At 69.9% G+C, this 57,671-nt stretch carries 46 protein-coding genes (1 of these 46 cut by a window edge); 28 read left to right on the forward strand and 18 right to left on the reverse strand.

Translation table 11 applies throughout. The annotated features are described in order from the left end of the window. The 3 genes from SSPS47_RS25315 to SSPS47_RS25325 all read left to right on the forward strand — a co-directional run. Nucleotides 1-369, forward strand: partial view of a PucR family transcriptional regulator gene (locus SSPS47_RS25315; RefSeq protein WP_164254980.1) — the end only. Its footprint begins 1,209 nt before the window's first position; only the last 369 of its 1,578 coding nucleotides appear in the window; its start codon lies off the left edge, out of view; it ends in the stop codon at nucleotides 367-369. Between the two features lie 351 nt (nucleotides 370-720). Then, nucleotides 721-2,166 (forward strand): aldehyde dehydrogenase family protein, encoded by a 1,446-nt coding sequence (locus tag SSPS47_RS25320; protein WP_164254982.1) that lies wholly within the window; start codon nucleotides 721-723, stop codon nucleotides 2,164-2,166. Nucleotides 2,167-2,410: 244 nt separating this feature from the next. After that, on the forward strand, nucleotides 2,411-4,372 hold the full coding sequence (locus SSPS47_RS25325; protein WP_164252993.1) for an acyl-CoA dehydrogenase family protein: 1,962 nt from the start codon (nucleotides 2,411-2,413) through the stop codon (nucleotides 4,370-4,372). Nucleotides 4,373-4,565: 193 nt separating this feature from the next. On the opposite strand, the gene SSPS47_RS25330 is transcribed toward SSPS47_RS25325, so the two are convergent. Then, nucleotides 4,566-5,720 (reverse strand): glycoside hydrolase family 64 protein, encoded by a 1,155-nt coding sequence (locus SSPS47_RS25330; RefSeq protein WP_239065335.1) that lies wholly within the window; start codon nucleotides 5,718-5,720, stop codon nucleotides 4,566-4,568. 444 nt (nucleotides 5,721-6,164) lie between these two features. On the opposite strand from SSPS47_RS25330, the gene SSPS47_RS25335 reads away from it, so the two are divergent. From SSPS47_RS25335 to SSPS47_RS25365, 7 genes are all read left to right on the forward strand, one after another. Further along, complete coding sequence (locus tag SSPS47_RS25335; protein WP_164252995.1) at nucleotides 6,165-6,992, forward strand: hypothetical protein; 828 nt, start codon at nucleotides 6,165-6,167, stop codon at nucleotides 6,990-6,992. A gap of 95 nt (nucleotides 6,993-7,087) precedes the next feature. Then, on the forward strand, nucleotides 7,088-8,350 hold the full coding sequence (dxr, locus tag SSPS47_RS25340) for a 1-deoxy-D-xylulose-5-phosphate reductoisomerase (protein ID WP_164252996.1): 1,263 nt from the start codon (nucleotides 7,088-7,090) through the stop codon (nucleotides 8,348-8,350). Continuing rightward, a complete protein-coding gene (locus SSPS47_RS25345) occupies nucleotides 8,347-9,648 on the forward strand; it encodes a site-2 protease family protein (protein ID WP_164252997.1) in 1,302 nt (433 codons plus the stop codon). Before dxr ends, SSPS47_RS25345 begins: the two co-directional genes overlap by 4 nt. 224 nt (nucleotides 9,649-9,872) lie before the next feature. After that, nucleotides 9,873-11,027 carry a flavodoxin-dependent (E)-4-hydroxy-3-methylbut-2-enyl-diphosphate synthase gene (gene ispG, locus SSPS47_RS25350; RefSeq protein ID WP_164254984.1) on the forward strand — a complete coding sequence of 385 codons (1,155 nt, stop codon included), beginning with the start codon at nucleotides 9,873-9,875 and terminating at the stop codon, nucleotides 11,025-11,027. Nucleotides 11,028-11,227: 200 nt separating this feature from the next. Continuing rightward, complete coding sequence (locus SSPS47_RS25355; protein ID WP_164254986.1) at nucleotides 11,228-12,070, forward strand: GNAT family N-acetyltransferase; 843 nt, start codon at nucleotides 11,228-11,230, stop codon at nucleotides 12,068-12,070. A 15-nt stretch (nucleotides 12,071-12,085) separates the two neighbouring features. Next, a complete protein-coding gene (locus tag SSPS47_RS25360; RefSeq protein ID WP_164252998.1) occupies nucleotides 12,086-12,661 on the forward strand; it encodes a GNAT family N-acetyltransferase in 576 nt (191 codons plus the stop codon). Nucleotides 12,662-12,756: 95 nt separating this feature from the next. Continuing rightward, nucleotides 12,757-14,454, forward strand: coding sequence for a proline--tRNA ligase (locus tag SSPS47_RS25365; protein WP_147878840.1), 1,698 nt, complete (start codon nucleotides 12,757-12,759; stop codon nucleotides 14,452-14,454). Between the two features lie 206 nt (nucleotides 14,455-14,660). On the opposite strand, the gene SSPS47_RS25370 is transcribed toward SSPS47_RS25365, so the two are convergent. Genes SSPS47_RS25370 through SSPS47_RS25380 form a run of 3 tightly spaced genes read right to left on the reverse strand, consistent with a single transcriptional unit; the run spans nucleotide 14,661 to nucleotide 16,616 of the window. Continuing rightward, nucleotides 14,661-15,557 (reverse strand): aminoglycoside phosphotransferase family protein, encoded by an 897-nt coding sequence (locus tag SSPS47_RS25370; protein WP_164252999.1) that lies wholly within the window; start codon nucleotides 15,555-15,557, stop codon nucleotides 14,661-14,663. 31 nt (nucleotides 15,558-15,588) lie between these two features. Further along, nucleotides 15,589-16,014: a ferritin-like domain-containing protein gene (locus SSPS47_RS25375; RefSeq protein ID WP_164253000.1), complete on the reverse strand. Its 426-nt coding sequence runs from the start codon at nucleotides 16,012-16,014 to the stop codon at nucleotides 15,589-15,591. Continuing rightward, nucleotides 16,011-16,616 carry a hypothetical protein gene (locus SSPS47_RS25380; RefSeq protein WP_164253001.1) on the reverse strand — a complete coding sequence of 202 codons (606 nt, stop codon included), beginning with the start codon at nucleotides 16,614-16,616 and terminating at the stop codon, nucleotides 16,011-16,013. The genes SSPS47_RS25375 and SSPS47_RS25380 overlap by 4 nt, the downstream gene beginning before the upstream one ends. Before the next feature lie 153 nt (nucleotides 16,617-16,769). On the opposite strand from SSPS47_RS25380, the gene rimP reads away from it, so the two are divergent. The 9 genes from rimP to SSPS47_RS25425 all read left to right on the forward strand — a co-directional run bounded on the left by rimP (nucleotide 16,770) and on the right by SSPS47_RS25425 (nucleotide 26,315). After that, on the forward strand, nucleotides 16,770-17,267 hold the full coding sequence (gene rimP / locus SSPS47_RS25385; RefSeq protein ID WP_164253002.1) for a ribosome maturation factor RimP: 498 nt from the start codon (nucleotides 16,770-16,772) through the stop codon (nucleotides 17,265-17,267). Nucleotides 17,268-17,269: 2 nt separating this feature from the next. After that, entirely contained in the window at nucleotides 17,270-18,310 is a 1,041-nt protein-coding gene (gene nusA / locus SSPS47_RS25390) for a transcription termination factor NusA (RefSeq protein WP_164253003.1), read from the forward strand. Nucleotides 18,311-18,735: 425 nt separating this feature from the next. Next, nucleotides 18,736-19,086, forward strand: coding sequence for a YlxR family protein (locus SSPS47_RS25395; RefSeq protein WP_147878834.1), 351 nt, complete (start codon nucleotides 18,736-18,738; stop codon nucleotides 19,084-19,086). Between the two features lie 77 nt (nucleotides 19,087-19,163). Next, complete coding sequence (gene infB / locus SSPS47_RS25400) at nucleotides 19,164-22,286, forward strand: translation initiation factor IF-2 (protein ID WP_164253004.1); 3,123 nt, start codon at nucleotides 19,164-19,166, stop codon at nucleotides 22,284-22,286. Between the two features lie 260 nt (nucleotides 22,287-22,546). Further along, nucleotides 22,547-22,840: a DUF503 domain-containing protein gene (locus SSPS47_RS25405; protein ID WP_164253005.1), complete on the forward strand. Its 294-nt coding sequence runs from the start codon at nucleotides 22,547-22,549 to the stop codon at nucleotides 22,838-22,840. A 106-nt stretch (nucleotides 22,841-22,946) separates the two neighbouring features. Continuing rightward, the gene (gene rbfA, locus SSPS47_RS25410) at nucleotides 22,947-23,522 is read left to right on the forward strand and encodes a 30S ribosome-binding factor RbfA (RefSeq protein ID WP_239065044.1); all 576 of its coding nucleotides are present in this window, start codon (nucleotides 22,947-22,949) and stop codon (nucleotides 23,520-23,522) included. Then, nucleotides 23,519-24,433: a tRNA pseudouridine(55) synthase TruB gene (gene truB / locus SSPS47_RS25415; protein ID WP_164253006.1), complete on the forward strand. Its 915-nt coding sequence runs from the start codon at nucleotides 23,519-23,521 to the stop codon at nucleotides 24,431-24,433. The genes rbfA and truB overlap by 4 nt, the downstream gene beginning before the upstream one ends. Before the next feature lie 208 nt (nucleotides 24,434-24,641). Then, nucleotides 24,642-24,782 carry a hypothetical protein gene (locus SSPS47_RS25420; protein ID WP_203557923.1) on the forward strand — a complete coding sequence of 47 codons (141 nt, stop codon included), beginning with the start codon at nucleotides 24,642-24,644 and terminating at the stop codon, nucleotides 24,780-24,782. Nucleotides 24,783-25,361: 579 nt separating this feature from the next. Beyond that, nucleotides 25,362-26,315 carry a bifunctional riboflavin kinase/FAD synthetase gene (locus tag SSPS47_RS25425; RefSeq protein WP_203557924.1) on the forward strand — a complete coding sequence of 318 codons (954 nt, stop codon included), beginning with the start codon at nucleotides 25,362-25,364 and terminating at the stop codon, nucleotides 26,313-26,315. 63 nt (nucleotides 26,316-26,378) lie between these two features. Here SSPS47_RS25425 and SSPS47_RS25430 read toward each other — a convergent pair whose 3' ends face one another. The 9 genes from SSPS47_RS25430 to eccE all read right to left on the reverse strand — a co-directional run bounded on the left by SSPS47_RS25430 (nucleotide 26,379) and on the right by eccE (nucleotide 39,607). Beyond that, nucleotides 26,379-27,392 carry an ABC transporter ATP-binding protein gene (locus SSPS47_RS25430; RefSeq protein ID WP_147878829.1) on the reverse strand — a complete coding sequence of 338 codons (1,014 nt, stop codon included), beginning with the start codon at nucleotides 27,390-27,392 and terminating at the stop codon, nucleotides 26,379-26,381. Nucleotides 27,393-27,588: 196 nt separating this feature from the next. Beyond that, a complete protein-coding gene (locus SSPS47_RS25435; protein ID WP_164254987.1) occupies nucleotides 27,589-28,587 on the reverse strand; it encodes an ABC transporter ATP-binding protein in 999 nt (332 codons plus the stop codon). An 80-nt stretch (nucleotides 28,588-28,667) separates the two neighbouring features. Next, on the reverse strand, nucleotides 28,668-29,678 hold the full coding sequence (locus SSPS47_RS25440; RefSeq protein WP_164253009.1) for an ABC transporter permease: 1,011 nt from the start codon (nucleotides 29,676-29,678) through the stop codon (nucleotides 28,668-28,670). After that, nucleotides 29,675-30,751: an ABC transporter permease gene (locus SSPS47_RS25445; RefSeq protein ID WP_147878827.1), complete on the reverse strand. Its 1,077-nt coding sequence runs from the start codon at nucleotides 30,749-30,751 to the stop codon at nucleotides 29,675-29,677. The genes SSPS47_RS25440 and SSPS47_RS25445 overlap by 4 nt, the downstream gene beginning before the upstream one ends. A gap of 159 nt (nucleotides 30,752-30,910) precedes the next feature. After that, nucleotides 30,911-32,815: an ABC transporter substrate-binding protein gene (locus SSPS47_RS25450; RefSeq protein WP_164253010.1), complete on the reverse strand. Its 1,905-nt coding sequence runs from the start codon at nucleotides 32,813-32,815 to the stop codon at nucleotides 30,911-30,913. 372 nt (nucleotides 32,816-33,187) lie between these two features. Continuing rightward, the gene (locus SSPS47_RS25455) at nucleotides 33,188-36,589 is read right to left on the reverse strand and encodes an SCO5717 family growth-regulating ATPase (RefSeq protein ID WP_164253011.1); all 3,402 of its coding nucleotides are present in this window, start codon (nucleotides 36,587-36,589) and stop codon (nucleotides 33,188-33,190) included. 498 nt (nucleotides 36,590-37,087) lie between these two features. Further along, entirely contained in the window at nucleotides 37,088-37,321 is a 234-nt protein-coding gene (locus SSPS47_RS25460) for a DUF397 domain-containing protein (RefSeq protein ID WP_147878824.1), read from the reverse strand. A 220-nt stretch (nucleotides 37,322-37,541) separates the two neighbouring features. Next, entirely contained in the window at nucleotides 37,542-38,240 is a 699-nt protein-coding gene (locus tag SSPS47_RS25465; RefSeq protein WP_078074777.1) for a hypothetical protein, read from the reverse strand. Next, complete coding sequence (eccE, locus tag SSPS47_RS25470; RefSeq protein ID WP_203558106.1) at nucleotides 38,237-39,607, reverse strand: type VII secretion protein EccE; 1,371 nt, start codon at nucleotides 39,605-39,607, stop codon at nucleotides 38,237-38,239. The genes SSPS47_RS25465 and eccE overlap by 4 nt, the downstream gene beginning before the upstream one ends. 180 nt (nucleotides 39,608-39,787) lie before the next feature. Between eccE and eccB the strand changes: the two genes are divergently transcribed. The 7 genes from eccB to SSPS47_RS25505 all read left to right on the forward strand — a co-directional run bounded on the left by eccB (nucleotide 39,788) and on the right by SSPS47_RS25505 (nucleotide 47,229). After that, nucleotides 39,788-41,323 carry a type VII secretion protein EccB gene (gene eccB, locus SSPS47_RS25475; RefSeq protein ID WP_164253012.1) on the forward strand — a complete coding sequence of 512 codons (1,536 nt, stop codon included), beginning with the start codon at nucleotides 39,788-39,790 and terminating at the stop codon, nucleotides 41,321-41,323. Nucleotides 41,324-41,435: 112 nt separating this feature from the next. Beyond that, nucleotides 41,436-42,671, forward strand: coding sequence for a type VII secretion-associated serine protease mycosin (gene mycP / locus SSPS47_RS25480; RefSeq protein WP_343234904.1), 1,236 nt, complete (start codon nucleotides 41,436-41,438; stop codon nucleotides 42,669-42,671). A gap of 230 nt (nucleotides 42,672-42,901) precedes the next feature. Next, complete coding sequence (locus SSPS47_RS25485) at nucleotides 42,902-43,342, forward strand: hypothetical protein (RefSeq protein ID WP_147878821.1); 441 nt, start codon at nucleotides 42,902-42,904, stop codon at nucleotides 43,340-43,342. A 6-nt stretch (nucleotides 43,343-43,348) separates the two neighbouring features. After that, nucleotides 43,349-45,109, forward strand: coding sequence for a hypothetical protein (locus tag SSPS47_RS25490; RefSeq protein ID WP_164253014.1), 1,761 nt, complete (start codon nucleotides 43,349-43,351; stop codon nucleotides 45,107-45,109). Nucleotides 45,110-45,135: 26 nt separating this feature from the next. Continuing rightward, a complete protein-coding gene (locus SSPS47_RS25495) occupies nucleotides 45,136-46,422 on the forward strand; it encodes a S8 family serine peptidase (protein ID WP_164253015.1) in 1,287 nt (428 codons plus the stop codon). A gap of 77 nt (nucleotides 46,423-46,499) precedes the next feature. Next, nucleotides 46,500-46,862, forward strand: coding sequence for a WXG100 family type VII secretion target (locus tag SSPS47_RS25500; RefSeq protein ID WP_147878818.1), 363 nt, complete (start codon nucleotides 46,500-46,502; stop codon nucleotides 46,860-46,862). Between the two features lie 91 nt (nucleotides 46,863-46,953). Continuing rightward, on the forward strand, nucleotides 46,954-47,229 hold the full coding sequence (locus tag SSPS47_RS25505; protein ID WP_147878842.1) for a WXG100 family type VII secretion target: 276 nt from the start codon (nucleotides 46,954-46,956) through the stop codon (nucleotides 47,227-47,229). Nucleotides 47,230-47,400: 171 nt separating this feature from the next. Here the strand turns inward: SSPS47_RS25505 and SSPS47_RS25510 are convergent, their stop codons facing one another. The 5 genes from SSPS47_RS25510 to eccCa all read right to left on the reverse strand — a co-directional run bounded on the left by SSPS47_RS25510 (nucleotide 47,401) and on the right by eccCa (nucleotide 55,282). Further along, nucleotides 47,401-48,015, reverse strand: a complete 615-nt coding sequence (locus tag SSPS47_RS25510) for a hypothetical protein (protein ID WP_164253016.1) — start codon at nucleotides 48,013-48,015, stop codon at nucleotides 47,401-47,403. Between the two features lie 13 nt (nucleotides 48,016-48,028). Next, nucleotides 48,029-50,317 (reverse strand): DUF6571 family protein, encoded by a 2,289-nt coding sequence (locus SSPS47_RS25515; RefSeq protein ID WP_164253017.1) that lies wholly within the window; start codon nucleotides 50,315-50,317, stop codon nucleotides 48,029-48,031. Between the two features lie 22 nt (nucleotides 50,318-50,339). Then, on the reverse strand, nucleotides 50,340-50,837 hold the full coding sequence (locus tag SSPS47_RS25520) for a hypothetical protein (protein WP_164253018.1): 498 nt from the start codon (nucleotides 50,835-50,837) through the stop codon (nucleotides 50,340-50,342). 160 nt (nucleotides 50,838-50,997) lie between these two features. Beyond that, a complete protein-coding gene (locus tag SSPS47_RS25525; protein ID WP_164253019.1) occupies nucleotides 50,998-51,228 on the reverse strand; it encodes a hypothetical protein in 231 nt (76 codons plus the stop codon). A 70-nt stretch (nucleotides 51,229-51,298) separates the two neighbouring features. Then, entirely contained in the window at nucleotides 51,299-55,282 is a 3,984-nt protein-coding gene (eccCa, locus tag SSPS47_RS25530; protein ID WP_164253020.1) for a type VII secretion protein EccCa, read from the reverse strand. Nucleotides 55,283-55,506: 224 nt separating this feature from the next. Here eccCa and eccD point away from each other — a divergent pair, with 224 nt between their 5' ends. Both eccD and rpsO read left to right on the forward strand, forming a co-directional pair. After that, nucleotides 55,507-57,006 (forward strand): type VII secretion integral membrane protein EccD, encoded by a 1,500-nt coding sequence (gene eccD / locus SSPS47_RS25535; protein WP_164253021.1) that lies wholly within the window; start codon nucleotides 55,507-55,509, stop codon nucleotides 57,004-57,006. 164 nt (nucleotides 57,007-57,170) lie between these two features. Further along, entirely contained in the window at nucleotides 57,171-57,461 is a 291-nt protein-coding gene (rpsO, locus tag SSPS47_RS25540) for a 30S ribosomal protein S15 (protein ID WP_023538273.1), read from the forward strand. Nucleotides 57,462-57,671: the final 210 nt, after the last annotated feature.

The raw sequence follows: 57,671 nt of genomic DNA on the forward strand, positions 1-57,671 counted from the left end.
CAGTCCCTGTCCGTCGCGCGCCGACGGGGCCGCGCCCTGGTGGAGCACGAGGAACTGGCCGCCGGTTCGCTCCTGCCCCTCCTCGCCGACGACGCCGTGCGCGCCTTCGCCGACGGCATGCTGCGCGCACTGTACGAACACGACGCCAAGGGGCGCGGCGACCTGGTGGAATCCCTCAGGGCCTGGCTCTCGCGCCACGGTCAGTGGGACGCGGCGGCGGCCGATCTGGGGGTGCACCGTCACACGCTGCGCTACCGCATGCGCCGCGTGGAGGAGATCCTCGGCCGCACGCTGGACGACCCGGACGTCCGGATGGAGCTCTGGCTGGCGCTGAAGGCCACCTCGGCGACACCACCCTCGGGGCCCTGAGGTTCAGCGGCCCCACCGGGCTGACCGCGGCCCTCCGGTGACGGAGCCCCGTGTGATCCGGCCGACGGTCATGGACACCGCGCTCGCCTGCCCCAACTGCGGCGACATGTCGGGCACTTGCCGCGCACGGCCTTCGGGGATCGACGGGTGGGCCGGCCGACCCCGGGGCAGTCGACGCCGTTCGGTGGGTCGGTGAAGAGGCGCCCCCGACCGCACGTACGACAAACCGTCGCAGCCGCCACCCACCACCACTCCACTCCGGACAAATCACGTCCACCGCCCGTGCCCCTACGGTGGGGCTAGAACTCCACCACTTCGGAAGGGCCGGGACTCGCAATGCCGAACGAAACTGTGGCAGCCACGCATGCCTTCTGGCTCGCCGGACGTCTGGCCACCGGAGAGGAGACCTTCGACGTCACGTCCCCCTGGGACGGTCGGCTGGTCGGCAAGGTCGCCGTCCCGACAGAGGCCCAGGTCGAGGAGGCCGTCGCTGCCGCCTACGCCGTGCGCGACGAGTTCGCCGCGACGCCGGCGCATGTCAGGGCAGCGGCCCTCGACCATGTCTCGCGGCGTCTGGTCGAGCGCACCGAGAAGATCGCCCGTCTGATCTCCGCGGAGAACGGCAAGCCCATGAAGTGGGCACGCGGAGAGGTGGGCCGCGCCGTCTCGGTCTTCCGGTTCGCGGCCGAGGAGTCCCGCCGGTTCAACGGCGGCGAGGCACAGCGACTCGACACCGACGCAGGCGGTACCGGCCGCCTCGCGCTGACCCGCCGCTTCCCGCGCGGCGTCGTCCTCGGTATCGCGCCGTTCAACTTCCCGCTCAATCTCTGCGCCCACAAGATCGCGCCGGCCATCGCCGTCGGAGCCCCGATCATCCTCAAGCCCGCCCCGGCGACGCCGCTCTCCGGCCTGCTCATCGGTGAACTGCTCGCCGAGACCGAGCTGCCGGCCGGCGCCTGGTCGGTGCTGCCCGTCGCCAACGACCGGATGCCCACCCTCGTACAGGACGAGCGGCTGCCGGTGATCTCCTTCACCGGCTCCGACAAGGTCGGCTTCGCCATCATGGACTCGGTGCCGCGCAAGCACTGCACCCTCGAACTCGGCGGCAACGGTGCGGCAGTTGTCCTCGCCGACTACGCGAGCGAGAAGGACCTCGACTGGGCGGCGACCCGGATCGGCGCCTTCTCCAACTACCAGGGCGGCCAGTCCTGCATCTCGGTACAGCGCGTCGTCGCGGACACCTCGCTGTACGAGCGCCTCGTACCGAAGATCATCGCCGCCGTCGAGGCACAGGTCACCGGAGACCCGTCCGACGACGCCACGGATGTGGGCCCCCTCGTCAGCGAGGACGCCGCCAAGCGCGTCGAGGCCTGGGTGGACGAGGCCGTACAGGCAGGAGCGCGTCTCCTGGCCGGCGGCAAGCGCGACGGTGCGTCGTACGCGCCCACCGTCCTCGCCGACGTCCCGGCGGACGTCACGATCTCCTGCGAGGAGGTCTTCGGCCCCGTCCTCGCCCTCACTCAGGTCGACGGGGAGGACGCGGCGTTCGAGACGGTGAACGACTCCAAGTACGGCCTTCAGGCGGGCGTGTTCACCCACGACGTGCAGGCCGCCTTCCGCGCCCACCGGGCGCTCGAGGTCGGCGGCGTGATCGTCGGTGACGTCCCGTCCTACCGCGCCGACCAGATGCCGTACGGCGGTGCCAAGCAGTCCGGTGTCGGCCGTGAGGGCGTCAGGTACGCGATGGACGACTACACCTACGAGCGCGTGATGGTGTTCACCGGCCTCGCCCTCTAGAAGAAAGCGGACGAAGTGCGAGGAAGGCCGGGACCGCCGCGCGGCGGTCCCGGCCTTCCTCGTGTACGCGTACGGGCACCCCTTCCGCGTCCCCGACGGTGCGCGCCAGGACTGGCTACGCCCTTCGTATTGGGGTAGATACGGACGAGTAGTACCGGCCGGTACCTTTCCCACCAGGGCCCCATGACAACGCCCTGGCCGGTCGGGCCCATCGACCCGACGTTCGCGGCGAGGTGAGTTCCCGATGTCCGCTCCATCCGATTCATTCGACACGGCCCAGGTCCCGGAGCCCAAGGTCTCCGAGCGGGAAGCGCGACGGGTGGCCGAGGCCGCCCGCGAGCAGGGCTGGCGCAAGCCGAGCTTCGCCAAGGAGCTGTTCCTCGGCCGTTTCAGGCTCGATCTCATCCACCCCCACCCCGCACCCCCGGCGGAGGACGTACGGCGCGGAGAAGCCTTCCTGGCCACGCTCCGTGACTTCTGCGAGACAAAGATCGACGGTGCGCGGATCGAGCGCGAGGCGCGGATCCCCGACGAGGTCGTCAACGGCCTCAAGGAACTCGGCGCCTTCGGCATGAAGATCGACAGGAAGTACGGCGGTCTCGGCCTCACCCAGGTGTACTACAACAAGGCGCTCGCCGTGGTCGGCATGGCGAACGCGTCGATCGGCGCGCTGCTCTCCGCGCATCAGTCGATCGGCGTACCGCAGCCGCTCAAGATGTTCGGCACCCAGGAGCAGAAGGACACGTTCCTGCCGCGCCTCGCCCGTACCGACATCTCCGCCTTCCTGCTGACCGAGCCCGACGTCGGCTCCGACCCCGCTCGGCTCGCCACCACGGCGGTGCGCGACGGCGACGACTACGTCCTGGACGGCGTCAAGCTGTGGACGACCAATGGCGTCGTCGCCGACCTCCTCGTCGTGATGGCCCGCGTCCCCAAGTCGGAGGGACACAAGGGCGGCATCACCGCGTTCGTCGTCGAGGCGGACTCACCGGGCATCACGGTGGAGAACCGCAACGCCTTCATGGGCCTGCGCGGCCTGGAGAACGGCGTCACCCGCTTCCACCAGGTACGGGTCCCGGCGGCGAACCGTATCGGCCCCGAAGGCGCCGGTCTCAAGATCGCCCTCACCACGCTCAACACCGGGCGTCTGTCGCTGCCCGCGATGTGCGTCGGCGCCGGCAAGTGGTGCCTCAAGATCGCCCGCGAGTGGACGGCGGCGCGCGAGCAGTGGGGCAAGCCGGTCGCCCAGCACGAGGCGGTGGGGGCGAAGATCTCGTTCATCGCGGCGACGACGTTCGCCCTGGAGGCCGTGGTCGACCTGTCGTCCCAGATGGCCGACGAGGACCGCAACGACATCCGTATCGAGGCGGCGTTGGCCAAGCTGTACGGCTCCGAGATGGGCTGGCTGATGGCGGACGAACTGGTCCAGATCCGCGGCGGACGGGGCTTCGAGACGGCGGACTCCCTGGCGGCCCGCGGGGAACGTGCCGTCCCCGCCGAGCAGGTTCTGCGCGACATGCGGATCAACCGGATCTTCGAGGGCTCCACGGAGATCATGCACCTGCTGATCGCCCGCGAGGCGGTCGACGCGCACCTGGCGGTGGCCGGCGACATCATCGACCCCGACAAGACGTTGTCCGACAAGGCGAGGGCCGGGGCACAGGCGGGCGCCTTCTACGCGCGCTGGCTGCCGAAGCTGGTCGCCGGGCCCGGCCAACTGCCCGGTTCCTACGCGGAGTTCCACCCCAAGGGGCATCTGGATCTCGCCGCGCACCTGCGCTACGTGGAGCGGACGTCGCGCAAGCTCGCGCGCTCGACCTTCTACGCCATGTCGCGGTGGCAGGGCGGGATGGAGACCAAGCAGGGCTTCCTCGGCCGCATCGTGGACATCGGCGCCGAACTGTTCGCGATGAGCGCGGCTTGCGTGCGGGCCGAGATGCTGCGCTCCGGCGGAGAGCACGGCCGCGAGGCGTACCAGCTCGCCGACGTCTTCTGCCGGCAGTCCCGGATCCGCGTCGAGGAGCTGTTCACACGGCTCTGGTCCAACACGGACGACATCGACCGCAAGGTCGTGAACGGCGTGCTGGCCGGAACGTACACCTGGCTGGAGGAAGGCATCATCGACCCGAGCGGTGACGGTCCCTGGATCGCCGATGCCACGCCGGGTCCCTCCCGACGGGACAACGTCCACCGCCCGATCCGCTGACCGACCGGGTCCCCACCGCGTCCATGACCGATACCGACCGCGAGCCGAGTGCGTCCGGCGGCCCCGACGGGGCGGGAACCACCGGCCCGCCCCGTAGCCACGAAGAACCACCGGGCCGCGTCCTCCTCACGGAGGACGCGGCCCGAGGCTCGACAGTCGGCGGGGGAGTGGCCTCAGCCGGCCGTGCGCCGACTCAGTTGAACGGGTCGAGCGTGAGGAACGCCTGGCGCGGGTCGCCGTCGTGCACCAGCGACTCGTGGGCCCCGACATCGTCGAAGGCGAAGGCGTACGCCTTGCCGTCGGCCATCTGCGCGTGGATCATCCGGGCGTAGTGGTTGGTCACGGCGTCCTTGTAGAAGTCCGCCGAGCCGGCGTCCGGCTGGTTGGGGTTGCTCAGGAGCGTCGAGCGGTTGAAACCCGCGCACAGGGTGCGCGAAATCGGGCCCCGTACTTGGTCGTTGGGGGCGTCGAGCAGCTTGTAGCAGCCGAAGATGCTGTCGGCATCGGGCTTCTGGAACGAAGTGACCACCGCACCCGAGGTGTTGGTGAAGTTCATGGTGTTCCCGGAGACCCTGCCGGTGTACTTGACGGCCGGCTGGTTCGCGAACGGGGTCACCGTGAGTGGGGAGTTGGCGTACTTCGCCCACACCCGGTCGATGTAGTCGTTCAGGACACCGGCCGGCAGCGCGCCCGACGCGATGCCGTGACCGGGCGCGAGAGCCCGCAGAACGGTGCCGTCCGACCGGGTCTGGATCAGCCCCGCCCAACCGCCCGTCTGCCCTCTGAGAGCGTTGAAGAAGCCGTTGTACCCGCCCGGCTTCAGATGCCCCGTGGTCTTGGTGGTGCCGTTGGGGATCTTGACGCCGACCGCGTACGGCGCCGAGAACATGTCGACCTGGGTGCTGTTGATCCACAGACCGGAGTCGTTGAGCGTGTACTCCGACCAGTTGAAGAGGATGTTCCTGTTCGGATCGTCCGGATTCTGCACGGCGGGCTGGACGAGGCCGCCGGTCGTCAACTTGAAGACCAGCTTCTGACCGTACGAGAAGTAGACCCGGCCGGAGAACTTCGGCAGCTGGATCGTCATGCTCTGGCCCGGGGCCGGTCCCGCGATCGAGGCGTCCGGCGCCGGGGTCGGCGGGTTGCCGCCGCCGGGCCAGGCGTGGAACGTGCCGTTGGAGTCGGCCCAGCCCTGCCGGCCGGACGACAGCTCCGTACCGAGGTTGTAGATGTAGACCGGCTCGCCCCGGCCGGAGTTGTTGGTGATGGTGAACGGAATGGTGTTGGGGACCGCGGCCTCGGCCGGGGCCACGGTGCCGAAGGCCGTGAATCCGGTGGCGAAGACCACTGCGGCGGCCAGGGAAGCCAGCAACTTGCGTATCGCGGGCACTCGCTCTTCCTCCTCGTCAGGTAGTTCCCAGTGGGGACGGTGGGGGGCGGAATCTGACGTACGGACGCCGCCGGTGAGGCGGGTGTGCCTGAAGGGCCGACAGCCGGAACCGGGAGCGGGGACGGGGAAACCGGAAGGGAGTGGGCCTTCAGGTACAGACCTTTCTGAGAGCGCTCTCAGAATTGCGCCGCTCGTGAGGCGTGTCAATGCGGATGCCGCAACTCGCCGAAGATGTCTTGACTCCGCCGGACAGCGACCGCAGCGACCGCACCGTCCCCCGCTCGACGCGCGTGTGACCCCGGCCGCCCGCATGCAGCACAATCGGGCCTCGACGTGACCGCACGGGGCGCGAGCCGCGCGACGGACCGGCGAAGACGCGATCAACCGACGATTGGGGCAGGCATGTTCGGGGCGGGGAACGAGGGGCGGCCGGGCGGCCGAAGCACACGGCTGCGCCGCGCGGCGGTACTCGCGCTTGTCGGCGCCGTACTCGGCGGAGCGGCCGCCTGCGGTGGTGACGAGAAGGGCGACGGCGACAAGGGCGGCCAGGAGGCCGGGGCGGACGGCAAGGCGCCCGCCTCCAGCCCTGCCGCGGAGTCCGGCGACTCGGGTGACCCGGCCGGCTCCGGCGGCACCGGGGCGCTCGGCCAACGCGACCTCACGGCCCTCGCCTTCACCGACGGCGAGAAGATCGGCAAGTACACCGCCGGCGAGTTCACCCTCGGGGCGCCGCTCGGCGAGGACTACACGGCCGACCCCGCCACCTGCCAGCCCCTCGTCAGTCTCGCGAAGGGCGCCACCGCCTTCGATCCGGCGTCCGAGGTCCACCGCAACGTGGACGTCGCGGAGGAGATGCTGGGTACGACCGTCGCCGTACAGCTCCGCTCCTACAACGGTGACGGCGCGGCCGGCGTCATGAAGGCCCTCGCCACGGCCGGCAAGGAATGCGCCGGCGGCTTCGTCGAGAATCGCGCCGTCGCCAAGGGGCAGTACCTGAAGGTCGAGCCGGTCAAGGCGCCCGACCACGGTGACGAGGCGCAGGCGTACCGCTTCACGATCCTCGATGTGAAGGGCACGCTGAAGTTGTACGAATACCTCACCGTCGTACGCTCCGGTACCACCACCCTCTCCTTCCGGGCCGACATCACGGACACGAAGGACATCGGCAAGGTGCCGGACGAGGTCGTCACGGCGCAGTGGAAGAAGTTCGAAGCGGGCTCGAAGGGCTGAGGCGGCGGTTCGGCGACGGCCCGATGACGGGCCCCGTGGCCCTGTTTTCGTCACGCGCTGTCCGCGCCGCCCCCGGATGCGGCAAGAATGGGGCCATGAGCGACAGTCCAGCCCCTCTCGCCGACCCCCATATCGCCTTCGACGTGTCCGAAGGCCGCCGGGACGTCGTCGTCCTCGGCTCCACCGGGTCCATCGGCACGCAGGCGATCGACCTCGTCCTGCGCAACCCCGACCGCTTCCGTGTCACCGCGCTGTCCGCCGCCGGCGGGCGGGTCGGACTGCTCGCCGAACAGGCGCGACAGCTCCGGGTCCGTACCGTCGCGGTCGCCCGTGAGGACGCCGTGCCCGCGCTGCGCGAGGCTCTCGGTGCGGAGTACGGCTCCGAGCCGCTCCCCGAGATCCTCGCGGGGCCGGACGCCGCCACCGACGTCGCGACGTCCCAGTGCCACACGGTGCTCAACGGCATCACCGGATCCATCGGCCTCGCGCCGACCCTCGCCGCCCTCGAAGCCGGCCGTACGCTCGCCCTCGCCAACAAGGAGTCGCTGATCGTCGGCGGCCCGCTGGTCAAGGCGCTCGCCAAGCCGGGGCAGATCATCCCGGTCGACTCCGAGCACGCGGCGCTCTTCCAGGCCCTCGCGGCCGGTACCCGCGCCGATGTGCGCAAGCTGGTCGTCACGGCCTCCGGAGGCCCCTTCCGCGGCCGTACGAGGGCCGAGCTGGCCCACGTGACCCCGGACGACGCCCTCGCCCATCCCACCTGGGCCATGGGGCCCGTGATCACGATCAACTCCGCGACGCTCGTCAACAAGGGGCTGGAGGTCATCGAGGCGCATCTGCTGTACGACATCCCGTTCGAACGCATCGAGGTCGTCGTCCACCCTCAGTCGTACGTCCACTCCATGGTGGAGTTCACCGACGGCTCGACCCTGGCGCAGGCCACGCCGCCCGACATGAGCGGTCCGATCGCCGTCGGTATCGGCTGGCCGGTACGGGTGCCGGACGCCGCGCCCGCCTTCGACTGGTCCACGGCGTCGACCTGGGAGTTCTTCCCGCTCGACAACGAGGCCTTCCCGTCGGTGGGACTCGCCCGGCATGTCGGATCGCTGGGCGGCACGGCTCCGGCGGTGTTCAATGCCGCCAACGAAGAGTGTGTGGAGGCGTTTCTCGCGGGGCGGCTGCCGTTCAACGGCATCATGGATACCGTCACCGAAGTCGTCGCCGAGCACGGCCGGCCCGCCAAGGGAACCTCGCTCACCGTGGCCGACGTCCTCGAAGCGGAGACCTGGGCGCGCGCCCGGGCCCGCGAAATGGCAGAGAAATTCGGCGAAGAACAGCCTGCGGAGGCTCGCGCATGACGATCCTGTTGACGGTCCTCGGCATAGTGATCTTCGCCGTGGGACTGCTCTTCTCCATCGCGTGGCACGAATTGGGTCACCTGTCGACGGCCAAGTACTTCGGTATCCGCGTGCCGCAGTACATGGTCGGCTTCGGCCCCACCATCTGGTCGCGCAAGAAGGGCGAAACCGAGTACGGGATCAAGGCGATCCCGCTCGGTGGCTACATCCGCATGATCGGGATGTTCCCGCCCGGTGCCGACGGGCGTATCGAGGCACGGTCGACCTCACCCTGGCGCGGCATGATCGAGGACGCCCGGTCGGCGGCCTTCGAGGAGCTGAAGGAGGGCGACGAGACCCGGCTCTTCTACACGCGCAAGCCGTGGAAGCGCGTGATCGTGATGTTCGCGGGACCGTTCATGAATCTGGTTCTCGCCGTCGTGATCTTCATGGGTGTCGCGATGAGTTTCGGCTTCCAGACCCAGACCACCGAGGTGGCAGGCGTCCAGAAGTGCGTCATCTCTCAGAACGTCGCGCGGGAGAAGTGCGCGGCGGGCGATCCGGTGTCACCGGCCCGCGCCGCCGGTCTCCAGGAGGGCGACAAGATCGTCGCCTTCAACGGACAGCGGGTCGAGGACTGGTCCGTGCTGTCGAACCTCATCCGCGAGACGATCGGCCCCGCCAGCATCACGGTGGAGCGTGACGGCAAGGAGCAGGTCCTCCAGGCGACGCTCGCGAAGAACATGGTCGCGCAGAAGAACTCCGACGGTGAGGTCATCCCCGACAAGTTCGTGCCCGCCGGGTACCTGGGCTTCGCCGCGGCGACCGAGATCATCCCGCTCTCCTTCGGAGACTCCGTCGACCGCATGGGCGACATGATCGTGACCGGTGTCGAGTCGATCATCGCGCTGCCGTCCAAGATCCCCGATCTCTGGAACGCGGCCTTCTCCGACGGCGACCGCAAGGACGACTCCCCGGTGGGCGTCGTCGGCGCCGCGCGGATCGGCGGCGAGGTGATGACGCTGGACGTCCCGGCGCAGAACCAGATGGCGATGATGCTGTTCCTGCTGGCCGGATTCAATCTCTCGCTGTTCCTCTTCAACATGCTGCCGCTGCTGCCGCTCGACGGCGGGCACATGGCCGGGGCGCTGTGGGAGTCCGTACGGAGCAAACTCGCCCGCATCTTCAAGAGGCCGGACCCGGGGCCGTTCGACGTGGCGAAGCTCATGCCCGTCGCTTACGTCGTGGCCGGGATCTTCATCTGCTTCACGCTGTTGGTACTGATCGCCGACGTGGTGAATCCCGTCAAGATCATGTAGCTCGTCGGGGGCGTCACGACCTCACGCTTCGCGTGATGAGGGAACACTCCGTGCCGCCCGGGCGGACGCGGGTTTACGGCCGGGTGTCTCTTCGCACCCGGCCGTACGCCTTTGGGGGGTTTGCGGGTAGCGATGTGCTCGTACGGCGGGCCGGTGGCGTAATCTCGATGACCGGAGCCCGCCGAACTCGGGACCACGATCCACACCTTGGGGTTGCACAGCAGATGACTGCGATTTCTCTCGGAATGCCGGATGTTCCGGTGAAGCTCGCCGACCGGAGGGTCAGTCGGCAGATCCAGGTCGGTTCGGTGGCTGTCGGTGGGGATGCGCCGGTGTCGGTGCAGTCGATGACGACGACGCGGACCTCGGACATCGGGGCGACGTTGCAGCAGATCGCGGAGCTGACGGCGTCGGGGTGTCAGATTGTGCGGGTGGCGTGCCCGACGCAGGATGACGCGGACGCGTTGTCGACGATCGCGCGGAAGTCGCAGATCCCGGTGATCGCGGATATTCATTTCCAGCCCAAGTACGTGTTCGCGGCGATTGACGCGGGGTGTGCGGCGGTGCGGGTGAATCCGGGGAACATCAAGCAGTTCGACGACAAGGTGAAGGAGATCGCGGGGGCGGCGTCGGCGGCGGGGACGCCGATCCGTATCGGGGTGAACGCGGGTTCGCTGGACGCGCGGCTGCTGAGGAAGTACGGGAAGGCGACTCCGGAGGCGCTGGTGGAGTCGGCGTTGTGGGAGGCGTCGCTGTTCGAGGAGCACGGGTTCCGGGACATCAAGATCTCGGTGAAGCACAACGATCCGGTGGTGATGGTCAATGCGTACCGGCTGCTGGCGGCCCGGTGTGATTATCCGCTGCATCTGGGGGTGACGGAGGCGGGTCCGGCGTTCCAGGGGACGATCAAGTCGGCGGTGGCGTTCGGTGCTCTGCTGAGTGAGGGGATCGGGGACACGATCCGGGTGTCGCTGTCGGCGCCGCCGGCGGAGGAGGTGAAGGTCGGTCTGCAGATTCTGGAGTCGCTGAATCTGAAGCAGCGGCGTCTGGAGATCGTGTCGTGTCCGTCGTGCGGGCGGGCGCAGGTGGATGTGTACAAGCTGGCGGACGAGGTGACGGCGGGGCTGGACGGGATGGAGGTTCCGTTGCGGGTCGCGGTGATGGGCTGTGTGGTGAACGGTCCGGGTGAGGCGCGTGAGGCGGATCTGGGTGTGGCGTCGGGCAACGGCAAGGGGCAGATCTTCGTCAAGGGTGAGGTGATCAAGACGGTGCCCGAGTCCAAGATCGTCGAGACCCTCATCGAAGAGGCGCTGAAGATCGCCGCGGAGATGGAGGCCAACGGCGTTCCCTCCGGCGAGCCCGAGGTCTCCATCAGCTGAGGATCGGCGCCCGGGGCCCCGCTGAGCCGCTCACCGGCCGGTCGGCCGCCGTCCTGTCGCACGCTCCGTCTCCGTACGGGCCCCGCATCCCACGCCCCAGGGCGTCGGGGGAGCGGGGCCTTTCGGTGTACGCGGCACCGCGCGGAAGTGGCGGGTACAGTGCGGAGAATCAGCAGACGTATGGTGAGGCCCCTCTCGTGTTGACGCAGACCACCACCCGGGTCCTCGACCCCGGCGAACTCGGCGCCGCGCTCGCCATCCTTGAGAGTGAGCCCGTCGCCAACGCCTTCGTGGCTTCCCGTGTCCAGGCGGCGGGACTCGATCCCTGGCGCCTCGGTGGCGAGATGTGGGGCTGGTACGCGGACGGGCGGCTGCGCTCACTGTGCTACTCCGGCGCCAACCTGGTGCCGATCTGCGCCTCCCCCGAGGCCGTACGGGCCTTCGCGGACCGCGCCCGCCGTACGGGGCGCCGCTGCTCGTCCATCGTCGGACCCGCCGAGCCCACGGCCCAGCTCTGGCGGCTTCTGGAGCCCAACTGGGGCCCCGCCCGCGAGGTCCGCGCGAATCAGCCGCTCATGGTCACCGAGCGGGTGCCCGAGACGGTGCGGCCCGACCCTCTCGTACGCCGCATCTGTAAGGAGGAGCTGGAGACGATCATGCCCGCCTGCGTGGCGATGTTCACCGAGGAGGTCGGCATCTCACCGCTGGCCGGTGACGGCGGGCTGCTCTACCAGGCGCGCGTGGCCGAACTGGTCGGCGCCGGGCGGTCGTTCGCCCGCATCGACGACGGCAAGGTGATCTTCAAGGCGGAGATCGGCGCGGCCACGTCGCACGCCTGCCAGATCCAAGGCGTCTGGGTCGCGCCCGAATTCCGCGGCCAGGGCCTCTCCGAGAGCGGTATGGCGGCCGTCGTGCGGTACGCGCTCGCCGACGTCGCCCCCGTCGTCAGCCTGTACGTGAACGACTACAACACCCCCGCCAGGGCCTCCTACCGACGGGTCGGCTTCCGCGAGGTGGGCGCGTTCATGAGCGTCCTCTTCTGAAAGTAGGGTTCGGCCATGCCGAGCGTGCCGAGCTACCCCGGGAACGACCGCCACATTCCCGACGTGCGCGTAGAGCCGATCGACCTCGCGGCGCGCGTGGACGAGGCGCTGGCCGTACAGGCACTCGCCTTCGGGCTGAGCGAGGCCGAGATCGGCGTACGCCGCCAGATCGTGCTGCGGCATCTCCTCGCGCCCGGTGCCCGCGCGTACGGGGCGCTCACGGCGGAGGGCCGGCTCACCGGCTTCGTCTACGGCATGCCGAACGACCGCTCCCACTGGTGGTCCACGGTCGTTGAGCCGTACCTGCGCGCCGAAGGCCGAGACGGCTGGCTCGACGACTCCTTCGTCATCACCGAACTGCACGTCCACCCCGCGTTCCAGGGCCACGGCATCGGACGCACCCTCATCACCACCATCACCGACATCGCGCGGCAGCCCCGCTCGATACTGTCCGCGATCGACACCGAGAGCCCCGCCCGCGGCCTGTACCGCATCCTCGGCTACCAGGACCTGGCGCGCCAGGTCCTCTTCCCCAGCGCGGCCAAGCCGTACGCCGTGATGGGCGCCCGGCTCCCGCTGCGGCGGCGCTGAGGGCCGTACGGTGCGCGATTACTGATTTCCGCCTGCCGGTGTGCCCCGGATAACCTCCTGGCACCAGCCGAGTAGAAAACGCAGGAGTGCCCCCCATGTCCCAGGTCCAGCGCATGTCCCGTTTGATGGCCAAGACACTGCGCGACGACCCGGCGGACGCGGAGACCCTGAGCCACAAACTTCTCGTCCGCGCCGGGTACGTACGCCGCACCTCCGCAGGCCTCTGGAGCTGGCTGCCGCTCGGTAAGAAGGTCCTCGACAACATCGCGCGCGTCGTGCGCGAGGAGATGGACGCCATCGGGGCGCAGGAAGTACTGCTGCCGGCGCTGCTTCCCAAGGAGCCCTACGAGGCGAGTGGCCGCTGGGACGAGTACGGCGACCTGCTGTTCCGTCTCAAGGACCGCAAGGGCGGCGACTACCTCCTCGGTCCGACCCACGAGGAGATCTTCACCCTGGTCGTCAAGGACCAGTGCACGTCCTACAAGGACTTGCCGGTGATGCTCTACCAGATCCAGACGAAGTACCGGGACGAGGCGCGTCCCCGCTCCGGCGTGCTGCGTGGCCGTGAGTTCCAGATGAAGGACTCGTACTCCTTCGACACCACGGACGAGGGCCTCGCCGAGTCGTACGGGCTCCACCGCGCCGCGTACCAGAAGATCTTCGCGCGCCTCGGGCTCGACTACCGCATCGTCTCCGCAGTCTCCGGCGCCATGGGCGGCTCGGCCTCCGAGGAGTTCCTGGCACCGGCCGCCGCGGGTGAGGATACCTTCGTCGACTGTCCCAACGGCGACTACGCCGCCAACACCGAGGCCGTCACGTTCACCACGCCCCCCGTCGACGGGTCGGCACACGGGGCGATGGAGGAGCTGGACACCCCCGACACCCCGACCATCGAGACCCTGGCCAAGTTCCTGGGCGTGCCGGCCTCGGCGACGCTGAAGAACCTGCTGGTGAAGGTCGACGGCGAGATCACCGCCGTCGGTGTCCCCGGCGACCGCGAGGTGGACCTCGGCAAGCTCGGCGAGCACCTGGCACCCGCCGTCGTGGAGCTGGTCACGGCCGAGGACTTCGAGGGCCGGCCCGAGCTGGTACGCGGCTACGTCGGCCCCCAGGGGCTGAAGATCCGCTACATCGCCGACCCGCGCGTGGCGCCCGGCACCGCCTGGGTCACCGGCGCGAACAAGGCCGACACCCACGCGCGCGACGTCGTCTGCGGACGGGACTTCGAGGTCGACGACTATCTCGACGTCGTGGTCGTCGAGGAGGGCGACCCCTGCCCCGTGTGCGGCACCGGGCTGAAGCTGGGACGCGCGATCGAGATCGGTCACATCTTTCAGCTCGGCCGCAAGTACGCCGACACCTTCCAGCTCGACGTGCTCGGGCAGCAGGGCAAGCCGGTGCGGGTGACGATGGGCTCGTACGGCATCGGAGTCTCCCGCGCCGTCGCCGCGCTCGCGGAGCAGACCGCGGACGAGCAGGGCCTGTGCTGGCCCCGTGAGATCGCCCCGGCGGACGTGCACGTCGTCGCCGCGGGCAAGGCCCTCCAGACGGAGCTCGCGGTCGACGTCGCCGAGCAACTGGCCGCGGCGGGGCTGCGCGTACTGGTCGACGAGCGCCCCGGTGTCTCGCCGGGTGTGAAGTTCACCGACGCGGAGCTGATCGGCGTTCCGAAGATCCTGGTCGCCGGGCGGCGCGCGGGCGACGGAGTGGTGGAGCTGAAGGACCGCCGCACCGGGGAGCGCGAGGAGCTGACGGTCGCCGAGGCGGTCGCGCGTCTGACGGCCGACGCCTGACGCCGACACGGGGCGCCGACGCCGCCCTACGGGGCAAGCACGGCGTTCTGAGGAGTACGACGGGATTACGGGGCGGGCGGGCCGGTCCGGGCGACCGGCCCGCCCGCCCCGTACGCCGTAACCGCTCGGGCCGCCCCGTAACGGGGCCTCCGGAAGAGGCGGCGCAGGTGCGTGCGTACGGTTGTGGGCGCCAACTCCCCGCCCCGTTACAGCCAGTCGGCGAACTCCAGCAGCAGTTCCGCGTCCTGGCGGCGTCCGGCGTGCAATGCGCGTACGCCCGATTCCACCGCGCGGAAGAGCGTCCAGCCACGTAGCCGCTCGCGGTCGATGTCCAGCGAGTCGGCCAGTTTGTTCACCCGGCGCCGCGTCGCGGCCGCGCCGGACGCCGCGGCGACGAGATCCTCCACCCGGTCGCGTACCAGCCGCGCCAGGTCGTACGCGCGCTCGCCCACCACCGGCACGGGGCCGATGGCGAGCCACGGCGCCCGGTCGCCCGACAGCACCTTGCCCTGACGGAACGCGCCGTGGAGCAGCATCAGCTCCGTCGGCCCGGCGGCGAGCAGTTCAGCGCGCGCGTCGAGCGCCGCCGCGACGAGCGGGGCGACCTGTGGGTCGGTCGCCGCCCGCATCGCGTCCGCCTGCCGCGCCGTCCGCTCGGCGACGGTCTCGAAACCGTGGTCGGCGACCGGCTCGACCCACAACTTCCGCACCGTTCCCGCCGCTTCGAGCAGCGCCTTGGCCTCGGGCAGGGAGCGCAGCGACGTCTCTGAGTGCAGCCGCTCAAGGAGCAGCGCGCCGTCGGAGCCCGAGATGAGCTCCACCGAGCCCCAGCCCTTCCAGTGCGCCAGCGCCGCCCGCTCCGGCTCCGGGGCGGCGAACGGCGGGACCACCTTGAGCGCTGCCGGGGCACCGTCAGGGCGCCGTACGAGCACCACGAGGCTGCTCCCGCCGCCCGGCGCCACCACCCGCTCGACCGTCAACTCCCGCCGCTCCACGGCCTCCTGGGTGATCCCCGGCAGCTGCCCGAGCCACTGTCCGGCGACGGACTCCCCGTAGGTCTCGCTCAGGGTGCGTACCAGCCGCCTCGGCGGTTCGAAAGCCATACGTGCCCAGAGCCCTTCCTGTGGTTCGGGCTCACAGACGCTCGGCGAGCCCAGGAAAGGCTACGCCGCTGCCCCGCCAGCGCACCGCCCGCACCGCCGCCTCGCGCAGCGCCCCGGCGGCGTCCTGGCGCAGCGGCCCCTCCGCGGCCCGTACGAGGTCGGAGTAGACCCCCGCGATCCGGTCCTCCAGATCGGCGGCGAGCTTTATGGCGGCGGCGGCGTCGGGCACTTCGAAGGGCAGGGCGTACGCCGCGGCGGCCGCCACCGGCTTCCCGCCGAGATCGCGCACCGTACGCGCCAGACTGTCACGCCGGGCGCGGTGCGCGTCGTACGCGGTCGTCGCCTCGCCGCGGCGTTCGTCGCCGACACGGCCGCCGACGACCCCGTACCCGTACACCGCGGCGTGTTCGGCGGCGAGGGCCGCCCGGGCGGCGTCCAGCGCGCGGTCGCTGCTCACGAGGAGAATCCTTCCGTCAGCAGGTACGCGTGGGCGGCGTCGGCGGCGGCGAGGGAGGCCAGCAGACGGGCGAGTTCCGGCGGGGCGTGAACGAGCGCGTCGGCGTGCGCGTCGGAGGCACGGCGCTCGGCGGCGGCCAGCTCCCTGAGCGCCGCGCCGGGGTCCGCGGGGACGGACGGCGCCGGACCGGAGGCCCCGTCCCCGGTGTCCCCGGCGGCCGTCCCGAGAGACGGGGCCGACGACGGGGCGGAGGGAGCAGAGGAAGCGGACGACGAGGGGGACGGCTTCGCCGACCCGTCCTTCTTCTTGGAAGGCTGCGGAGGCGACAGCGCGGTCACATGACGTGCGACGGCGCCCCGCAGCGGCGTCAGCCGCGTGGCCTGATCAGGATGCCGCGCGAGCACGGCGTCGTACTGCCGCAGGAGTTCGCGGCTCGTGCCTGCGGACTTCACCCGTAGCGCTTTCGCGGCCCGGACGGCCGCCGCGCTCGTCGGGTCCCTTGATCCGTCGTCGTCGCCGTCGGTACAGGCGGTCAGCAGACCCCCCGCCGCGGCGCCGACCGCCAAGAGCGCACCCCTACGTGTCGTCCCCGTGCGCCCCACGCGTGTCTCCCTCGGGCCTCGCAGTGATCACCGCAGGCGAGCGTACCTGCGCGTCAGCCGCAGGTGGACGGCAACACCCCCCGCGACCGGATACCCTTTCCCTGACACGCGACGATCCCACAACAGCACACACGCGGCCGAGGAGTCACCCGGATGAGCACCACCCACAGCGAGAGGCTGCGCGGACTGCTGGAACCGCTCGTCTGCGCGAACGGCCTGGATCTCGAAGAGATCGAGGTGTCCCGGGCGGGCCGGCGTCGTGTGCTGAGGATCGTGGTCGACTCCGACGACGGCGTGGACCTGGACGCGTGCGCCGAGCTGAGCCGCACCATCTCCACGGCTCTCGACGAGACCGATGTGATGGGCGAGGACGAGTACCAGCTCGAAGTGACCTCCCCGGGAGCCGACCGCCCGCTGACCGAGCGCCGTCACTACGTACGCGCCGTCGGCCGTCTGGCGAAGATCCAGCCTCATGAGGGCGACGAATTCGTGGCCCGTGTCCTCGCGGTGGACGAGGAAGGACTCGACCTCGAAGTGCCGGGTGTGAAGGGGCGCAAGCCGACCGCCCGCCGGGTCGAGTTCGCGTCGATCGCCAAGGCGCGCGTGGAGCTCGAGTTCAACCGCAAGGACAAGAAGGAAGAGGAGGCGTAGCCATGGACATCGACGTAAAGCTCCTGAAGGGCTTGGCACAAGAGAAGGAGATCCCGTTCGACCTGCTGGTCGAAGCGATCGAATCCGCCCTCCTCATCGCCTACCACCGCACCGAGGGGAGTCGCCGTCTCGCCCGTGTCGTGCTCAGCCGCGACAACGGTCACGTAACGGTGTGGGCCAAGGAGGACCCCTCCGAGCTGGAGGAGGGCCAGGAGGCGAAGGAGTTCGACGACACCCCGTCGGACTTCGGCCGTATCGCCGCCACGACGGCGCGTCAGGTCATCCAGCAGCGGCTGCGGGACGCCGAGAACGACGTGACGTTCGGCGAGTACGCGCGCCGTGAGGGCGACATCGTCGCCGGCCAGGTCCAGCAGGGCAAGGACCCCAGGAACGTCCTGGTGCGGCTGGACGACAAGCTGGAGGCCATCCTCCCGGTGCAGGAGCAGGTGCCGGGCGAGGAGTACACACACGGTCTGCGGCTGCGTACGTTCGTGGTCCGCGTGGCCAAGGGCGTACGGGGCCCCTCGGTAACCCTGTCGCGTACTCACCCCAACCTCGTGAAGAAGCTCTTCGAGCTGGAGGTCCCGGAGATCGCGGACGGCTCCGTGGAGATCTGCGCGATCGCCCGTGAGGCGGGTCACCGCACCAAGATCGCCGTACGGTCCACCCGCTCCGGCCTCAACCCCAAGGGCGCCTGCATCGGCCCCATGGGGTCGCGGGTGCGCAACGTGATGGCGGAGCTGCACGGCGAGAAGATCGACATCGTCGACTGGTCGGACGACCCGGCCGAGATGGTCGCCAACGCGCTGTCGCCGGCCCGCGTCAGCAAGGTCGAGGTCGTCGACCTCGGCGCCCGTTCCGCGCGGGTGACGGTGCCGGACTACCAGCTGTCGCTGGCGATCGGCAAGGAAGGGCAGAACGCCCGCCTGGCCGCCCGCCTCACCGGCTGGCGCATCGACATCCGGCCGGACACGGAGCAGACCGACGGGGCGGACGACACCGGGGCGGCCGCGGGTCGGCCGCCGCGCGGCGACGTGGGCTGACACGGCGCCAAGGCGGCACCGGGGACCGGCGCGCGCGAGGCGGACCGACAGAGCCACGTACGGGGCGGGAGCCCGCGCCGTACGCCGCCGTACGGTGCGGGGTTCGTCCCGAACGGTGCGGGGTCCGTCCAGCTACGGCGCGGAGATCGGCCCCGTACGGCACGTACACCGCGCCACGTCGGGGCGCCGTCATCCGGGGCGCCGTCCGCCGGGTGCACCGCATCCGGCCATCGGACGCCCGATGTCGGCCACCGGCGGCCCCGGTCGATCGTGGTGGACCGGCGCCGCCCGAGCCCGCCCCCGCCCGCGACGTGCGGCGACGTGTGACGACGGACGGCGCGGAGATCAACCGAGTCTTTTTGGCCAGCAAGTGTTCGACCATTGCCCCAAAGGGGTGAGGCCGACACGGGGAGGTAGACTTAAGGATGTCTGGCCGGACGCACGCCCGCGCCTGCCCTGAGCGAACCTGCGTGGGATGCCGGGAGCGAGCGGCCAAGAACGATCTGCTGCGCATCGTGGTGGTCGAGGGTGCTTGCCTCCCTGATCCACGCGGTACGCTGCCCGGCCGGGGCGCTTATGTGCACCCCGCCTCGTTCTGTCTCGATCAGGCGGTCCGCCGCCGGGCGTTTCCCCGGGCCTTCAGGGTCAAGGGACCGCTCGACAGCGCGGAACTGCTCCGATACGTCGAGCAGGCAGCAACGCACGAACACGTACGGCACGGAACCCCGTGCGATTCAGGTACCTCGCGAGTTGGAAGTAGGTCGAGATTGCGATGAGCACTCGATGAGTACGCGATGAGTACGCCCATGAAGTAGCGACGGTCCGGCGGTAACCCGGACCTAAAAGGAGCGAAGTGGCTAAGGTCCGGGTATACGAACTCGCCAAGGAGTTCGGTGTGGAGAGCAAGGTCGTCATGGCCAAGCTCCAAGAACTCGGTGAATTCGTCCGTTCGGCGTCGTCGACGATCGAGGCGCCGGTCGTACGCAAATTGACTGACGCTTTGCAGGGCCCCGGCGGCAACGCCGCCAAGCCCGCCGCGAAGCCCGGGGCGCCGCGTAAGGCGACCCCCGCCAAGCCCGCCGCGCCCTCCCAGGCGCAGGCGGCACGTCCGGCTGCTCCCAAGCCCGGTGTCCCGGCCCCCAAGCCGGCCGCCGCCGAGGCGCCGCAGAGCAGCACCCCTTCCTCTCCGGCTCCGGCCGCGACGCCCGCCTCCGGCCCGCGTCCCGGTCCGAAGCCCGCGGCGTCGAAGCCCGCGCCGGCTCCGGTGCCCGCGGCCGAGTTCTCGGCCCCGGCCCCGGCCCAGCCGGCGGCGCCCCAGGCCCCGCAGTCCCCGGCGTCCCCGCGCCCCGGTTCGGCCACCCCGGGGCCCCGCCCCACCGGTGGTCCGGCCGCCCGTCCGGCTCCGTCCGGCGGTCAGCGCGACGGCGGCCGTGACGGCGGCCGCGGTGGCGAGCGCCCCGCGCGTCCCGCGGGACAGGGCGCCCGCCCGGGTGCTCGTCCGGCCGGTCCCCGTCCGGGCAACAACCCCTTCACCTCGGGTGGCTCCACCGGAATGGCGCGCCCGCAGGCGCCCCGTCCGGGTGGCGCCCCGCGTCCCGGCGGTGCCGGTGCGCCTGGTGGTCCGCGTCCGCAGGGCGCCGGTCAGGGCGGTCCCCGTCCGCAGGCCGGTGCCGGTGGTCAGGGCGGTCGCCCCAGTCCCGGTGGTATGCCTCGTCCGCAGTCCCCGCGTCCCGGCGGCGCTCCCGCCGGTAACCGTCCGAACCCGGGCATGATGCCGCAGCGTCCCGCCGCGGGTCCGCGTCCCGGCGGTGGCCCCGGCGGAGGCCGTGGTCCCGGTGGGGCCGGTCGGCCCGCCGGCGGCGGTGGCGGCGGTCGTCCCGGTGGCGGCGGCGGTTTCGCCGGTCGTCCCGGTGGCGGTGGCGGCGGTGGCTTCGCCGGTCGTCCCGGTGGCGGCGGCGGTGCTCCGGGTCGTCCCGGTGGTGGCGGTTTCGGCGGCGGTGGCCGTCCCGGTTTCGGCGGACGTCCGGGTGGTCCCGGCGGCCGTGGTGGCACACAGGGCGCGTTCGGCCGTCCCGGCGGACCGGCCCGTCGTGGCCGTAAGTCGAAGCGGCAGAGGCGCCAGGAGTACGAGGCCATGCAGGCCCCGTCGGTAGGCGGCGTGATGCTGCCGCGTGGCCAGGGACAGGTCGTCCGGCTGTCGCGCGGTGCGTCTCTCACCGACTTCGCGGAGAAGATCAACGCCAACCCGGCGTCGCTCGTCGCCGTGATGATGAACCTCGGCGAGATGGTCACCGCCACGCAGTCCGTCTCCGACGAGACCCTGCACGTGCTCGCCGGCGAGATGAACTACGTCGTCGAGATCGTCAGCCCGGAGGAGGAGGACCGCGAGCTTCTCGAGTCCTTCGACATCGAGTTCGGCGAGGACGAGGGCGGCGAGGAGTTCCTCGTCGCGCGTCCGCCGGTCGTGACCGTCATGGGTCACGTCGACCACGGTAAGACCCGGCTCCTCGACGCCATCCGTAAGACGAACGTCGTCGCGGGCGAGGCCGGCGGTATCACGCAGCACATCGGCGCGTACCAGGTCGCCACCGAGGTCAACGACGAAGAGCGCAGGATCACCTTCATCGACACCCCGGGTCACGAGGCGTTCACCGCCATGCGTGCCCGTGGTGCCAAGTCCACCGACATCGCGATCCTCGTGGTGGCGGCGAACGACGGTGTGATGCCCCAGACGATCGAGGCGCTGAACCACGCCAAGGCGGCCGACGTGCCGATCGTGGTCGCGGTCAACAAGATCGACGTCGAGGGCGCGGACCCGACCAAGGTGCGCGGTCAGCTGACCGAGTACGGCCTCGTGGCCGAGGAGTACGGCGGCGACACCATGTTCGTCGACATCTCCGCCAAGCAGGGTCTGCACATCGACAGCCTGCTGGAGGCCGTGGTCCTCACGGCGGACGCCTCGCTCGACCTCCGGGCCAACCCGGAGCAGGACGCGCAGGGCATCGCCATCGAGGCGCACCTCGACCGCGGTCGCGGCGCCGTCGCCACCGTGCTCGTCCAGCGCGGCACGCTGCGCGTCGGCGACACGATGGTCGCCGGTGACGCGTACGGCCGTGTCCGGGCGATGCTCGACGACAACGGCAACAACGTCCAGGAAGCGGGTCCCGCGACCCCCGTCCTGGTCCTGGGACTCACCAACGTCCCCGGCGCCGGCGACAACTTCCTGGTCGTCGACGAGGACCGCACCGCGCGGCAGATCGCCGAGAAGCGTGCCGCCCGCGAGCGGAACGCGGCCTTCGCCCGCAAGGGCGTCCGGTTCTCCCTGGAGAACCTGGACGAGGCCCTCAAGGCCGGCCTGGTACAGGAACTCAACCTCATCATCAAGGGCGACGCGTCCGGTTCGGTGGAGGCCCTCGAGTCCTCGCTGCTCCAGCTCGACGTCGGTGAAGAGGTCGACATCCGGGTCCTGCACCGCGGCGTCGGTGCGGTCACGGAGTCCGACATCGACCTGGCGATGGGCTCCGACGCCATCGTCATCGGCTTCAACGTGCGCGCCGCAGGGCGTGCCTCGCAGATGGCCGACCGCGAGGGTGTCGACGTCCGCTACTACTCGGTGATCTACCAGGCCATCGAGGAGATCGAAGCGGCCCTCAAGGGCATGCTCAAGCCGGAGTACGAGGAGATCGAGCTCGGTACGGCGGAGATCCGCGAGGTCTTCCGCTCGTCCAAGCTCGGCAACATCGCGGGTGTTCTCATCCGGTCCGGCGAGGTCAAGCGCAACACGAAGGCCCGGCTCGTCCGCGACGGCAAGGTCATCGCGGAGGACCTCAACATCCAGGGTCTGCGCCGCTTCAAGGACGATGTCACCGAGATCCGCGAAGGCTTCGAGGGCGGTATCAACCTCGGGAACTTCAACGACATCAAGATCGACGACGTCATCGCGACGTACGAGATGCGCGAGAAGCCGCGCGGCTGACGCGTACCGCCGCCGTACGGCTGACACAGCCGTACGGCGGACGGTGCGCCGTCGCGTGACCGACGTCCTGACCGACGTCACGCGACATGGCACGCGGTGCGCCGATGCCGCCCGGGCCCCGCTCGGGCGGCATCGCCGGTCCGGGGCCGGTCGACGGTGCTTATTCCGTCGATCGGCCCCGGACGTTCCGTGTACGGTTTATGTGCCCCTGCCAAGCGCTGGCGGGCCCGAACCCGTACCGGCGGGACATCCGGATACACATGTATGTGGGGACACTGTCCTTCGACCTGCTCCTCGGCGACGTACGGTCGTTGAAGGAGAAACGCTCGATCGTCCGGCCGATCGTCGCCGAACTCCAGCGGAAGTTCGCGGTGAGTGTGGCGGAGACCGGTGACCAGGGTCTTCATCGCAGGGCCGAGATCGGCCTGGCGGTGGTGTCCGGGGACACGGTGCATCTGAGGGACGTCCTGGACCGGTGCGAGCGCATGGTCGCCGGCCGTCCGGAGGTGGAGTTGCTGTCGGTACGGCGGCGGCTGCACGGGGACGACGACTGAGCCGACGACGAGTCGGCCGCACCCGATCGTCCCGGTCGGGGACGGCCGGACGGTCGCGGCAGCAACAGCAGCAGACAAGAAACCCAGAAGGAAGAGTGACGGACCGGTGACCGACAACGCGCGGGCCCGCAAGCTGGCCGACCGCATCCAGGTCGTGGTCGCGGAGACCCTGGACCGGCGTATCAAGGATCCGCGACTGGGCTTCGTGACCATCACGGACGCCCGGGTCACCGGCGACCTGCGGGAGGCCACGGTCTTCTACACGGTCTACGGCGACGACGAGGAGCGTGCGGCGTCCGCCGCCGCCCTGGAGAGCGCCAAGGGCGTCCTGCGGTCCGAGGTGGGTCGCCAGACCGGTGTCCGGTTCACGCCGACGCTGGCGTTCGTCCCGGACGCCCTGCCGGACAACGCCCGCACCATCGAGGACCTCCTCGACAAGGCGCGCGCCAAGGACGCCGAGGTGCGTGAGGTGTCGACCGGTAAGACCTACGCGGGCGAGGCCGACCCTTACCGCAAGCCCGGTGACGAGGGTTACGAGGAGGACGCCGAGGCCGACGGCCAGGCTGCCTCCGGAACTGGCTCCGGGTCCCCCTCGGGGGCCGGCGAGGACGGCGTGGCCAAGGCGGACGAGGGCGGCGTCGCCCCGGTCGGCGACGACACGGACGGTGCCGCCGCTAAATGACACAGCGACTCCCCACGCCCGACGGTCTTGTCATCGTGGACAAGCCGTCGGGCTTCACTTCGCACGACGTCGTGGCCAAGATGCGCGGTATCGCCAAGACCCGCCGCGTCGGTCACGCGGGCACGCTCGATCCCATGGCGACGGGCGTCCTCGTTCTCGGCGTGGAACGGGCCACCAAACTGCTGGGGCACCTCGCCCTGACCGAGAAGGAGTACCTCGGCACCATCAGGCTGGGGCAGGACACCGTCACCGACGACGCGGAGGGCGAGATCACCTCGTCCACCGACGCGTCCGGGGTCACCCGTGAGGGAATCGACGCCGGGGTGGCCGCTCTCAGCGGCGCGATCATGCAGGTGCCGTCCAAGGTCAGTGCCATCAAGATCGACGGGAAGCGGTCGTACGCGCGCGTACGGGGCGGCGAGGACTTCGAGATCCCGGCGCGGCCGGTGACGATCTCCTCGTTCAAGGTGTACGACGTCCGCCCCGACGTCGCCGAGGACGGTACCCCCGTGGTCGACCTGGTCGTGTCGGTCGTCTGCTCCTCCGGTACGTACATCCGGGCCCTCGCACGCGACCTCGGGGCGGGACTCGGCGTCGGGGGGCATCTCACGGCGCTGCGCAGGACCCGGGTGGGTCCGTACGGCATCGACGAGGCGAGGACGCTCGACCAGCACCAGGAGCGGCTGACCGTCATGCCGGTGGCCGACGCCGCCGCGACCGCCTTCGCGCGCTGGGACGTCGACGAGAAGCGCGCGAAGCTGCTGCTCAACGGCGTACGGCTGGACATGCCGGTGCGTCGTGACGGGGCGGCCCGTTCCGGGCCCGTGGCCGCGTTCGGGCCCGACGGGCGGTTCCTCGCGCTGGTGGAGGAACAGGGCGGCAAGGCGAAGAGCCTGGCCGTCTTCGGCTGATCGGACGTTCGTTCCCGCGGGGACTTCACCGTGGAGCGGGCACGACGGCCTGCCCGCTCCACGATCCCCCTCCCAGGAGGTCTGTCCGCACGCTCAGTGGGATTCACCCCATCGGCCGGGCGCTCGGAGTGAGGGGTGGGTGCACGGGGGGCCTTCGCCTCGCGTGGTACAGCCTCTGCTGTGCCGCTGGTTCACCGATGAGTGCCCGTTGCCCACGGGGCTGCCCGCCGTGGCCGTACGCCCGACGGTGGCCGCCGCCGCGCAGGCACTGCCGCACTCGCGGCGGCACCTCGCCGTCGACGACCTCACAGAGGCGCTCGTCGCCACGGCGGTTCCACGGGGCCGCTGACCGCGCTCGCCGAGATCCGGGTGTCCCAACTCACCCATCACGTCGCGGCACTTGTCGGTGAGGACGACGTCCCAAGGGCCTACGGCGGCCGGTCGCACCGCCCGGTTCGTCGCCCGTCGGCCGGAGCACGGGCCGGCCGCCAGAGCGGCGCCGCTGCCTCTTGTGACGGGGCTGATCCCGCACCGCCCCGTCGAAGTGCGTACGACCCTGGCTCCGGTGCCGGACGCCCTGTTGCGGGTCGTCGCCGCCCGGTCCGCAGAACGAGCGCCGAGGCCCGTACCCGCGACCCTGTGCTCCGCGCCGGGCTGCTGTTTGCCGCCACCTCCGACGGGGCCACTCGCTTCGGCCGGCGCCTGGTTGTTCTCGGCCGTGAGATGCCCGGATTCGGCTGACTTGTGGCGGCGTGGTCGGCCGAGGATCCGGTCCAACGGGCGACGGTGGTCGGGCCGAGCGCGGGCAAGCCCCTCATGTCGCTCGGTACCCCGATACCGATGCGGGTCAAAAGCCACGGGCATGGCAGTCTTAGACCTGCGTAAGAGGCATTCACGTACACAGGTTCGGGCGAGGAGAGCGGTCACAGTGCAGCGCTGGCGCGGCTTGGAGGACATCCCCCAGGACTGGGGACGCAGCGTCGTCACCATCGGCTCCTACGACGGTGTGCACCGCGGACACCAACTGGTCATCGGCCGCACCGTCGAGCGGGCTCGGGAACTGGGGATTCCCTCGGTGGTCGTGACGTTCGACCCACACCCCAGCGAGGTCGTCAGGCCCGGGACCCATCCGCCGCTGCTGGCGCCGCACCACCGGCGGGGCGAGCTGATGGCGGAGCTGGGTGTGGACGCGGTGCTCGTCCTGCCGTTCACGGTCGAATTCTCGAAGCTGTCGCCCGCCGACTTCATCGTGAAGGTGCTGGTCGACAAGCTGCACGCGCGCGCGGTCATCGAGGGGCCGAACTTCCGCTTCGGCCATCGGGCGGCCGGCAACGTCGCCTTCCTGGCCGAGCTGGGGGCGACGTACGACTACGAGGTCGAGGTCAACGACCTTTACGTGAGCGGTGCGGCGGGCGGTGGTGAGCCCTTCTCGTCGACCCTGACCCGGCGGCTGATCGCCTCGGGTGACGTCGCGGGCGCGGCGGAGATCCTGGGCAGGCCGCACCGGGTCGAGGGCATCGTGGTGCGCGGCGCGCAGCGCGGGCGTGAGCTCGGCTACCCGACGGCCAATGTGGAGACGCTGCCGCACACCGCGATCCCGGCGGACGGCGTGTACGCGGGCTGGCTGACGGCCGATGGCGAGCGGATGCCGGCGGCGATCTCGGTCGGTACGAACCCGCAGTTCAACGGCACGGAGCGAACGGTGGAGGCGTACGCCATCGACCGTGTGGGGCTCGACCTGTACGGGCTCCACGTCGCGGTGGACTTCCTGTCCTACGTCCGGGCCCAGCGGACGTTCGACTCGATCGAGGCACTGCTCGAAGCCATCGCCGACGACGTGAGGCGCTCGCGCGACCTCGTCGCCGCGTACGACGCCCGCTGACGGACACGATGTGACCCCAACTCGGGCACCGTATGGCCGAGTTGGGGACGCACCGCCCGTGGCTCAGAGCACCTTTTCGCTCTCCGCGGCGGCGGGGGCGGCCGCGGCCCAGTGACAGGCGACCTGGGTGGTGTCACCGCCCGTCAGTATCGGCAGGGCCTCCGTGCGGCACTTGGTGGCGACGCCGGAGCGGTCCGCCTCACCTGAGGCCAGAATCTGGCACCGCGCGTGGAAACGGCAGCCGCCCGGGATACGTGACGGGTCCGGCGGCTCGCCGGCCAGCACGACCGGTTCTGCCCCGGACTCCGGCAGTACCGACAACAGCGCCTGTGTGTACGGGTGTTGCGGGGATGTCAGTACCTGCTCGACCGGCCCCGTCTCGACGATCCGCCCCAGGTACATCACGGCGACCCGGTCGGCGATGTTCCACGCGAGCCCCAGGTCGTGTGTCACGACCAGGGCGGACAGCCCGAGTTCGTCGCGGAGCGACAGCAGCAGTGCCAGGATCTCGCCCCGTACGGAGGCGTCCAGCGACGCCACGGGCTCGTCGGCGACGATCAGTTCGGGCTTCAGGACCAGCGCGCCCGCGATGACGACGCGCTGCCGCTGGCCGCCCGACAGCTCGTGCGGATAGCGCAGGAAGAACCGCTCAGGCGGCCGGAGCCCGGCGAGGGACAGCGCCTCGGCGACGGCCTCGCGTTCGTCGCCCTTGTACCGGTGGATGCGCAGCCCCTCGGCCACCGCGTCGTACACCGTGTGCCGCGGGTTCAGCGAACCGCTCGGGTCCTGGAGCACCAGCTGGACGCGCTTGCGGTACGCCTTGAGGGCGGCGGACTGGTAGCCGAGGGGTGCTCCGCCGAACGTGATGCCACCCGTCGTCGGCGGCAGCAGACCGAGCAGGGTCCGCGCCAGCGTGGTCTTGCCACAGCCGGATTCGCCGACGAGGGCGACGATCTCGCCGCCGCCGATGTCGAGATCGACACCGTCGACGGCCCGCGCCGTCGGGGCGCCGCGCCGCCCGGGGAACGTGACATGCAGCCCCGTGGCCGACAGCAGAGGCGTGGGCGTGGTCGTCATGACTGGCTCCTGAGGGGTGGCCGCCCGGCGGCCGTACGAGCGGGACGGGGCGGGCAGGGCGCCGACCGCGCGGTCGACCGTGCCGTCTGCGGGCACCGGGCCCCGCCGCCCTGTACGGTGCCGTCCACGGCCCCGTACGCCGCGCGCCCCGCCGACGGGGGCACCGGGCAGACCGCCCCGTCGGGGCGTGGGGACGTCATGGGCGAGGTTCCGTGGGCGCCGCGGACAACTGCGCGGGTACGGCCGCACCCACGCGGACGCACGCCGCGTGCCGACCCGGCCCGGCATCCCGCAGCGGCTGGTCCTCCCGCGCGCACTCCTCCAGCGCGACGGGGCAGCGCGGATGGAACGTACAGCCCGACGGCAGCGACGAGGGGTCGGGCGGATCGCCCGGCAGACCGCGCGGCGCGCGCCGCGCGGCGAGGTCCCCGATCCTGGGGAACGCCGCGGAGAGCGCCCGCCCGTACGGGTGCTCGGCGGCGTCGTACACCGCCTTCGCCGGCCCCTCCTCGACGATCCGCCCCGCGTACATCACCGCGAGCCGGTCGCAGGTGTCGGAGAGCACCGCCAGGTCGTGGCTGATCATCAGCAGGCTGATGTCCTGATCGGCGACCAACTGCTCAATGAGTCGCAGGATTTGGGCCTGGATCATCATGTCGAGTGCCGTCGTCGGTTCGTCAGCGACGATGAGCCGGGGATCACAGGCCAGCGCCATCGCGATCATCACGCGCTGCCGTTGCCCGCCGGACAGTTCGTGCGGATAGGCGTCGGCGCGGGAGGCCGGCAGTCCGACCTGTTCCAGCAGTTCCACGGTGCGCCTGCGCGCGGCGGCGGGCGTCGCGCCGCGGTGCAGTAGCACGGGTTCGGCGATCTGGTCGCCGATACGGTGCACGGCGTTGAGCGAGTGCATGGCGCCCTGGAAGACGATCGAGGCCCCGGCCCAGCGCACGGCGCGCAGCCTGCCCCACTTCATGGTGAGGACGTCCTCACCGTCGAGCAGGACCTGGCCGGTGAGCTTCGCGGACGGGGGCAGCAGTCGCAGCAGGGCCAGCGCCAGTGTGGACTTGCCGCAGCCGGACTCGCCCGCGATGCCGAGCTTGCGGCCCGACTCGAGGACGAGGTCGACGCCCCGTACGGCGGGGACGGCAGAGGGCCCCGTACCGTACGTGACCCGCAAATCCTTGATCTCCAGCAGACTCGACGCCGGCCTCGTCCGCGCCCCCGGCTCCGGCCGCGGATCCGGCTCCGGTGCCTTCGGTGTCTTCGGCGTATCGGTCAACGGGACACCCCAAGCTTCGGGTTGAGCACGGCCTCGATGGCACGGCCGCAGAGTGTGAAGGCGAGCGCGACGAGCGCGATCGCGATACCGGGCGGCGCCAGATACCACCAGTGCCCCGAGGACACGGCTCCCGCCTCGCGGGCGTCCTGGAGCATGCCTCCCCAGGAGACGACTGAAGGGTCCCCGAGCCCGAGGAACGCGAGCGTGGCCTCCGTCAGGATCGCCGTGGAGATCCCGAGCGTCGTCTGGGCGAGGACGAGCGGCATCACGTTGGGCAGCACGTGGCGCGTCATGACGTGGCCGTGCCCGCCGCCAAGCGCCCTCGCCCGCTCGATGTACGGGCGCGATTCGACGGCGATGGTCTGCGCGCGCACCAGACGTGCCGTCGTCGGCCAGGAGGTCACCCCGATCGCCAGGATGACCGTCCAGATACTGCGCGACATCACCGTCGCCAGCACGATCGCCAGCACCAGCGCCGGCATCACCAGGAACCAGTCGGTGACCCGCATGGCCACCGTCGCGAACCAGCCCCCGAAGTGCCCGGCGATGATGCCGACAAAGGTGCCGATGGCCACCGACAGCGCGGCGGCGAGGAGCCCGACGATCAGGGAGATACGCGCCCCCCAGATCAGCAGGCCGAGCAGCGACCGGCCGAACTGGTCCGTACCGAGCGGGAATTCACCGCTCGGGCTCTCCAGCGCCGTTCCCGGCGCGTCCGTGACGCTCTGTACGTCGCCGCCGATGAACAGCGGCGACGTCAGCGCGATCAGGGCGATGACCGCGAGACCGGCGAGACCGAGAAGGCCGGCACGGTGCGCGCGGTACTGGCGCCAGAAGCGGGACACCGAGGCGCGCCGCCGCGCCCACACGAGCGACGAGGCGGACCGTGTCGCCGGCTCTCCGAGCGAGGTCGGCGAGGTCGGCGCGACCGGCGTCTCCGCCCCGTCCCCCGGCTCCGGGGACTCCCCGGACTCCGGCGGATTCGGCGGCGTCTTGTCGATGGTCATCGGCCCACCCGGGGATCGAGCAGCGGATACAACAGGTCGGCCAACAGGTTCATAAGGATCATCGCTCCCGCGAAGACCACGAACAGCCCCTGCACGACGGGCAGATCAGGCACGCTCAGAGCCTGGTAGAACAGCCCGCCGAGGCCCGGCCACGAGAAGACCGTCTCGACGAGGATCGAACCGGCGGCAACGTGGCCCAAGTTGATGAAAATCATGGTGACCGTCGGCAGCATCGCGTTCGGCACGGCGTGCCGACGGCGTACGAGATCGTCCCGCAGTCCCTTGGCCCGCGCCGTCGTCAGATAGTCGCTGCCCATCTCGTCCAGCAGCGAGGAACGCATCACCAGCAACGTCTGCGCGTAACCGACCGCGACCAAGGTCACCACCGGCAGCACCATGTGGTGCGCCACGTCGAGTACGTGCGCGAAGCCGGTCTCGTTGCCCGACTCCATCCCGCCGCTGGGGAACATCCCGGGAATCGGCCCGATGCCCACCGAGAACACGATGATCATCAGGAGTCCCAGCCAGAACGACGGCACGGACCAGAGAGTCAGCGCCACACCGGTGTTGACCCGGTCGCCGAGCCCGCCGTGGTGCCACGCGGAGCGCGTACCGAGCCAGAGGCCGAGCGTCGAGTAGATCAGCACGGCGACGCCCGTCAGCAGCAGCGTCGCGGGCACCTTCTCGGCGATCAGCTCACCGACGGGGGCGTGGAACTGGTACGAGATCCCCAGATCGCCCGTCAGCGCCTTCGCGCAGTACTCCGTGAACTGCTGCCACATCGGCAGATCGAGCCCGAACTGCTTGCGCAGTGTGGCCATCTGCTCCAGCGACGTCGGCTTGCCGTGGGTCATGGCCTTGACCGGGTCGCCGGGAATGATCCGGAACAGGAAGAAACTGGTGACGAGGACGGCGAACAGCGAGACGGCCGCGCCGCCCAGCTTGCCCGCCACGTACAGCAGATAGCCGGTCCTGTGGCCCGTGGCGCGGCTGCGGGGGCCGCCGGACGGCCCGGTCTTCACCGGGTCGTCGACGGCGTCCCGCACCACACCGGGGGTGCTTGCGGTGCTCATACGGTGTCTTTCCGGGGAAGCCTCCCGGACCCCCTGTCCGCGGTCGTGTACACGGTCCCGGCGTCGTGCCCGGAGCCGTTCCCGGTCCTGGACCCGGTCTCGGATGCCGCCTCGTTCCCGGCCCCGGTCCTGATCGCCGTCGCGGCCGTCCTCACCGCCCTACTCACGGTCCTCGGCGGTGGAGCGGCGCCGCATCACGAAGAAGATACCGAGTGCCGCCACGAACACCACGGCCACGCCGATCCCGACCATCGTGCCGGTGGACGAGCCGCTTTCGGAACTCGCCTCGCCGTTCCCGCCGGCCGGTACGGCGGACCACCAGCTCCAGTAGCCGTCCTGGCCCCAGATGTTGCCGGCGGCCTCGGGCATGGTCGTGATGGACTTGATCTGGTCCGTACGGTACGCCTCGACGGCGTTCGGGTAGGCCATGACATTCATGTACCCGGTGTCGTACAGACGCGACTGGATCTGCTTGACCAGGTCGGTGCGCTTGGCCGTGTCGTACTCGACCGACTGCTTCGCGTACAGGTCGTCGTACTTCTTGTCGCAGATGAAGTTGTCCGTCGCGCCGGATGCATCGGCCGTGGCGGGCAGGGCGTCGCAGGTGTGGATCGACAGGACGTAGTCGGGGTCGGGGTTGACCGACCAGCCGTCGAAGGCGAGGTCGTAGTTGCCCGCGAGCCACGGGTCGGAGACGTTGTCCAGGCACTCGACCTTGAGGCCGATGCCGAGGTCGCCCCACCACTCCTGGAGGTACTTGCCGACGGCCTTGTCGTTCGGGTCGGTGGCGTGGCAGAGGATGCGGAAGTTCAGCGGCTTGCCGTCCTTGCCGACGCGCTTGCCGCCGGCGTTCTTCTCGTACCCGGCATCGTCGAGGAGCGTCGCGGCCTTCTTCGGGTCGTAGTCGATCTTCTGGCTGCCCGACGGCTGCCAGAAGTACGAGTCGAAGCGCGGCGGGATGTAGCCCTGCCCCTCCACCGCGTGGCCCTGGAAGACCTTGTCGACGATCGTCTTGCGGTCGACGGCGTGGAACAGGGCCTTGCGGACGTCGGGGTCGAGCAGCGCCTTGTGGCCGTTGCCGAAGGCCTTGCCGTCCTTCGCCTTCGCCCCCGGGTTGGTGGCGAGCGCGAAGAAGCGGCGTCCGGGGGCGTCGTTGACCTTGATGTTGTCGGCGCTGCCCAGCGCGGCGGCCTGCGCCGGCGTCAGGCCGGAGACGAACGAGACCTCGCCCTTCTGGAGGGCGGCGACCGCGGCGTCCTTGTCCTTGTAGTACCTGAAGACCAGCTCGTCGAACTTCGGCGCGCCCCGCCAGAAGTCCTTGTTCGGCTTCAGCCGGAGGTACTGGTCGACCTTGAAGTCCTCGATGATGTAGGGGCCGTTGCCCACGATCGGGAACTTCTTGTCGTTGTTGAACTTGGAGAAGTCGCCGACCTTCTCCCAGATGTGCTTGGGCACGATCGGCACGTCCAGCGCCGTCATCGTCGACTGCGGCTTCTTGAGTTCGATGACGAGCTTCGTCGGGTCGGGTGCGGTGACCTTCTTGAAGTTCGACGTGAAGCTGCCGTTCGCCGTGGCGGCGTTCGGGTCCGTCATCATCTTGTTGAAGGTCCAGGCCGCGTCCTCGGCCGTGGCCTGCTTGCCGTCGGACCACTTGGAGTCGCCGCGGATGGTGAAGGTCCACGTCAACTTGTCTGCCGACGGCGTCCACTCGGTGGCGAAGGCCGGGACGGTGCGGGCGTCCTTGGCGTCGTAGTTGGTCAGGTACTCATACGTCAGCCGGTGGACGCTGGTGGCGACGAGGGTCTGCGCCAGGAAGGGGCTCAGCGAGTCGATGCTCTGGTCGACGGCGACCGTGAGGACCTTCTTGCCGTCGGCCGCTGCCGGAGCCTTCGGGGCGTTCGGCGCCGCCTGGGCCTGCGGCGCCGCGGGCAGCAGCGGAGTCAGGGGGATCACAGAACCGGCCACCATCGCAGTGGCAGCGGCACCGGAGGCCAGGAAGAGACGGAATCGGGAGCGTTGCCGGGTGGGCTGCCGCGTCGTACGCGGTGGAATCCTTGTGACCATGGGTCGTGACCTCGCGTCATCACTCGCACGGAGAAACAGAGAACAGCAGAGAGCGGCGGAGAACTACAAGCGGTAGAGCAATGGAGAAATTGGAAGCAGCGAAACGGGGCGGCAGTTGGCGGGTTGAACGGATGGTCGGGACTGCCGCCGGTCCGAGCGGTCGCTCGGAGCGGTGGCGTGAATCGATTACTCGCGTCGGCTGCGGGCGGTGTGTGGGTTGACTCCAGCTCACCAACTGGTGAAGCGAAGGTTTATCAGCGCTGGTCGGGCCGCGTCAACGGGCGTCGAAACCCCGTGTGGGCTGCGGGAATGCGGTGAGGGTCCGTACCGTGAAGACGGTACGGACCCTCATTGGTCTAATCCTCTGCCGCCTTACTGCTGAGGCGCTGACGGAGCCTGCGGAGGCTCCTGCTGCGGCCATCCGGCGGGTGGAACCGGACCCTGCAATTCCGGCTGTCCCGGCTGGCCCGGCTGGCCGGGTTGCGCCGGTTGTGCGGGCTGCTGATGCTGCGGCTGCGCGCCGGGGTACTGCCCCGGCGGGAGCCCGGCCGGGGCGCCGGACGACTGTGCCTGCGACGGCAGCGACTGCTGCCAGCCCTGCTGCTGCGGATAGGGCTGCTGCGGGTAGTACTGCTGACCGGGGCCGGGAGGCTGCTGACCCGGGGCCGCCGGCTGTCCGGGGGCGTGCCCGGGTGCCTGGCCGGGGACCTGGTGTCCGGGCGCCTGGCCGTGTCCGTACTGACCCGGAGCCTGCGGCTGCCCGTAAGGCGGCTGCTCCGGCGCCTGCTGACCGGGAGTCTGCTGACCGTACTGGCCCGGCTGGCCGTGCTGCTGGCCCTGTTGTCCCGGCATCGGCGGTGCGAGGTGCGGCGGCGGGTTGCCGTCCGCCGTCCACAGCCCTTGCTGCTGCTGGGCGCGTACGAAGTCCTCGGCGATCAGCGCGGACAGGTTGAAGTACGCGTCACGGGTCTTCGGCCGCATCATGTCGAGGTCGACCTCGGCGCCCGCCGACAGGTGTTCGTCGAACGGCACGACGACGACGCCGCGGCAACGCGTCTGGAAATGCTGCACGATGTCGTCGACCTTGATCATCTTTCCGGTCTCACGCACGCCGGAGATGACGGTGATCGACCGCTGCACCAGATCCGCGTACCCGTGGGCCGACAGCCAGTCCAGCGTCGTCGACGCGCTGCTCGCCCCGTCGACCGACGGTGTCGAGATGATGATCAACTGGTCGGCCAGGTCCAGCACTCCACGCATCGCGCTGTAGAGGAGACCGGTGCCGGAGTCGGTGAGGATGATCGGGTACTGCTTGCCGAGCACCTCGATCGCACGCCGGTAGTCCTCGTCGTTGAACGTCGTGGAGACCGCCGGGTCCACGTCGTTGGCGATGATCTCCAGCCCCGACGGGGCCTGCGAGGTGAACCGGCGGATGTCCATGTACGAGTTGAGGTACGGGATCGCCTGCACCAGGTCCCGGATGGTCGCCCCGGTCTCACGGCGCACCCGGCGGCCGAGCGTGCCGGCGTCGGGGTTGGCGTCGATCGCCAGGATCTTGTCCTGCCGCTCCGTCGCCAGCGTGGAACCGAGCGCGGTGGTGGTGGTCGTCTTGCCGACGCCGCCCTTGAGACTGATGACCGCGATCCGGTAGCAGGAGAGCACCGGCGTACGGATCAGTTCGAGCTTGCGCTGCCGCTCCGCCTCCTCCTTCTTCGCCCCGATCTTGAAGCGGGAGGCGCCGGAGGGGTTGCGGCTGCTCTTGGCCTTCGGCTTGTTGTTGCGCAGGAGGCGGTCCGAGGACAGCTCGACGGCGGCGGTGTAGCCCAGCGGCGCGCCGGGCACCGAACGCTCGCGCTGGTCGTGCGCCATCGCCGTCGGCCAGCCGCCGCCGAAGCGCGGGTCCACGGGCGGTGCGCCGGGCGCGGACCCCGGTGCGGCACCGGGTGCGCCGGGGCCCGCCCCGGGCGCGTTGCCCTGCGCGGGCTGCTGGTACGGCTGTTGCTGCTGGGCAGGCAGATTGGGCGTCGGCGAGGCCGCAGCCGGCAGGTGCGGCGGCTGTGGCTGCTGGGTCTGCGCGGGCGGCATCTGGGGAGTCTGCGGTGCCTGCGGCGACTGCTGGGCGGGGACGTACGGGGCGGGTTGGGCCGACTGCGGCGGCTGGCCCTGATGTCCCGGCTGGGGGAAACCGTAGCCCGGCTGCGGGCCTTGGGGCCCCGGCTGTCCGGGCTGACTCTGCTGGCCGGGCTGTCCTGGCTGCTGGGGAAAGCCGTAACCGCTCTGCGCGTACGGGGCGGGGGGCCCGGAGTTGGCAGGCGCGGGCCCACCAGGCTGTCCCTGCTGGCCCGGCTGCGGGAATCCGTAGCCGCTCTGCTGCGCCGTCGCGGCCGGAGTCGCCGGTGTGGCGGGTGCTGCGGGCGTGGTCCAGGGGGACGCGGCCGGCGGCAACTGGGGCTGCTGCTGATGGGCGGGCGCGGGCGCCGGCGTGATCGCGGGCGGCTGCGGCTGGCCCTGGGACACCGCCTGAGACTGAGACGCCGCCGGACGCTCGGCGGGCCACTGCGGCGCGGGCGCCGGAGCGGCCGGCTGGAAGGCGGGCGGCAGCGGGGGCAGCCCGGAGTCCGGACCGGCCGGAGCCGGGGACCACGGCAGCGCGGGGGCGGGCGGGGCCGCCGGGGTGCTCAGCGGGGGAGCGGCGTCGGCAGGCTCGTCCGTCGGCACTGAGTCGGCCGGTTCGTCGACCGCGCCGACTGCGCCGACCGCGTCTTCCGGCTCCTCACGGCGGTCCTGGACGTCGTCCGAGAGGTCCGCGCCGATCACGGCGTCGTTGACGTCCGCCGGTTCTGTGGAGTTGGCGTCGAAGTCGGCTTCCGCGTCGCGGTCGGAGGTGGAGCGGAAGTCGCAGTCGGCGTCGGCGTTGTCCGACGAATCCGGGCGCCCCGAAGGCGCGTCGACAGTGGGCTCGGCAGACCCGGTCACGTAGCTCCCGCTCGTGTCTGCGTCCGCCTCGTCGCCGCCCCGTACCTCGTCCTCGCTCTCCCTGCCGTCCTCGCTGTCCGCGTCGTCCTCGCCGCGGTTCTCGTCCTCACCGAAACGGGAACCGAGCCCGGCATCGGCCACGGCGCCCGCTCCGTCCTGCTCGTCCTTCGTCGAGGACCCGGCAGCAGCGGCGTCGCCGATCGCGTCGCCGGCGCCGCCGACCGCCCCGTCATCGGCCCCGTCGGCATCCGCTGCGGCGTCGTCGGCGTCCGCTTCACTCCTGGCCGTCTCCGCGGCCTGCTTGGCGGCGTCGATCTCCGCCATCTCGCGCTTCAGCGCGGCGGGGGAGAAGCGCATGGTTGCCCCGCTCTCCAGGTCCCCGGCGCCGAAAGGCTGCGCGAAGGGCTCCGGCGCGGCGGAGTCGTCAGCCGCGGAGGCAGAGGGCGCGACGGGAGGAGGCGTCGACGGCAGCACCGGATCGACGGACGGCGGCAGGGGCGCGCTCTGCGCGGGGATCGGCGGCGGAGGCTGACGGTGCGGCCAGTTCGGCTCGTACCCACTGCCCGCCGGCAGCCCCGGCACGGCCACCGGAGCCCCGTTCGGAGGCGGCGGCGGAGGGGTGGAGCTCCGCGAGCCCGCCCCGTCGCCCGACGTGTCCCCGGAGGCGTTCTGCGTGTACCAGGCCGGCGGGGTGTAGTCGATGGTGAACTCACCCGTCATCTCGGCGGGCTCCGCGTCGGACTGATCATCGACGGGAGTGTTCCAGTCCCCACGGATCTCGTCCCGATCGCCGTTCACTTTGCCTCCTGGTGTGGTCGAGCACCCTTGTGCCGTATTGGGTGGGGGCGACCGTTGTCACTCGATCCGCCCGGCTCTACCCGTTGGGACGCTCGCGGCATGCCTGCGGGTTCTCGTGCGCCCCGACCCACCCTAATCGTCCGCGAGCCCGCTCCGGCAGGCCCGCCCGCCGGTCGTCGTTCGCCCCGTACGTCGCCCCTTGTCCCCCGGTGGTCCCTCTGCGGCAGACGGTCAGGAAGACGGTGGGGTGAATCGTGACAACACCGCAGGAATGTCCGCCCGTTCGCTCGGTCTCGGGCACGACTCAACAATCCGGTATCGACGTCCGGACGTGGTCCGGTCCGGGTGGTTCTGTCCTGGAGTGCCCACACCGAAGGGCATCCGCCGTCTGTGTCGGTTCAGTGGGTTCAGTGGGTTCTCTTCTCAAGGAGGTGGCATGGCGCCCTACTTAAGAAGGAGGCGGAGGATGCCGCCGCCACAGACCTCTGCCCACGGCCTCTATTGGAGGTCGAACTCCCCGTCGCGCGCGCCCAGTACGAACGCCCGCCACTCCGCCTCGGTGTACCGCAGCACGGTGTCGGGATCCAAGGACGACCGCATCGCCACCGCCCCGCCGGGAAGATGCGCGATCTCGACGCGCTCCTCGTCCTCGCTCGTGCCCGGGGCGCTGAGCCACTCGACGTCAGAGATGTCGAGGGCGTACAACTCGTCCTTCTCCTGTGCGGTCCCCATCGGTCAGGCCTTTCCTTCGACAACTGCTGAGTTGAACGGTCTCCACGCACGGGTGGAGACAAACAGGCCCACCGACGCGCGTGCTCCAACGGATCCTAGATCCGTCCGGTCCGTCCGGTCCGGCGATTCCCGTCCGGTCACTCGCGCTGGGGACCCAGCCCCCGCGCGCGACCGCCGCCGAGGGCTCCCGGCCGTGACCGCCCGCCCCGTACGGGGCGGGTCAGTCCATCCTGCGGGCAGTGCCCAACAGTCCCGACTCGGCGTCCGTGGGGCTCGTCATCACCCAGTGCCTCTCGCGCCCGGCGCACCACAGGGTGACGCCGTCGGCCAGGGTCGGCAGCGCCCCGCTCTCCGCTTGCGACAGCCCGAGGATCCGGCCGATCTGCTCGGCCTCGCGCGGCGACACCCGTTGCACGCCCACCAGCGTCGAGTTCCGCATCAACCGGGGCGCGACGGGGCTCAGATACGGCAGCAACGTCAGCACCGACTGCCACGGAGCCGACACCACACGGCCACGGGGGGGCCGCATGCCCGCGTCCCGTACGACCACCACCGGGCTGCCCACGGTCGCACCCTGCGGCGGTACCCGGCCCACGTCGTGCAGGGTGATGCACTCCAGGCCCGCGCCGGCGGCCTGCGCCAACAGCGTCCAGGCCTGGGCGCGCCCCGTCTCGACGACCACGCGTGCCCCGGTGCCCGCCGCGCGCAGCGCGATCACCTGGGCGGTCCAGAGACCGCCGATGAGCAGGACGTCGTACGGCGCGGAGCGGTGGAACCCCACCATCTGCGGGTGCCCCTCGGCGTCGTCACCGATCACCACACCGTCGTCCCCGACCGGCAGCGAGAGCGCCCCGAGTTCGTCGGCCGGCATGGTGTGACCCGCGTGCCGCGGGCCGAGCAGCGTACGCAGCCCGCTCATCGCGCGCCTCCCAGCGGAAGTGTGGCGAGGGCCCCGGGCAGTTGCTCACGGTCGAGACGTACGAGGCCGACCTTCGCCGACCGTGCGGCCTGCTCCAACAGCCGCCGCACACCTACCAGTTCGGTGTCGCTGCCGCCGGTGATACGGACATGGCCGTTGACCGTCATGGCTCCCAGCCGGGTGCCACGCCGCAGGGTGAGGCTGAAGGTCGTCGCGTACGCCGGGGTGGCGGTGAGCAGCGACACCAGCTTGGGCAGCGGAGCGGCGCCGCGCCCCAACTCGGGCCAGCGGCCCACCGCGTACGTCGTGTGCCACCTGTCGTCGCACCGCCACACGCGCGGCGTCTCCGCCGTGCGCCGCGCCGGGGCGGCGTCGGGGCGGCCGGCGTGAGCGGCCTGTGCCGGGCTGGCGCAGGCCGACGTCGCGATGGTGGAGTTCAGCTCCTCCTGGTCCAGCACGACAGCCCGGAACCCCGCCCCGGTGACCCGGCTCGCCACGTGGTCCGCCACTCGTACGAGGCATCGTTGCGCGCCTTCGACGCCGCCCCCGCGCGCGTCCACCGCCTCGCGGCACAGCTCGGGATCGAGCTTCACCGCCACCCACGTCAGCCGCAGGGCCGGGGCGCCGGTCTTCTCCTGAAGAGGTACGTACGAGAGCCGGGCCACCGACTGCTGCGGCAGGTGCGGTGCGGGCGCCGAACGCACCTGCTGCACCAACTGGACCGACTCCAGCCTGATGTCGTCGACCTCCAGGGCGCCGCCCAGGAGGGAGAGCGGCAGCGCCCGCGCGCCGAAGGCGGGCCGCAGCGCGGACCCGCTCGCCTCGACCCGTACGACGGCCGTGAGGAAGCTCCCGTCGCCGAGCATTCCCACGGTGCGGCGGTCACGGTCGACGTATGTGTACGGGCGCAGCGCCGGGACGGCCTCCGCGACCGGAGCCAGCGACGGATCGACGTCGACCGCCGCGGGTCCGGCAGCCCGCTCGCGCGCACGGAGGGAGAGGACGGTCGAGAGCCAGTCCTGGACGGCGTGGCCACGGCGCCGTACGACGGCGAAGAGGACCAGCACGCAGGCGACGGCGATCGTGGGCACCATCCACAATCCGCCGAGCACGACGCCGGCAGCGGCCAGCGCGAGTGCCACCTCGACGAGCACCAGCTGCCGCAGCTGGAAGGGGCCGACGTGGCTGGTGCGGGAGAGGGCTCGCAGGGTGGTCGTCGCGGGTACACGCGGCACCGTGACGGCCGCGGGGGATGTCGGGGCGGGGCCGGTGTCCGGGGCGTTGCGGCGTTGCCGACGGGAAGATCGGGAAGAGCCGGGGGGCTGTCCGAAAGTCCGCCCATTACGCTCGCGCGTCGCCGTACCCATCCCCGCGTTGCCCCCTCTGTCCGAAATGGCCATTTCCCCATGGGTAGTTGACCGGGCGATCACCCTACCTGAGCAGTGAGGCGTGATCGCCAGCATGCATAGTAGGGGGCCGGAACGACGGCAACCCTCTGTAAGAGAAGGGGGCCTGGCCGCGCAGTGGGGGAGAGGGACAGCGGACAGATGGCATCACGACGGGACGAACTCAACGCCTACACCTTCGCGAAGCGAAGGCTGATCGCGCAGTTCGTGCGGCCGAACTCGACCGGCTCGGAAGAGGGTGCGCCCCGTCCGCTGCGCGGGGTGGTGCCCGGGATGATCGTCGCCGTCGTGATCCTCGCGATCTTCGGCGCCTGGGGGATGTTCAAACCGGTGGCGCCCAAGCAGTGGGACACGCCGGGCGAGAACGTCATCATCGCCAGCAAGTCCACGACCCGTTACGTGGTGTTGAAGACCGGGAACCCCGGCAAGATCCAGCTCCACCCGGTTCTGAACATGTCGTCGGCCAAGCTCCTCCTCAACCCTGACAAGGGCAAGGTCATCAACGTCGACGAGTCGGTCCTCGACAACGGCAAGATCGCGCACGGTGCCACTCTCGGCATTCCGTACGCCCCCGACCGCTTGCCCGACGCGAAGGAGGCCGGCGCCGCCAAGCGCTGGGCGGTGTGCGAGCGCCCCGGCGAGGGCGGCCGGGCCATCGAGAAGGCGACGTTCGTCTTCGCGGAGCGCGAGCAGAAGAAGACCGAGGGCGCGAACCGGCTGACCGGCGGCGAGCTGATGTACGTGGAGGGGCCCGACAAGGCCCGCCACATTGTTGACGCCACGGGCAAGGCGTACGAGGTCGACGCGGACGACGACGTGTTGCTGCAACTGGTGGTCGGGGGAGACCGGAAGCCGCAGCGTGTGTCCGCGGCGTGGCTGGCCACGCTGCACCGCGGCGACGCTGTCGAGTTCCCGGAGATCGACGGGACGATCGGCGCCGACGCGGGCATCGGCGGCGAGCTGGACCCCTCACTGGACAAGGTCGGCACGATTCTCACGGCGACGGACGGGACCAAGGACCAGAAGTACGTCGTCCTGGAGGGCCGGGTCGCCCCGATCTCCGACTTCACCGCCAAGCTGCTGCTCGGCAGCCCGGACCTGATCCAGGTCGGCCAGAACGGTAACGCCACGTCCGTCAGCGCCGCGGCGTTCCGGCCCGGCGCCCCGTTCGGGCAGGACAACGACTGGCCGGAGAACGAGCCCGACGCGGTCAACTCCGCGAGCACGGGGGAGGGAAGCCGTAACACCGTGTGCAACGTGCTGCGCGAGGTGGACGCGGACAGCGGTGACACGAAGCTCAGCACGTGGGCCGGCACCGGTTTCCCCGAGACATTGGCGACCGGCGCCACGAGCGCCTACGTCACCCCCGGATCCGGCCAGCTCTTCCGCCAGTTCACGGGTGGCACGACCAAGTCCGGCTTCCTCTTCCTGGTTACGGACACCGGCCTGCGGTACGCGATGCAGTCCAACGGTGACAGCGCGACGGACGACTCGGGGATCGGCGAATCCGGTTCTGAGAAGGAGCGGCAGGCCGCCCGGGACGAGGTGCAGAAGGCGCAGAACAGGCTCGGATACCAGAACGTGGACGCGGCTCCGATGCCCGCCGCCTGGTCCGGGCTCCTGCCGACGGGGCCGAGGCTGTCGACCGGGGCCGCGCGTCAGCCGCAGGGTTCGTGAGGGCGGGGCAGCCATGACAGACACGGACAGCCGCACTCGTACACGCCGCCACGGTCACACACCCCCCGGCGGGAGCGCGCTCACGCCCAACTCCCCACCCACGTACCGTAGGTTGGCAGCGAAGACCACGGCGACGGCGACCGCCTTGACCATCGCCGCCCTCGCGCTCGTGACGCTGTCGGCGCCCACCGCGAGCGCGGACACGGGGCAGTGCTCCTTCCCCGGCGAGAAGTACGAGGGCCGCCCGTGGGCCCTGCAACGCGTCCTGCTGGACGAACTGTGGAAGCAGTCCACCGGCAAGAACGTCAAGGTCGCGGTCATCGACACAGGCGTCGACATCAGGAACCCACAGCTCGCCAAGGCGGTGGACACCGGCGGCGGTGTCAACCTGATGCCCCCGGGCGCCAAGGACGACAACGGGAACAAGCTGGAACGCGGCAACGCGAACGGCACCACCGACGTCGTCGGTCACGGCACCAAGGTCGCCGGCATCATCGCCGCGCGCCCCGCGAAGGGAACCGGTTTCGTCGGCCTCGCGCCCGACGCCACGATCATTCCGATCCAGCAGAACGACGCGTTCGGCAACGGCTCCGCCGAGACGCTCGCCGACGCCATCAACCACGCGATCGAGCAGGACGCCGACGTCATCAACATCTCCCAGGACACGGCGGACGCCGTGGAACCGACAGAGCTGTTGAAGCAGGCGGTGGACGACGCTCTCGCGGCGGAGATCGTCGTCGTCGCGTCGGCGGGCAACGACGGCCTCGACGGCAAGGTCAAGGAGACGTACCCCGCCTCGTACGACGGTGTGCTGGCCGTGGCCGCGTCCGACCGGAACAACGAACGCGCGTCGTTCTCCCAGTCGGGCGAGTTCGTCGGCATCGCGGCGCCGGGGGTCGACATGGTCACGACCGTCCCCGGAGGCGGCCACTGCGCGGACAACGGGACCAGCTTCTCCGCCCCGTACGTCGCGGGAATCGCCGCTCTGATCAAGAGCAAGCACGACGGGTGGACGCAGGAACAGATCGTCGCCCAGATCCAGCAGACGGCGGAGCGCTCGATCCCGGGCCGTGACCGCCTCGTCGGCTGGGGAGTGGTGGATCCGGTCCGTGCGCTGACCGAGGATGACAAGCCGGTCGAGGAACCGGTGGCACACGAAGGAGTGACCAGGGCCGAGGCGCCGACCCCGGCCGAGATCCATCTCAGTGAAACGGCCGAGGAACGGAACTCCCGGCTCGCGACCTACGTCGTTGTCGGGGGCGTCGTCCTGGTGGCGGCGATCACGGGCGGTTCGGTGGCTCTGCGCGATGCAAGGCGCCGGGCGCGGCGGGTTGAGGAGAGTAGGTGAACGGGGTGAGTGGGTTCAGTGGGACGGGCGAGAGCGTCCTCCCGCAATCAAGTCACTCGACCAACAACCCACTTAGTGGTGTCCGAGCGAGTAGCTAGAGTGGTCGCGAGCGATCATCGCGTGTATGCAGAAAGACCGGTTCGCTTGGGTCGCGACGCAGGACAGCAGAAGCAAACGGGGAGGAACGGGCATCGTGCCTGAGTCGGTGGGTGGCATGAGCGGGGGCTCTGATGGCGAGTAATCTTGAGCGCGGCGTCGGAGCGCTGAAGAAGTTCCAGAGTCAGATCAACACCCTGCTCTCGGAGTTCGAGGGCGGCGCGGGCGGCAACGGGGAGATCGCTGCCCAGCGCGTACCACGATCGTCGTTCAGCGGCCCGGGCAAGTTCGACGAGGCCGAAGGCTTCTCCATGCAGTACGAGCGGGTGCACACGTCGCTCATCGCGCTTTCCAAGTCTCTCGGTGACCAGATAGAGCTGCTGAGCATCGGAGTTCACGCGGCCGACGTCGGTTACGACAACGTCGAAGAAGACCTGCGGTACCGCTTCCACTCCATTCAGACGCGCTTGGACGAGCAGCGCGAGGAGCAGGCGAAGCAGCAGAGGCAGGACAGGGGCGAGGCACCCGAGGCGCCGCGCCAGAACGAGACCGGCGGCACGAAGGACTTGGGGTGACGAGACATGAGTGACGAGAAGAAACCGCCGCTCTCTCCCCAGGAGCAGCAGCAGAACGAGGACGCTGCCAAGATCCAGTCAGAGTTCGGTGTGACCGATGCCGCCGAGCGCGCGGTGGCGGCCGTGGACAAGATGGGCTTCGGCTTCGGAAACTCCGGCGGGGTCTTCGCCAGGACGAGCTTCGAGGAGCGGGCGCTCAACGACATGCTCGACCTGCTGGACGGCGCGAACCCCTCGGATCTGGAGAACGCCGGCAAGAACCTCGAACGGGCCAAGAAGAGCCTGAACGACGCCGCGCAGGAACTCAGCGACTTCGTCAGGGCGACGGACTGGCAGGGTGAGGGAGCCACCGAGTTCCAGCGTTACGGCGGCGAACTCGCCGGCTACGCCTGGGGCCTGGCCTCGTTCGCGAACGTCGTCGGCACCCAGATGTCCGTCGCGGCCACCGGCCTGACATCGGTCCGCAACTCCAAACCGCCCCGTGACAACCGGGCCGACCCGAGGCGTCCCAGAGACTTCCCGGTATCGGAGCAGCGGGAGGACAACCCGGAGTACAAGCGGGCTGTTCAGGCGGAGGAGAACCGCCAGGAGGCCATCAACCAGATGAACCGCCTGGCGTCGTTCTACGCGGTGTCGGAGCAGTCGCTGGCGGGGGTGAAGGAGCCGGAGCTGCCGAAGATGCTGGCGGCGGATGTGCCGCGACCGAAGCTGGGCGAGCGGGCCGGCGAAGTCATTTCGGGAGACTCCGGCGGCACGGATGCGCTGGGTTCGTCGCCTCACCAGCCGAGTGCTGTACGAGCCGACGCAGGTGGTACGGGTGGCGTTCCTCGCACCGGTACGGAGGGCTTGGTCACGCAGAACCCGGCCCCGAACACATCGATGGAGATCGACAGCGTCAAGACGCTGCCGCCCACCACGACGAATCCCGGTCCCACGCAACCTCCCACGGCGCCTGTCGGACCAAGCTCTGGGAACCAGCACTTTCCATCGCCACTGGGCCCCAATCTCGGTCCCCCTGTACGTGGCGGCGGCCCTCGTTCGAGCCCTCCGCTCGCGCCGAGGGGCGGAGGCCCCGGGCCGGTCTCCAATGCGAAAACAAGTACTGGAGGGGGCGGTCGCCAGGGCCCCGTCGGGCGCCCGACCCCGATGGGCGGCGGCACCAATTCGGGTTCGCAGTCGAGCCGCGGACCTGTCGGCAGGCCGACAGCCATGGGTCCCGGTGTGGGACGCGCTGGTGGTCCGGGTGCCACCCGGAGTCCCATGGTGGGTCGACCGAGCACCGGGGGGCCACCCATGGGCGGACGTTCCGGTCCGGGATCTTCCTCCGCGCCCCGTACGGGCCGCGCCAACGGCATCGTGGGAGGCACCCCGCAACGCACCTCCGGCGGCGGTACTGGTGCCTCCGGATCGCGCATTCCCAGAGGGAACGTCATCGGAGGCCCAGGTAGCACGACGCAAGGCCGCCCGTCGTCGGCAGCGCGTCCCAGCCAGTCCGGAGTCGTGGGGGCGGGCCCGGCGAAGGGCGCCGTACGGCCCACGGGACGAGGCGTGCCCAGCTCCAACAACGGCGTTGTGGGCACTCCGCGAAGCGGTGGTACATCCCCCAGGTCGGGCGCCGGCGGGTTTACGAATGGAGGCTCGGGGCTGTCCGGTGATCGACACGTGGAGCCGGAGCGCCCCGAACAGCCACGACCGGACCCCAGGGTGGACGAGGCAGAGACACGGGCGGCTCGGCGGCGTGGTGCCGTACCGCCAGTCATCGAATAGGCGCAGCGGAAGGTTCGGAAGTCGGGATGACGGCAGGAATGAGCCAGGTCCGGAAGCGATCCGGGTCGTACGGCCTTCGGCGCGGCCCGCTTTTCGCGGTGGCTGCGATCGGGGCCTCGGCAATGGTCGTGGGCGTTGCAGTTCCGGCGGCGGTTGCCGAGGATATGCAGTCGAAGCAGTGGTATCTCGAAGCCATGCGTACCGACGAGATCTGGGAGTCGGCCACGGGCGAGGGGATCAAGATCGCCCTGATTGACACCGGAGTCAACGCATCGATCCCGTCGCTCAAGGGCCAGGTACTCAAGGGCCTCGATGCCACGGAGACGGATGGGACCACTGACGACTACAGCGGGCACGGGACCACCATGGCCGAGCTCATTGCTGGAACTGGTGAGGGTGGAGGATTGAAAGGCCTGGCACCTGGAGCCGAGATCATCCCAATGCGGATCGCCAACGAGGAGTTCGAGGAGAAACACAACTCGAAGGCCTTCGACAACGCCAGCGCCATCCGTGCGGCTGCCGACAGCGACGCCAAGATTATCAATGTGTCGCTCGGCAGCCAGTTTCTGGAGGCCCAGGAGAAGGCGGCGGTCCAGTACGCGTACAAGAAGGGGAAGCTGTTTTTCGCCGCAGTCGGCAACACTGGCCACAAGGGCAACAAGGCCGAGTACCCGGCCAACTATCCCGAAGTGGTTGGCGTCGCGGCTTCCGACCCTGAGGGTGAGGTTGCCGACACCTCCCAGCACGGCGACTTCGTCGACATCGCGGCCCCCGGCATCGATACGCCGTTCTGGTGCGACGAGACCTTCTCCAAGTACTGCGTGGGTAACGGCGGAACCAGCACAGCCACCGCCCTCGCCTCCGCCTCCGCCGCCCTCATCTGGTCCGCCAACCCCGACTGGACCGCGAACCAGGTCCTGCGGGTCATGTTCGAGTCTGCGGGCCGTGGCGACGACTGGAAGCCCGGCACCGTCAGCAACTACCTCGGGCACGGCATCGTCCGCCCCAACGCGGCCATCAACCGCGGGATCGGCAAACCCGGCGACCCGGACGTCAGCCCCCTGACCAACGAGCGCACGACGGCCGGCGGCTCGTCCGACGCGGGCGCCCCCAAGGAGGGTGCTGCCAAGGACGATGACGCCGCCTCCTCCGCGTCCGGGTCCGACGCGAAGGCCCCGGACGCGGACACGGCCAACGCCGCGAAGGACACCGGCGACGACAGCCAGTTGGGGCTGATCCTCGGGGGAGCCGCGCTCGTCGCCGTGCTTGCCGGGGGCGCTTTCGCCGTCGTACGCAGACGCCGCAGCGCGTGATCGCGCGGCCAAGACCACTCACCGAAGCACCAGCACATACACGCAGCAGCGAGCACATAGGAAAGGGAGACTGACATATGGCAGTCCAGAAGGTCGGCGATCAGAGTCTCAAGGACTTCCAGGACGAGATCACGGTCAAGTTCGAGGACGTCAAGGGACAGCTGAGGAACCTCCAGGGCGTCATCGACAGCCTGGAAGGTGCCTGGAAGGGCATCGGCGCCAGCGCCTTCGACGCGAAGCAGGCCGAGATCAACTCGGGCATGGTCCGCATCGCGAAGATGCTGCTCAACTTCCAGGAAGCGATCCAGGTCACCCGTACCACCGCGGGCAACACCGAGGACGAGGTCTACGCGGCCCTCAACGGTGTCGACGTGACCGCCGGCTTCTCCGGCGACAGCGCCGCCACGGCCAAGGCGACGTCGAACATCGCCGGCTACTGACAGCCCGTCAAACAGCCGTTCAGCACGCACCGCACACATACCGCACCGACACGAAACAGGAGGACCCGTGGCTCAGCAGAACGACGGCACCATGGTCGTGACCTACGGCTCGCTGGAGCAGGCCGCCGGGGTCATCGAGAAGCAGGCCGCCCGGCTCGACGAGAGCCTTGAGGCCATCCAGACGAAGATCCGCGGAGTCTCCGCGACCTTCGAGGGCGAGGCCAAGACCGCGGCCGACGCCGCCCACAAGAAGTGGGACAACGAGACGCGCATGATCCACAACGCGCTCAAGGACATCGCCCGCAAGGTCCGCGAGGCCGGCCCGACCTACCAGGCAGGCGACAAGAAGTCCGCCGGCTACTTCTAGGAACCTCCTGGAAGCGACCGGCAGTTACGGCGACAGGGGGGCACGCGCGGGAGGTGCCCCCCTTTGCCGTGCCTACGGGCGCGTTTACGGCCACGCTTACGCACGTGCAGCGCTCAGCCGCAGGCCCTCAGGGCGTGAGAACCCCGTGTGGCCTACGGCCGGTGCGCCCGCCTACTCAGGCAGTTCGGCGGGGAGGTTGCATTCCGTCTTCTCGTGCGCGAAGCGCGCCGTCTCGACTGCGAGATCCTTCAGACCTTGACGCACCCTGTCCGAAGCCTCGCTCGACCTCAGATCAACGACGACTCTCAGGCTGTATTCGCCGCCCGGTATCGTACCGGCTTTGGCGCAAGGCACCTGAATGGCGACCGTGTTGTCTGCCGTGATGAACCCTCCGGATCCTGCTGCGAAGCTTTCGCGGGCCTCGTCGCCGTCTTCCAGTGAGTACTTCGCCCAGCTGTCCGCAGACTGGGTCTCCATTACCAGCGTGCCGGCGCTCAGAAGCGTTTTCCCCTCACCGTAGACCGTGCAGTCACTCCTGAACGCGTCGCTCTGCTGTGTCACCTGCTCGCCGGTCACTCTGCCTCTGAAGGAATATTCCGGTTCCTTCGGCAGTACCGTTTCGAGCGTCGATGCCGCTTTCGTGGAGTCGCCGAGCGACTCGCAGACCTTGCTTGCTTTTATTTTGCCGCGCTTTTCGAACGGAGGCAGCCCCAGCGCATAGAATGCGGCCGCCGCCAAGCCGACCACCACCAGTGAGGTGAGGGGGATCAGGACCTTCTTCGACATGGAAATCATGTGCTCACTTTTTCGGCTCGAGTTGCCGGGGAGTTCCTTCGCCGTCGATAAAGTCTGAGAGGTTCGTGCGGGCGTTGTTGAAGCCATGCTCCGCCGCGTTCGCGGCAGCATCGACAATGGCCGGCGACGGGTTCTTCGCGCTCTCACCCGCCTTTTCGGCGGCCGTTTCGACAAGGGTGTAAGTGGATTGGCGCGTCGCGTCTATCTCCTGGCCGTTACGGTAGATGACTTCGCCGGAGCTGTCCTTCAGCGCGCCCTCTGTGAGACCGCCGAGAATCTCGTCCACCGCAGTGCCTGCCAGCCCGCCCGCAACGATGCCACCTGGGCCGATGAACGGAGCCGTCGCAAGTCCGACCCCGATGCCGACCCCGGTGCCTACCCAGGTACTGGTGGTCTGGATCGCGTCGTTGAAATCTTGATCCTTCACACCCCCCTCCTCTTCGCTCGCGAACGCACGACCCGCCCCGATCGTCCCTTGGACTTCGCCGCTGACTTTCGCTACACCCTCAATGGCCTGCTTGAGATTGTCGTTGTCGCTGAAGTTGGGGTCCTTGACGAAGGCCTCCGGATTGGCGAAGTGATACTCCATCAGGGACGTTGTGTAGGCGGCCTGGCCGGCGTTGACCGCCGCATATCCCTCGGGATTCTGTCCCACCGCGTAGAGGAACCTGGTGATGTCGACCTCAGGGATCTTCGCCGGCTCACCGACCACCGGAAAGAGGTCGTTCCCTGATTCTTTCCCGGCGTACATACCTCGATTGATGTCAGGCATGTACTCGGCGGCAATCTGACCCACACTGTCGGACATGTAACTGTGCTCGGTGAGTCGGCCCGGGTTTTCCGAGATGGACACCATCACGTTCCTCGCCAGCTCCGCCTGCCCGGCGTTGTGGGCCGGGGTGTCCAGAGTCGGCAGTTCGCCCGCCGGGTGTCCGGTCGTGGCCGCTTCCAGGGCCATCGCCAAGTTGTTCCGGCCGGAGATGCTGTCGTCGCCGTCCTTGTCGCGCTCCGGCGGCCAGTCGCGCTCCTCGAAGAGATAATCGAAGTTGGAGAGAGAAGCCTTGACCTCTTTACCGGTTTTTTCGTCCTCTTCCTTGAAGTCGTGATCCTCGTCCTTCGACAGGAAGGAGTCGTTGAAGAAGTCCGTCGCGGCATCCGGACTGTTCGACAGCGCCTTCAGGTAACCGATCATGGGGTCCGAACCGGAGTCCTCACCCGTGTGGTTGAGATTCGGGTCCATGCCCATCCTGGTCCAGACCGTCGCCCCGTGGCGGCCGTTGCTGGTTGCCGCCTTCTCGGTCTCCATGAGTTCACTGCCGTAGCTCTTGAGGAACTGGTCGTCGAAATTGCCCCAGCGCATCAGGTTGCTCATCACCTGGAAGCCCTGAGTGGTGCTGTTCTTGCTGATGGGCTGACTTCCGAGATCCGTCATCTCCCCCTTCCACCGGTGCATTTCAAGCGTGTCCGCCTGAGTCGCGGTGGCGAGTGTGAGGCTGAGGTTCTTCTGCAGATCGCCGAGCTGTTCGCGGCGTTCGACGTACACGTCCCTGTTTGTGTAGGGATCTGCTATGCCGGCCCAGAACTCCAGCGTCCCCTTGGGGCCCAGCTGCTCTGCGAAGCGCTCGCTGAAGAGTTCGTCGCCGGAGTACTTCTTCAGGCCCGCGTTGAGCGCGTCGAACTCCTTGACCGTCAGGTCTTCCGGGTTCTTCTTCGCGATACGAGCGAGGTTCTCGGCTTCCCTGATCGCGGTGACCGCCGAATCACGGTCCGCGTACTTCTGCCCGGAGAAGCCGTAGTCGGTGAGGTCGACGAGAGCCTTGAGCGACGTGGCCGCCGTGTTGTCCATCTCCGTCGCCTTGTCGAGAATGCCCTGAAGCTCGTCCCGCAGCGCGTCGACGTCCTTCTGGCCGTTCGCGGGCTTCGGGTCGGGACTCGGGGTGACGGTGAAGCCGCTGCCCGCCGACTTGACGGACATGTGGTTGCCGCGCCCGCGCTCGATCGCTTCCTTGAGCAGTCGCTGCTGGGTCTTCAGCTCACCCTGCGTGTCGCGCATGATGTTGCGTATCGACTCGGCCTGGGTGTACGCGTCGTTGAACTCCTCGGCGGTCTTGCCGATGAACTCGCGCGACACCGTGGCGTTGTAGCCGGCCCAGTTGGCCTTGCTCGCCTTGCCGTGGAGCCCGTCCTTGGCGTCGGCCTTGAGGTCGGTGAGTTTGGTGAGCATCTTCGTCCAGTCGCTGACCGTGGTGTCGAGCGACGTGAAACTGGCTGAGTGAAGGGCTTCGAAATCCATGATCCTGTTCCTTTAGTCCTTCTCAGTCCTTCGAGTCTTTCTTGCCCTCGCCGTAGACCTCGTTCTTCTCGCCCGGCTGGGACCACTGCTCGTCGAAGCCCGCATCCAGTGTGGAGATGCTGCTCACATGACGCTCGATGAAGATTTCGTCGCCCTCGTGCGCTTTTTTCGTGAAGTCCATGTGGTTCGAAATGAGCGCGCACGCGTCCATGAGGGAACCGAGCTGCCGGTCCCAGCGCAGCGACACATGACTCAGAGCGCCGCCGAGCGCGAAACCCTGCCCCTTCAGATCACTGCCGGCCGTGTCGGTGCTGGTGACCCGCGCCTCTTCCCACAGTCGGTTGTACAGCTTGAACGCCTCGTCGCCGATCGCCGCCAGGTCCTTCTGGTCGACGCTGAGATCACCGGTCGGATTGCCCGCGTTGGGCCGGTCCTCCTCCGGGATTCCGTTCAGCCGCATCTGCCCCGACCCGTTACCCGCCGCCGATGCCTTCAGCTGGTCCCATTCGTCCCATGCCATCTGGGATTCCTTCCCCCGTGCTCACTGATGGATTTCGCCATTCCGGATCAACCTATTGATGCGCGCCGATCACACGCAAGTGCGGTCCGTCGCAACCGCGTTCAGTCCGGAGACGGCCCCGTACGCGCATCTCCAGACTTCTCACGCCTCGCCCCGTTCCTCACTCCATCCCCGCCAGCCGGAACATCTCGACCGCTTGCCATCCCAGGAACAGCGCCAGTCCGATCAGCGCGAGCTTCCGTCCCCGGATCAGTCCGTCCGACGGCTCGTGGGCCGCCGGGTTGTCGAAGCGGCGTGCCTGGAAGCGCCACCACGCCTTCCGCTGGTCCACGAACGCCAGCCCCAGGAACAGCACCGCGAAGAACGCCGCGAAGATCCCCGCACCCGTCATCGGCCCATCACCGGTGCCACCCGTGCCACCCGTCCCGTCCGCACCGACCGGGGCTCCGGGACCCGCCCCGTCACCGCTCGTCCAGCGACGGCATGAGGCCCGTCTGCACCAGCGGGTTGCCGCGCTGGCGGGAGACGAAGATGCCGCGGCCCGCCGGCATCGGACGCGCCCGTACGCCGCCGAGGATGTCGCCCTCCTGCGGGTCGCCCGAGAGCAGCACGCCCTGCGCGCCGAGCTCCATCATCCGCTGCATGAACGGCTCGTACGAGGCCCTGCTCGCCCCCGCCGCGCTGCGGGCGATGATGAAGCGCACACCCACGTCGCGGGCGAACGGCAGCTGCTCCGTGAGCTTGTTGAGCGGGTTGCCGCTGGACGTCGACACCAGGTCGTAGTCGTCGACGACCACGAACACCGTCGGCCCGCGCCACCAGCTGCGTTCGCGCAACTGCTGCGCCGTGACGTCCGCCGCCGGGGTACGGCGCCGCATCAGGTCCGACAGCGCGTCAACATGGTGCTCCATGTTGTTGGACATCGGCACGTACTCCGCCAGGTGCGACGGCGGCGTCACGTCCAGCAGCGCGCGCCGGTTGTCGATGACGAAGAACTTGGCCGAGTTCCCGTCGTACCGCTCGCACAACTGCTTGATCAGCAGCCGCAGCAGGTTCGACTTGCCGGACTCGCTCTCGCCGAACACCAGGAAGAACGGGTCGCGTTCGAAGTTGACGAAGACCGGCTCCAGCAGATTCTCGTCGATGCCGAAGGCCACGCCGCGCTTCGGCTGCTCGACGCCCGCCGGCAGTGTCGCCGCGTCCAGTTCGCGCGGCAGCAGCCGTACGGCGGGGGCGCCCGGCCCCGTCCAGTGCCGGCCGACCTCCTGCGTCATGGCTGCCGTCGCCTCCGACAGGTCGCTGTCGGAGTTGATGGAGTCGATCCGCGGCACCGCAGCCATGAAGTGCAGCTTCTCCGGCGTCAGACCCCGGCCCGGCACCCCGGTGGGCACGTTGACGGCCGCCTTGCGGTCCAGGTCGGAGTCCATCGTGTCGCCGAGGCGCAGCTCCAGCCGGTTCATCAGGTGGTCCTTGAGGTTGGCGCGCACCTCCATCGAGCGCGACGCCGTGAGCACCACATGGATGCCGTAACCGAGCCCGCGCGCCGCGATGTCGAGGACGGCGGGCTCCAACGCCTCGTAGTCGGTGCGGAAGTTGCCCCACCCGTCGATGATCAGGAAGACGTCGCCCCAGGGCTGGTCCGTGAGCGAGATCTCGCCCCGTTCCCGCATCCTGCGGAAGGTGTTGATGGAGTCGATCCCCGCCGTACGGAAGTACTCCTCGCGGCGTGCCAGGATCCCGTACACCTCGGCCGTCGTACGCCGTACCTTCTCGGGGTCGAGCCGCGACGCCACCCCGCCGACGTGCGGCAGCCCGGCGATCGACGACATGCCACCGCCTCCGAAGTCCAGCCCGTAGAACTGCACCTCCTGCGGCGTGTGCGTCAGCGCGAACCCGGAGACGAGGGTGCGCAGCAGCGTCGACTTGCCGGACTGCGGCCCGCCGACGATCTGCATGTGGCCCGCCGCACCGGAGAAGTCCCGGTACAGGGTGTCGCGCCGCTGCTCGTACGGCTTGTCGACCACGCCCAGCGGCACGACCAGGCGCCCCGCCCCCTCGAAGCCGGGCTGGGTGAGCCCGCGCCCCTCCACGTTCGACAGCCCCGGCAGCAGTTCGTCCAGCGACGGCGGGTTGTCCAGCGGCGGCAGCCACACCTGGTGCGCCTCGGCGCCGCGCCCTTCGAGCCGGCGCACGATCACATCGAGCACCGTGTCGGCCAGCGCGTCGTCCTCGGGGCTGGTACGCGCTTCCGGTACGGCCGGCCGGGCGGTCGGCTGCACGTAGTGCACCGGCACCGGCGCCGCGGTGAACGGCACGGGCCTGCGGTCGACCGGGAGCGGCCCCCCGGTGCCCGCGACCGCCTGCGCGTTCGCCCGGTACACCCCGGAGACGTACGCGGCCTTGAAGCGCACCATCTCGTCGGTGCCGTACTTCAGATACCCGGAACCGGGCACGTTCGGCAGCTGGTACGCGTCCGGCACACCCAGCGCGGCGCGGGACTCCGCGGCCGAGAAGGTGCGCAGACCCACGCGGTACGAGAGGTACGTCTCCAGCCCGCGCAGCCGGCCCTCCTCCAACCGCTGCGACGCCAGCAGGAGATGGACGCCCAGCGAACGTCCGATGCGCCCGATCTGGACGAACATCTCGATGAAGTCCGGCATCGCTGTCAGGAGTTCGCTGAACTCGTCGATGACCAGCACCAGCGACGGGATGGGCTGCAACGGGGAGCCCGCCGCGCGTGCCTTCTCGTAGTCGTGGATGTTGGCGTAGTTGCCCGCGTCGCGCAGCATCTCCTGACGCCGGTTCAGCTCACCGCGGATCGAGTCGCCCATGCGGTCGACCAGCGTGAGGTCGTCCGCGAGGTTGGTGATCACCGCGGCGACGTGCGGCATCTGCGACATGCCGGCGAAGGTGGCACCGCCCTTGAAGTCCGCGAGAACGAAGTTCAGCGTCTCCGAGGAGTGCGTGACGGCGAGGCCCAGCACCAGCGTGCGCAGCAGCTCGGACTTGCCGGAGCCGGTGGCGCCGACACACAGGCCGTGCGGCCCCATGCCCTCCTGCGCCGCCTCCTTCAGGTCCAGCATGACGGGCGCGCCGTCCTCACCGACACCGATGGGCACGCGCAGCCGCTCCGCCTGCGAACGGGGCCGCCACGTGCGGGTGACGTCGACGGACGCCGCGTCCCCGAGGTTCAGCAGATCGGTGAAGTCGAGGTTGGCGAGCAGCGGTTCGTCGTCGTCGTCGCCTCCCGTCGCGGCCCGCAACGGCGCGAGCTGGCGGGCCAGCGCCTCGGCGGCCTCCAGGCTCAGCCGGTCGGGCTCCCCGTCGTACACCATGCCGTGCCCCGACTCCAGCCGCAGCGAGTCGGGATGCACCACCACGGCCAGGCCGCCGCGCGCACCGGTGACCTCGCCCGGTACGACCTCGACGACCGTGACACCCTGCAGCCCCTCCGGCGCCGCGAGCGCCGACACAGGGGGCAGCGAGAGGCCGTCCAGGACGACGACGATGTGCGGCTGGTCCAGCAGCGGATGCCCGCCGGACTGGAAGCGCGGACGGCCCTCCAGCCGCCCCGCCAGCATCTCCTCCAGCTCCCGCACGTCGGAGGTGATCAGCCGGCGGCTGCCCGCCCCGTCACCGGGGCCTTGGGCCTGCACGTGGGGCAGCCACTTCGCCCACTCCCACCCCGACGCCGCGCCCCGTCCGGTCACGACGGCGATGACCAGGTCCTCGGGGGAGTGCAGTGAGGCGAGCGAACCGACCATCGCGCGCGCCGTGGAACGCACCGACTCGGCCTCGCCGGTGACGGTCAGGTGGTAGAAGGCGCGCAGCGAGACAGCCATCGGCAGACCGTCCAGCACGCTGTGCGCGTTGAGGAACTGCTGCATCGCCCCGGCGGTCAGCGGCTCCAGCTCGTCCACGGGGGCGGTTTCGGGGGCGATGAGCGGGGTGGCGAGCTGCTGACTGCCCAGCCCGATGCGTACCTGCCCGAAGTCTTCGTCGGCGACCCGCCGTTCCCACACCCGGCTGCCCTCGGCGACCAGCGCCCACAGCTGCTCCGGGGACGGGTGCAGGTAGTACTGCGCGTCCCGTTGCAGATGCGCCGTCCGCAGCACCGTACGCCGCGTCTGCGTCAGGTACTTGAGGTAGTCACGCCGCATGTCGGCCAGTTCGCCCTGCGTCCCGCGCCGGTGCCGCACGAGCATCGCGATGGCCATGGCGATCGTCGAGGCGATCATCACCATGCCCATGATGCGCATGATCGGATTCGGCGTCATGAAGAAGAAGACGACCGAACCGCCCATACCCAGCATCGGGAGCAACTGCATGAGCGCACCCTCCTGCTGCCCTCTGGGCAGCGGCGGAGGGGGTTGCACCTGCATCTGCTCGCCGGGTACGTCGGCGGGCAGAGCCCGCGGCGGGCGCTTGACGACGATCTGACTCACTGCTCACCAATTCCCTTGCCGGACGGAAAAGTTCCCACCGGCGCCCCCGTGGCGACGGGCCTCCATCCGCGGGCAAGGATCCTACTTGCGTGGGTGTCCACCGCCCGGCGGTAGGGTGACCGGACGCGTTTGCGCAGCGATGAACTTCCGCAAAAAACGGGTCATTCACAGCGCAACGCGGGCATCGGGCGCATGGGAACCACGAGGGGATGCAGCACGTGAGTATGACGGCCCAAGCGGCGGCCACCGGCACCGGTCAGCCGGGCGCACCGGCCCCGTCCAGCGGGGGGACCGGCTTCTGCCGGATCACCGTTGTCGCCCCGGACGGCCGCATCGACGTGGCCCTGCCCGAGGACATCCCCGTGGCCGACCTCCACCCGGAGATCCTGCGGCTCTCCGGTCAGAGCCCGGAGGCGGGCGCCCCCGTCGGGTACCACCTCGTACGCCGCGACGGCACCGTCCTCGACAGCGCCCGCTCCCTGGCCTCCCAGCGCATCCTCGACGGCGAACTGCTGTCGCTGCGGCCCTTCGCGGAATCCCTGCCCCCGGCGGTCTTCGACGACGTCTCCGACGCCGTCGCGTCCGCGGTCGCCCGCGACCGCACCCTGTGGACCGACAGCGCCATGCGTGGCGCAGGCCTCTTCGGCGGCTCCGTCCTGCTGACGCTGCTCGCCTTCGTGCTGTGGACCGCGGACCCCCGCCACGACACACACGGCCTTCCGGGCATCCTGGCCGGCGTCACCGCCGTCCTGCTGCTCGCCCTCGCCGGCGTACGGGCCCGGGTGTACGACGACCGGGGCTCGTCCGTCGCGCTCGGCATCGGCTCGATGGCCAACGCCGCCGTCGCCGGCTCCGGACTGCTGCCCTTCGCGGACGGACAGGGCATCGGCAGACTCCAGTTCCTGCTCGCCTGCGCCGCCGTACTGGTCGCCTCGGTGATCCTGGTGATCGTCACCCCCGCCGGCGACAGCCCCTTCGTCGCGTTCGTGTTCGTTTCGACCGTCGGCCTCCTGGTGACGTTCATCGCCATCACGACCGACATGGCGCCCGCCGAGACCGCCGCCGTCTGCGCCGCGCTCTCCGTAGGAACACTCGCCTTCCTGCCCGGCCTCTCCACCCGCTTCGCCCGGCTCCCCATCGGGTTCGAGCCGCCCCGCACGACCGCCGGAGACTACGGGACCGACCCCGTGCCCCCCGCGCCCGTCGACCCCGAGCGCGTCGCCGCCCAGGCCCGGCGCGGCCACGAACTGCTCGTCGGCCTGGTCGGCGGCTGCGCGCTGGTCGCCGTCGGCGCCGCCGCCGTACTCGGCTTCTCCGACGGCGTCTGGGGTCAGCTCCTCGCCCTCGCCACCGGCATCGCCATGCTGATGCGCGCCCACCTCTTCAGCTATACGGCGCAGGTCGGCTGCGCCCTTGCCGCGGGACTCGGCGCCCTCGTCCTGCTGGGACTCGGTCTCTGCCTCAATCCCCCGGAGGGGCTGATCCGCGAGGCCCTGCGCGGGGACGGCGCCGGCCTCGACATCCGTACGGTCTGGCTGACCGCGGCCATCGCCGGGATCGCCGCACTGATCATCGCCATAGGGCTGATCGTCCCCCGCAAGGGCGTCACCCCCTTCTGGGGCCGCTTCCTGGAGATCGCCGAATCCTTCGTACTACTGACGGTCGTTCCCCTGTGCCTCGCGGTGTTCGACGTCTACCACTCCATCCGTGCGTTGACGTCCTGACTGGCTGGTACGCTGGGTGACGGCCGTTTGTGTACGCGTTCCGGTCCGACCGGAAAAAGCGACCCCGTCAACGGCAGCTCATCCCCGCCATCCGAGTAACCGAAGATCCCCAGCGAATTCGACCTGGGGCACTCGATGGCCACGAAGACCCACGAGGAGTACGCGTGCCGCTTGCCGCCGCTACGAAGAAGCAGATCATGTCGGAGTTCGCCACCAAGGAAGGCGACACCGGCTCCCCCGAGGTCCAGGTCGCGATGCTCTCGCGCCGCATCTCGGACCTGACCGAGCACCTGAAGACGCACAAGCACGACCACCACTCCCGCCGCGGTCTGCTCATCCTGGTCGGCCAGCGCCGCCGCCTGCTGCAGTACCTGGCGAAGAAGGACATCCAGCGCTTCCGTGCGCTGGTCGACCGCCTGGGCATCCGCCGCGGTGCGGCCGGCGGCGCCAAGTAGCACGCCGTGAAGGGAGCGGTTCCCACACACCGGGAACCGCTCCCTTCGCCGTATGCGCACGAAGCTCAGTAACCTGTTCGCAGGAGCACAGCTCCCGGACACCGCTGAGAAGCAGTGCCGCGACAACCGCACCACGAGCACGATCAGCACCACCCCGCATGACAGAAGGCACCACCCACTGACGAGGGGAAGCGCCCCTCCGCCGCCGCC

It is taken from the genome of Streptomyces sp. S4.7, from assembly GCF_010384365.1.
Classification (GTDB): domain Bacteria; phylum Actinomycetota; class Actinomycetes; order Streptomycetales; family Streptomycetaceae; genus Streptomyces.

What these genes read in the sequence shown, in the direction of transcription:
- truB (WP_164253006.1), top strand. Translation starts at nt 23,519, where the DNA reads ATGACACAGCGACTCCCCACGCCCGACGGTCTTGTCATCGTGGACAAG.
- rimP (WP_164253002.1), top strand. Translation starts at nt 16,770, where the DNA reads ATGAGCACCACCCACAGCGAGAGGCTGCGCGGACTGCTGGAACCGCTC.
- SSPS47_RS25450 (WP_164253010.1), bottom strand. Translation starts at nt 32,815, where the DNA reads ATGGTCACAAGGATTCCACCGCGTACGACGCGGCAGCCCACCCGGCAA.
- SSPS47_RS25365 (WP_147878840.1), top strand. Translation starts at nt 12,757, where the DNA reads ATGTCCCAGGTCCAGCGCATGTCCCGTTTGATGGCCAAGACACTGCGC.
- SSPS47_RS25510 (WP_164253016.1), bottom strand. Translation starts at nt 48,015, where the DNA reads ATGTCGAAGAAGGTCCTGATCCCCCTCACCTCACTGGTGGTGGTCGGC.
- SSPS47_RS25465 (WP_078074777.1), bottom strand. Translation starts at nt 38,240, where the DNA reads ATGAGCGGGCTGCGTACGCTGCTCGGCCCGCGGCACGCGGGTCACACC.
- SSPS47_RS25405 (WP_164253005.1), top strand. Translation starts at nt 22,547, where the DNA reads ATGTATGTGGGGACACTGTCCTTCGACCTGCTCCTCGGCGACGTACGG.
- SSPS47_RS25505 (WP_147878842.1), top strand. Translation starts at nt 46,954, where the DNA reads ATGGTCGTGACCTACGGCTCGCTGGAGCAGGCCGCCGGGGTCATCGAG.
- SSPS47_RS25490 (WP_164253014.1), top strand. Translation starts at nt 43,349, where the DNA reads ATGAGTGACGAGAAGAAACCGCCGCTCTCTCCCCAGGAGCAGCAGCAG.
- SSPS47_RS25520 (WP_164253018.1), bottom strand. Translation starts at nt 50,837, where the DNA reads ATGGCATGGGACGAATGGGACCAGCTGAAGGCATCGGCGGCGGGTAAC.
- SSPS47_RS25495 (WP_164253015.1), top strand. Translation starts at nt 45,136, where the DNA reads ATGACGGCAGGAATGAGCCAGGTCCGGAAGCGATCCGGGTCGTACGGC.
- ispG (WP_164254984.1), top strand. Translation starts at nt 9,873, where the DNA reads ATGACTGCGATTTCTCTCGGAATGCCGGATGTTCCGGTGAAGCTCGCC.
- SSPS47_RS25440 (WP_164253009.1), bottom strand. Translation starts at nt 29,678, where the DNA reads ATGACCATCGACAAGACGCCGCCGAATCCGCCGGAGTCCGGGGAGTCC.
- SSPS47_RS25370 (WP_164252999.1), bottom strand. Translation starts at nt 15,557, where the DNA reads ATGGCTTTCGAACCGCCGAGGCGGCTGGTACGCACCCTGAGCGAGACC.
- SSPS47_RS25335 (WP_164252995.1), top strand. Translation starts at nt 6,165, where the DNA reads ATGTTCGGGGCGGGGAACGAGGGGCGGCCGGGCGGCCGAAGCACACGG.
- SSPS47_RS25445 (WP_147878827.1), bottom strand. Translation starts at nt 30,751, where the DNA reads ATGAGCACCGCAAGCACCCCCGGTGTGGTGCGGGACGCCGTCGACGAC.
- SSPS47_RS25360 (WP_164252998.1), top strand. Translation starts at nt 12,086, where the DNA reads ATGCCGAGCGTGCCGAGCTACCCCGGGAACGACCGCCACATTCCCGAC.
- dxr (WP_164252996.1), top strand. Translation starts at nt 7,088, where the DNA reads ATGAGCGACAGTCCAGCCCCTCTCGCCGACCCCCATATCGCCTTCGAC.
- SSPS47_RS25430 (WP_147878829.1), bottom strand. Translation starts at nt 27,392, where the DNA reads ATGACGACCACGCCCACGCCTCTGCTGTCGGCCACGGGGCTGCATGTC.
- eccD (WP_164253021.1), top strand. Translation starts at nt 55,507, where the DNA reads ATGACGGCCCAAGCGGCGGCCACCGGCACCGGTCAGCCGGGCGCACCG.
- SSPS47_RS25525 (WP_164253019.1), bottom strand. Translation starts at nt 51,228, where the DNA reads ATGACGGGTGCGGGGATCTTCGCGGCGTTCTTCGCGGTGCTGTTCCTG.
- SSPS47_RS25485 (WP_147878821.1), top strand. Translation starts at nt 42,902, where the DNA reads ATGGCGAGTAATCTTGAGCGCGGCGTCGGAGCGCTGAAGAAGTTCCAG.
- eccE (WP_203558106.1), bottom strand. Translation starts at nt 39,607, where the DNA reads ATGGGTACGGCGACGCGCGAGCGTAATGGGCGGACTTTCGGACAGCCC.
- SSPS47_RS25460 (WP_147878824.1), bottom strand. Translation starts at nt 37,321, where the DNA reads ATGGGGACCGCACAGGAGAAGGACGAGTTGTACGCCCTCGACATCTCT.
- SSPS47_RS25500 (WP_147878818.1), top strand. Translation starts at nt 46,500, where the DNA reads ATGGCAGTCCAGAAGGTCGGCGATCAGAGTCTCAAGGACTTCCAGGAC.
- nusA (WP_164253003.1), top strand. Translation starts at nt 17,270, where the DNA reads ATGGACATCGACGTAAAGCTCCTGAAGGGCTTGGCACAAGAGAAGGAG.
- SSPS47_RS25395 (WP_147878834.1), top strand. Translation starts at nt 18,736, where the DNA reads ATGTCTGGCCGGACGCACGCCCGCGCCTGCCCTGAGCGAACCTGCGTG.
- SSPS47_RS25515 (WP_164253017.1), bottom strand. Translation starts at nt 50,317, where the DNA reads ATGGATTTCGAAGCCCTTCACTCAGCCAGTTTCACGTCGCTCGACACC.
- eccB (WP_164253012.1), top strand. Translation starts at nt 39,788, where the DNA reads ATGGCATCACGACGGGACGAACTCAACGCCTACACCTTCGCGAAGCGA.
- SSPS47_RS25325 (WP_164252993.1), top strand. Translation starts at nt 2,411, where the DNA reads ATGTCCGCTCCATCCGATTCATTCGACACGGCCCAGGTCCCGGAGCCC.
- SSPS47_RS25345 (WP_164252997.1), top strand. Translation starts at nt 8,347, where the DNA reads ATGACGATCCTGTTGACGGTCCTCGGCATAGTGATCTTCGCCGTGGGA.